This window comes from Novosphingobium taihuense (assembly GCF_007830315.1).
In the GTDB taxonomy this organism is placed as follows: Bacteria; Pseudomonadota; Alphaproteobacteria; order Sphingomonadales; family Sphingomonadaceae; genus Novosphingobium; species Novosphingobium taihuense.
In genome coordinates this window covers 1-40643 of record NZ_VLKJ01000018.1, presented here as the reverse complement: position 1 = coordinate 40643, position 40643 = coordinate 1, and the positions used below count along the sequence as shown (strand labels likewise).

The window sequence follows — 40643 nt, the reverse complement described above, 5'->3', positions numbered from 1 at the left end:
CGCTCAAGCAGCAGAAGCCCAAGGTGCTGTGGTTCACCGGCCTCTCCGGCTCGGGCAAGTCGACCATCGCCAACATGGTCGAGAAGCGCCTGCACGCCGTGGGCAAGCACACCTTCCTGCTTGATGGCGACAACGTGCGCCATGGTCTCAACAAGGACCTGGGCTTCACCGAGGCCGACCGCATCGAGAACATCCGCCGCGTCGGCGAAGTGGCGCGCCTGATGACCGACGCCGGCCTGATCGTGCTGACCGCCTTCATCAGCCCCTTCCGCGCCGAGCGCGAGATGGTGCGCTCGCTCATGGCCGAAGGCGAGTTCGTCGAGATCTTCGTCGACACGCCGCTGGAAGTGGCCGAAGCACGCGACGTGAAGGGCCTCTACAAGAAGGCGCGTTCGGGCCAGCTCAAGAACTTCACCGGGATCGACAGCCCCTACGAAGCCCCCGAAAACCCGGACTTCCGCGTAGACACCACCACGGAATCACCCGAAAATGCCGCCGAACGCATCGTCAACGCCCTTCTCGGTTGGGCGCCAACGATCTGATGACGGCGGGAGAGGACAAACGCATGAATGACGCAGAACTCGCCGCCCATCTGGCAGAAGTGGCCGGAAAGCTCCTTCTGACTGTTCGGGAGAGCGGAATGCTCAGCCTCAAGAAACTGGGCAAGGCTGGAGATGCCACGGCCAACCAGTTCCTTGTCCATGCCCTGCGCGAACAGCGGCCCGAGGACGGATTGCTGTCGGAAGAGGAGAAGGACAACCTCGACCGCCTGCAGTTCGCCCGCACGTGGATCGTCGACCCGGTCGACGGCACGCGCGAGTACGGTGAGGCACGGGCGGACTGGGCGGTGCACGTTGGACTCGCCATAGATGGCGTGGCGAGCATAGGCGCAGTTGCCTTGCCCGGAGCGAATGACGGCGCAGGCCTCGTCCTGCGCACCGACCAGCCGCGCGAGGTGCCACATGCACCGGCAACCCTGCGCATGGTCGTCAGCCGCACCCGCCCCGCGCACGAAGCGGTGGCCGTGGCCGAAGCTATCGGTGCGGAACTGGTCCCGATGGGTAGCGCAGGCGCCAAGGCCATGGCGGTCATCCTCGGCGATGCCGATCTCTACCTGCATTCCGGAGGCCAGTTCGAATGGGATTCGTGCGCGCCGGTTGCCGTTGCATTGGCGCACGGCCTGCACTGCAGCCGCATCGACGGCAGCCCGCTCGTCTATAACCAGGCCGATACCTACATGCCCGATCTGCTCATCTGCCGGAAGGAACACGCGCAGATGGTGCTGGATGAGGTGGCCAAGGTCACGCTGATTCAGGCCTGATGGGGTCAGATCTCTGCCGCAATTAACTGGGATTTTGCAGAAATGTCCGATGGCTCACTGACGTCTTACCTAGCGCAGTTCGGCGAAGTCGAGGCGCAGCCACTCTCGAAGTTTCAGCAAGTCGTGGCCCGTCGGCTTTCGCAAAGCTGGACGCAGATCCCGCATGTCACGCACCACGATGAGGTCGATGTCTCCGCTGTAGACCAGCATCGAAAGGCCTTGGCCGCCGAGGCGAAAGTGACGCCTGTCATCTACGTGGCCAAAGCGCTTGCAATACTGCTTCAGGAGTTTCCCCAGTTCAACGCATCGCTCAGTGAAGATGGCAAGAGCGTTATCGCCAAGCGCTATATGAATGTCGGGATTGCCGTTGACGGGCCCCTTGGCCTGATGGTGCCAGTCCTGCGCGATGTCGCAGCCAAGAGCCTCGTTGCCCTTTCTGCTGAACTCAGGGAGTTGAGCGAGCAGGCGCGTAGCAAAGGTCTGCCAATGGCTGCCATGGAAGGTGGCTGCATGACCATTACCTCGCTGGGTGGCATCGGCGGTACGGCGTTCACGCCTATCATCAACCAGCCTGAAGTTGCCATCCTCGGCATAACCCGAACCCAGACCAAGGCCGTCTGGAACGGTTCTGCCTTTGAACCCAGATCGATGATGCCGCTCTCGCTGAGCTACGATCACCGGGTTATCAATGGCGCAGATGCAGCACGTTTCCTGCGCCGGCTCAACGATTTGCTCGCTACGCCGGAAGCGCTCTGACGCTCTGGCAAACTTGAAGACCGGCTCAGGTGGAAACTGAGCCGGTCTTCGAAGTCTTGCCGAACAGGTCTTTGTTGCGGCGGCCCATCGGGCTTTCAATCGTTCGCCAGAATTGCAAGCGCCTGTGCCGAAAGTACGCCACCGTTACCTTGGGCAATGGCTGTGCGGGCATCGGCTACCTGCCGACTGCCGCACTCGCCGCGAAGCTGCCGCACGGCTTCGATGATCGTGAAAAGTCCATACATGCCGGGATGGGTGCAGGAGAGCCCGCCGCCATTCGTGTTCACCGGCAGCCGTCCACCGGGCGCGATTGCGCCGCCTTCCACAAAGCGGCCACCTTCGCCCTTGGGGCAGAAGCCGAGGTCTTCGAGGAACAGGATCGTGTTGATGGTGAAGGCATCATACAGTTCCACCACATCAATATCCTGCGGTCCGACGCCCGCTGCGGCATAAGCGCGGGCGCTGCATTCGGCCAGCGCGGTGCGGGTAAGGTCAGGCATGGTCGAGATGTTGTGGTGAGTCGTGCCGCTGGCAGCAGACAGTACCTTGATCGGCTTCGCCTTGAGGTCAGCCGCGCGGTCTGCCCGCGTCATCACGATAGCGGCACCACCATCTGTAACAAGGCAGCAGTCCAGAACCGAGAGAGGATCTGATACAAGGCGCGAAGCACGATAATCGTCCAGCGTCATCGGATCGCGCTTGAACGCTTCGGGATTGAGCATGGCCCATTGCCGGGCAGCCACGGCCACTTCGCCCAACTGGTCCTTCGTGGTGCCGAATTCATGCATATGGCGCGCGGTTGCAAGGGCGTAGGAACTGACCGGATTTATCGGCTGATAGCGCGCTTCATACGGCCATGGCTGCGAGGTGCGGGAGAGCTTGCCTGAAGCCGAGGCCTGATTTGATCCGAACGCGATCAACGCACAGTTGATCAGCCCTGCATCCAGCAGCCACGCTGCCCGTTCCAGCCAGGTTTCGAACACGTTGCCGCCGGGGCGACTGTTGTCGATGACCTTGGGCTGGATGCCGAGGTATTGGGCAAAGCTGGTGCCGCCACCGAAGGTGTCTGCGCTGTTCGTATAGAACAGGCCATCCACATCGGCAAAGGTCAGTCCGGCCTCCAGCAAGGCATTGCGTGCAGCGATGGCTGCAATATCGTGCGGCTCATAACCCGGCGCCCTGCCGGTGCCGAAGGTGCCGACGCCAACGATGGCGGTCTTGCCGCGAGGGAACAGGGCGGAGGTCATGCCGGATCCTTTCCGTCAAGATTGCTTGCGGGCACGAACACAATCAGCGGGCCATCCTCGGCCTCGATGATACGGGCACGCACAGCCATGCCGATGCGCACGTCGGCCGGGTCGATCCCTTCTACGCGGCTCATCATCCGAGGGCCTTCAGCCAGATCGATCAGAGCAACGTTAAGGCTTGGCTCGGGCGGGCGCTTGCGCACGACGGTTGTGGAGTAGACTGTGCCAAGACCTGACGCCTCGACCCATTCGAGATTCTCACCCGTCACCGGCGCCACTGCGCGGGGAAAGAAGACATATGTTCCCGTGTCCACGCCACGCTGGATCATGAAGCGTCCCTCGCCCAGAAATGCCGTGAACTGCTCGTCGGGTTTCACCTCGGCGATGGAATCTGTCATCTGTCGGTTCCTGTCGTACGCGATCTGTACTCTGACCCTTGTCGCTACGGACAACTCTTGTCGAGATTGTGCGGACACGCATCGTCCCTTGCGCCGCGATGATCGTTATGCCGATATCTGCATTGGCCGTCAGAGGTGGCTGAATTGCATGTTTCCCCGGGGAAACGGGAATGGCCATATCGCGCCTGCGCTTGATCGGCACGATGGGTTGGCATGGGCGGAACATCCTCGATAGGTGTACCGCAAAGGTTGGCCTGCGGAGTTGTTCTGATGCTGAAGAACCGTATCATTGATGCGGCGACATTGACCGATGTCGGCCGGTCGCTGGCATTCCCCGAACTTCCCGCTGGCCTCGCCGCATCGAATGACAAACTGCGCGATGTTGCAGCAACTCGCTGGCCATTCGATTCCGAACATCTGATCACAGCGGCCAAGGAAGCCACGGGTCTTTCGGACTTTGGTGATGCGAGTTTCCGAGAAGCGCTGGATCAGCTTTGTGGATCTGCCGATGAGGAACTTGACCTCAGCCCGGTGGGTCGACGCAACCTATACGGCCAGATTCTCGACCATCTGGTTCAGCGGTTGCGCTTTCAGGATCTGTGGAACCGGCACCCCGAGATTCTTGATGAGAAGATCGAAGCACCGATTGTGGTCGTTGGCCTGCCCCGTTCGGGCACCACGTTCCTGCAACAGTTGCTGGCCCAGCATCCGGCCTTGCGTGCAGTGCCGTTCTGGGAGAACCTTTCACCCCTTCCGCAGCATGATCCCGCAATCCGTCCTCCCGAGGACGGGCCGCTGATTGAGCAGGCAGAACGCAATGTCGATGGACTCAGGCGATTTGCGCCAGGCCTTCTTGCGTTGCATCAGGTGGCGGCGGAAGAGCCGGAGGAGGAGATTTACCTCCTTGGACCCGGATTTGCCTCAACGGTCTATGAATGGGTCTATATCCTGCCGTCCTTCGGAAAGTGGTATGCTGCGGCCGATCATACCGCCGGATATCGCCACTTCCGGCAGGTGTTGCAGACGCTGCAGTGGATGCGTGGCGGTGGGCGACGGTGGCTTCTGAAAGCGCCGCAGCATATGGAGCAGCTTGGACCACTGCGCGCAGCCTTCCCCGACGCGGTGATCGTCGAAACGCTGCGCGACCCGCTGACCGCGGCTGCCAGCCTTGCCAATCTGTGCTGCTACGGCCAGCGCCTGCGCACAGATCGACCAGATCCTCTGGCAACCGGTGAGGCGGCAGAAGGCATGATCGGGCGGCTTGTCGAAGCCTATGTCCGTGACCGTCCGATGAATGATCCGCACTTCATAAGCGTTCCCTTTGCCGACCTGATGGGCAACCCGCTGCCCGTGGCAGAGCGTGTGCTGGCAGAGGCAGGGGTGGCGGTTACACCAGAAGCGCGCGCGGCCATGGCGGCCTATGCTGCGGACAATGCGAAGAAGGATCGTGTGCCCGTGAACTACGGCCCGGAAGATTTCGGCATCGACATCCCGCGTCTTCGTGCGCGTCTGGATGGATATTACGAACGGTTTGGCCTGACCCCAGACCCGAAGTTTGCCGCATGAGCGCCGCTGGCCAGATCGACGCCGGGGCCGCTGTCTGGGCAGAATACAACGCGCTGGTGCAGAAGGCCCGGTCCCGGATGCTCGCCCGGCCCGAAGCCGTTCACGCCCGCGTTCGTGACCAGGCCGAGTATGCACTGGTTGCGATGCAGGCCGGGTGCCATCATTTCCACGCGCTTCATCGGCCCGATTATCCCGCATTCTATCGTCAGACGATCTGGAGCCCTTACGAAGCACCGTGGGGTGGGCCGTCATCCGACATGGTCTACGCCTGGGCCTTCATTGACGGACGACGGACCTATCGGATCCATGGTCGCCGTGGCACGACCCGGTTTTCCGATCTGCAGTTGTTCAACGGCTATTTCGAGCGGGAGGACATGCGCGGCCTCGGCAATCTCGATTTCGATACGCTGCAGACAGGACCGGACGGCAGTTTCAGCTTCATTGCATCAGCGCAGCGCCCGGCAGGTTACGCGGGCGATTGGCTGCCGCTCGATCCGACCGAGCCAGTCATCTACGCGCAGCTGCGCGATACCTGGTGGGATTGGGCAGGAGAACGCGGCATCGACATTCACATCGAATGCCTTGATCCCGCAGGCGATGCGATGGTTTTGCCAACATCGGTAACGCATGAACGGCTGCTTCGCTCGGGCCATCTGCTGGAACGAACGGTGGCGCGCGCGATGGGCTATGCCAACATGAACCGCAAACTGGCGGGCGGTCAGAACAATGCATTCGGGCTGGTCCGCGGATCGGGGGCGACCGATCATGGTGCGTCAGGCCGTGCTGGCTACGGCGGCATGGTGTGGGATATCGAACCTGGCGAGGCGCTGGTGATCACGCTGGATGAGCCGCAGGCACGGTACTGGTCGTTCCAGCTGGTAGACTGGTGGTGGATGACGCTGGATTTCAGCTACCATCAAAGCGGGCTCAACGGCTTTCAGGCCGAGCGGGATCCGGACGGGCGGATATCCATGGTTCTCAGCCTTGAAGATCCGGGCATCGCCAACTGGCTTGATCCGATTGGTACTCCGACAGGTCTGGTCCAGATGCGCTGGTATGACGGCACGGTTGCAGATGCTCCTGTGGTCGAAAAGATTGCCTTGGCCGACGTTGTGGCGCGATTGCCCGGTGCACGGCGGGTTAACCCCGCGCAGCGCAGCGCAGATGTTGCTGCGCGGGCCAAAGCGTCGCTGGCGCGATGGGGATACTGAGCAGCCGACATCGTGTTGGCCAGACTTCCCAGGAAGTCAGCGGCTCAGGCAGGATCATGCAAACGGGTCGACGTGGACCTTTGTCTCGTCATGTGATCCGCGCAGCTTTTCAATCATGTCCGGCAGGGCATCAAGGCCGATGTTGCTCGTTATCATCTGGCGCGGCTCGACGTGGCCTGCGTCCATGGTATCGACGGCGTACTGGAATTCCGGCACGGTCCACGCCATCGAGAACGTCAGCTTGACCTGCTTGAAAGTGCTGATGCCGGGGACCACCGGATCAGGTGCCATGCAGAAACCAAGTGAGATGACGTGGCCATTCGGCTTCACCAGATTGATCGACTGCTGCAGCATGCCGACCGCGCCCGCTGCTTCGAAGACATAGTCAGGCATGCCACCAAGTGCGGCGACAACCCGCTCCATTTCTCCCTCGCCAGTCTGGACAAAATCGTCCGCGCCCAATGCCAAGGCTATGTCGCGGCGGCGTTCCGAACGCGATGCGGCGACAACACGTCCCGCGCCAAGGCGCTTTGACCAGAACGTGGCGGCAAGGCCGACCGCGCCTGCGCCCAGCACAAGAACCTTCGACCCAAGCGGCACGTTGGCGAGACGCACACCATGCAGGCCAACCGCCAGTGGTTCAACCAATGCTCCATCATTCAGGCTTAGCGCATCTGGAAGCTTGACCGCGACGCGTTCGGCAATCCGCAGGTATTCGGCATAGCCGCCAGAATAGGGCGACATGTTGGGGCACATCACCACTTGTCCGGCCCGGCAGACTTCGCACGTCCCGCAACCAGCGGCGGGCAGGGCAGTCACGCGATCGCCGATCTTCAGAGTGGAGACGCCTTTTCCGATGGCGACCACTTCACCGGAAAACTCATGGCCAAGGATCGTGTCGCAGGGGAAATCATATCCCTTGCCAGATGTCATGTTGAGGTCCGTGCCGCAGATTCCGCAACGGCCCACCTTGATCACCGCCTCACCTTCGCCCGGCGTTGGATCAGGGCGTTGTTCCACCACCCAGGGCTTGCCAGCTTCCTTGAATACGGCTGCGCGCATGGAACTCTCCCGACTTCATTGGTTCTACGATGCTAGATGCCTCGCATCGTCCGGCCATCCCCAGTTGGGGACCGGTTCGATCAGAGCGATTGCCCATCGTCCAGTTCGAAGCCGCCGCCTGTTACAGTTCGCGAGGCGTCGGAGAGGAGGAACAGGACCATGTCGGCAAGATCAGAGGGTTCCATCACGCGCTTGCGCGGGAAGCTTTCGATCAGTGCCTGACCTGCCGGGGTTTCAAGCCATTCCGTGTTCAGTTCGGTCTTGATCCAGCCGGGGCAGACGGTGTTGACGTTGATACCCTTGAGCGCCCATTCCTTGGCAAGCGCCTTGCCCATCATCAGGACACCGGCCTTGGTGGTATTGTAGGCGACAAGCTTGTCCAGCACGCGGTGCGACCCGACCGACCCGACCAGCACGATGCGGCCTGCGCCGCTTTGCGGTGAACCGGCGGCGATCATCCGCTTGGCGGCTTCGCGCGCGGTGAGGAAAGCTCCGCGCAGATTGATACTTACAACCTTGTCGAAACCGTCAATCGGCAACCCGAGTGCCGAACTGGGCGCATTCATGCCCGCATTGGCAATGACCGACATGATCGGGCCGATCGCTGCCTGCGCTTCATCGAAACCGCGAATGACGGATGCTTCGTCCTCGACATCCATTTCGACGGCAATCGCCTTGCCGCCTGCCGCCTCGATCACTGCCTGAAGTGAGACAAGGCGGTCCAGCCTGCGCGCAGCCAGGGCCACTGACGCACCTGCCGCTGCTGCAGACCGCGCAAACTCCGCACCAAGGCCGGATGAAGCGCCAGTCACCAGAACGGTGCGACCGGTAAGATCAGGGAAACCGGGCATCAGGATTTTTGCTCCTTGGTACTTGATGCGGATGGGGAATTGGCAGGATCGCTTCAGCCGTGCGAAGCGATCGGGCGGTATCCCGGTGCGTAACGCAGATTGCGTTCTTCGCCGTGGGCCGTTTCGCCCCATGCCATCCAGCGCACGGCCTTTCGTGTTTCACCAACCCGGCGCACCATCCCTTCCTGCTGGCGGTTCGGGGTGTGGGCCGTGGGGAGAATGCGCAGATCCACTGGCTGGATAATCTCCCACGCTTGCCCATCGACGTCGAGATCGACCCGTTCCGACCAGCCGTCAGTCGCGCGGCTGACCTTTGCCGAAACTGTCGAGGACTGAACGACAAGCCCGTTCTGGTTCGAGACGACGCCGATGCCAAGCCGGTCGTGGCCGACGATGAAGTGGCCAAATTCAAACTCGCCACCTTCGTATTCAGTGGCAAAGCTGTACCAGGTAAGGTGCGTTTCTGCGCCAACCAGCACGTCGTTTACCATGTAGAGCACGCCGTCAGGCTTCATGTAAGCCTGTTCGATGAACAGGAAGCCTGTAACTTTCTTGCCCAGAATCGTGCCTTCACATGCGAAAGTCTGCGATGTGTAGAACAGGCCGTTATCCCGACCGGGAAGATACCACTGCAGTCCCGGCTTCAGCGAAGGTCCGGCAATGTCAATCAGCCCGTCTTCCCGGTATTCAAGGCGATCTGGCCGATAGACGGCATGGAAGCCACGGCGCTTTTCATCAACTTCGTCAGCGTGCCAGACGATTTTCTCACCATCGACCTCGATGATCGTGTCGGTGTTGTACCCCGTGCGGATCGAACGGTGATCGACGTGTAGTTCACCTGCATCGTTCTGCACGAAGAGGACTGCCCGGCGGCCGATGGTGCTGCGAGTTCCTGCTTCGCGCGGGGGTTCTGTCAGGCCGTCAAACGGGAAGCGGCGCATGAAGATATAGACCTTGCCCTCTTCATCACGGAATGTGCCCCATGGGTAGGTCGCTTCGGGCACCAGGCCGAAATAGCCGCGCGGATCGGAAGCACCCTCCACCGAAGGTTCGAATGAACCCGACATCCCGAGCCACTGAAAGTCACCCCGCTGTGGAGCATTGATTTCAGACATCTTTCACACCCTCGACGATTGTTGCAGCAAGAGCACCTGACATGCGTTGTGGTTCTGCATGGATGGAGCACGGCTCGAAGAATGGAGCGGGTCTAACAAGTCACCCTTGTGTTTTGCACCGATGAGCATGGAACATCGTAACTGCGATAGAGCGTCTGCAGGTGTCGCATTGGATATGAACCTGCAGCAGATTGAAGGGCAGCTTCCAAATTCAACTTCTCTCAAGCATTAACGAGTCCTGCATGGCAGCCCGACCGTTTCGTATCGATGTCCCACAATCCGTGATTGATCGTATCGCCGCGCGCGTTGCTGACAGCCGCATCGGCTATGCGCCGGCTGAGGGTGGCGCCTGGGAATACGGCATGGATCGCGGCTATCTCGCCGATCTGGTGGACCACTGGCGCGACCATTACGATTGGCGTGTGCATGAGGCAGAGCTCAATCGCTGGCCGCAATACATGGCGCAAGTCGACGGGATCGACATCCACTTCTACCATATTCCCGGCGATGGTTCGCGGCCATTGCCGATCATCATGACGCACGGCTGGCCGGGTTCTGTCGTAGAGTTCCAGGCCGTCATTCCGCTGCTTCACGCGGCGGGCTATACGCTGGTGATACCTTCGTTGCCGGGATATGGCTGGTCCGGGCGGCCGGAAAAGCCCATCGGTCCGGCAGCAGTGGCAGCGCTGTGGCGCAGGTTGATGGTCGACATCCTTGGCTATCCGCGATTTCTGGCGCAGGGCGGGGATTGGGGAAGCGCGGTGACGCAACAACTAGGGGCTGCCCATGCCGACGCGGTGGCTGCGATCCACGTGAACTTCTTCATGGGACCGCCCCCCGGCTCGAGCGATGTCCCCGAGTTGGCAGAGTACTGGCAGGCTGTTGGCAAGCTAATGCAGGCCGAAAGTGGCTATCAACACGAACAGGCGACCAAACCACAGACAATCGGCCTGGCCCTGCATGATAATCCTGTCGGCTGGGCGGCCTGGGTGGTGGAGAAGTTCTGGCGTTGGGGGGATACGGGCGGAAAGATCGAGAGCCGTTTCAGCAAGGATCACCTGATCACCAATCTGATGACCTACCTGGTGACGGATAATGTCATGTCTTCGCTGTGGATGTATTATGGCAGCAGCAAGGAAAAGCGCCATCCGGGGCCAGTGACGGTACCAACAGGACTAGCGCATTTTCCTGGAGAATTCTATCCTATGCCAAGTCGCCGCCTTGCCGAAATGGCTTACAATGTAAGGCGTTGGAGCAAGATGGCGGCAGGTGGACACTTTGCCGCCATGGAAGAGCCACAGGCTTTTGCGGCAGATGTCATCACGTTCTTTGATGCGCATGGGCAATAGAAGTGCTTACTGGTGCCAAAGTCGCCTGGATCGCACGGATGATGGGCTCGGCGTTGCTCTTCGCCAGGGGCAAGTATCGGTATAAGGCAATGATATGTCGCAGTGGTCAGCAATGAAGTTAGCTGTCGGTCCCATCCCTCTGTACCATCAGTTGGAGCAGGATCTGAAGGGGCGGATCGGTTCGGGCGAGTTCGCGCCGGGCCAGATGTTGCCCACTGAAGAGCAGATGGGCCATGCTTATGGCGTGAGCCGGATCACTGTGCGCCGTGCGCTTGAATCGTTGGATGGACAAGGCCTTATCCAGCGCAGGCGGGGCGTGGGGTCGTTTGTCGCAGAACGTTCGTCAGCGTTCCACTCCGTGCAGTTGAGCGGCTCGCTCGATGCCTTTCTGATGACGGCATACGGACTGGAGCCTCTGCTTGTTTCGTTAGAGGAACGCGTGGCACCGGATGAAATTCTTGCCGAATTTGGCCTTGAACCGGGCGGCAAGCTGTTGCGGCTGGAACTGATAAGCCGCACCAAGGAAGGGCCGACTGCCCACTCCGAGTTCTTCTTCACGCCTGCCATGTCCGGCAAGCTGACGGTCGATGACATCGTCGGCAGTGAACCGATCGTCCGCATTGTCGAGCGCAAGCTGGGCGTGCGGGTGGGGCGCGCAACCCAGATCATTGAGGCGGCACAGGCGCATGGCACGACGGTCAAGTACCTGGATTTGCCTGAAGGCACGCCGGTGCTTGGCGCGCAGCGCAAGTACTACACGACAGCCGGGGAACTGGTCGAAGTGGCGCGTCAGCACTATCATCCCGGGCGCTACCGCTATGAAGTGGAACTCAAGGCCAACCTCTACAGCGTCTGATGCATGACGCGGGCCGGCTGAGATGCCGACCCGCAGGCTACCGGTTCAATTGCCCTTGAACACGGGATCACGCTTTTCCAGGAATGCATCGAGAGCTTCTGCGTGATCGCCCGTTTCGTGGGCGAGCGCCTGATAGGCTGCTGAAAGTTCCAGAATTTCGGACATCCGCTGGGTCTGCGCCTCACGCAGCAGGCGCTTGGTCAGGCGCAGCGCGCGCGCTGGATTGTTGGCGATGCGTTCTGCCAACGCAAGCGCTTCGGGCATAAGCTGATCATCGGGCACAACACGGTTGAGCAGGCCGAACCCCAACGCTTCCTGCGCGCTGTAGCGATCGCCGGTAAAGAACATCTCCGCGGCGCGAGCATAGCCGACGACGCGCTGAAGCGACCACGCCCCGCCATCTCCGGGAACGATTCCGACCTTGATGAAGCTGGCCGAGAATTTGGCACTTTCAGCGGCAATGCGCATATCGCACAGGCAGGCGAGATCGCAACCCAGGCCCACCGCATGGCCGTTCATTGCTGCGATAAGCGGGACTTCGCAGTCCATGAACGCGGTAGTGATGCGCTGAACACCCCGGCGGTAATTGTGGCGAGTGGAGTCGGGCTGGTCGAGCGGTCCGATGCCATTGCGCTCCTTCATGGCCTTGAGGTTGCCGCCGGCGGAGAAGGCACGCCCGGCACCTGTCACCACGCCCACGGAAACAGAGCGGTCATCGGTGAGCGACTCGATCGCCTCGACCAGATCACGGCAATCCTGGTGGGTGCCAATGGCGTTCAGCGAATCAGGTCGATTGAGCGTGATGACGGCAATACGACCGCGACGTTCCACCTGCACGAAGGATGACATTGATCAGATTTCCTAGCTGAAGTGACCAGATTTCCGGGTGTTCTAACCAGTTGGTGCCACTTTGCGAGCGTTCGAAATCTTGATCGCAGGAGCGAAGGTTTCGCTTGCCAAGACGTTCCGCTGGCATCATATCATTACATCATGACATGGCATAACAACCGCTGACAGGTTGAACGCCAATTGGGAGATCAGCTCATGGCTACGGTGATGCGCGAAAAGAAGATCAAGTCTGCCGACCGGGTGCTCGAGATCTTTGAAATGTTCTCGGCCGACCGTCAGGAAGTGACGGTAATGGATGTCGCCAGGACCCTGTGTGTCCCGCAATCCAGCACATCCGAACTGCTCGGTTCGCTGGTTCGGCGTGGCTATCTCTATCGTGACCGCGCTGCCCGCACCTTCCGACCCACCGCGCGAGTTGCTCTGCTCGGCGCATGGGTGCAGCCGCAACTGTTCCGCCACGGCCGTCTGCTTCCGATGATGGACGCGTTGAAAGATGAGACCGGTCAGGCAGTCGTGCTCGCCTCGATGATTGGCCTGGATATCAAGCATGTCCATGTCGTGGGCGACGAATTGCCGGCTGCGCTTGCTTCGGGCACGCAGCACCACGCCTTGCATTCGCCGTTCGGCATTGCCCTGCTGTCGATCATGTACCGCGAGAACGTGCGCAAGCTGGTTCACCGCCTCAACGCAGAAAGCGAAGCGGCGCTGCACGTGCGCTACAGCGATCTTGAAGTGCAGCTTAACCGCGCCAGCAAGCAGGGTTATGTTGTGGGCGAACTGGGCAATGGCATGGCTGCCGTGGCCGTCCTCCTGCCCCAGCGTCTGGGCGAGGAGCAGCTCGTCGTCGGCATCTCGGGCAAGAGCGACACAATTCACGCCCATTGCGATCAGTTCGTCCAGACCCTGCGCGGCGCAATCGCCAGTGGACTTTCCGGACGTTCACAGCCCGAAATGCGTGAGGTCGAACGCCCCGCCATCGCTGCGGTGCACTGACTGGCAGCTGTCCGGTAATTCCCTCAAGAAAGGTTTCAAGTGACCCAGTATATCGTCACGCGCAAGGATGGCGCGATAGGCCATGTTGTCTTCAACAAGCCGGAGAAGATGAACGCCATCTGCCTCGAGATGTGGCAGGGAATGAGCGACGCAATGGCGCAGTTCGAGAACGACGACGAAGTTCGTGTGATCGTTTTCTCCGGCGCAGGCGGCAAGGCTTTCGTGGCCGGGGCAGATGTCGGCAAGTACGAACAGGAACGCGGCGACAAGGACGCGCAGGAGCATTACGCCAAGACCGGCGAAGATGCCCTGCAGGCGATCTACAAGTCGAAGAAGGTCACTGTGGCTGCGATCGACGGCTATTGCATCGGTGGTGGCGTATCGGTCGCGCTGGTGTGCGATCTGCGCTATTGCTCGGCCCAGTCGAGCTTCGGACAGCCCGCGATGAACATCGGCATCGGTTACCGCTATTCCTCGCTTCGCCGGATGGTGGACATCATCGGATATGGCGCGGCCAAGGACATGCTGCTGGGCGGCCTGCGCTTCGATGCGCAGGAGGCCTATGTGAAGGGCCTGGTCGGCCGCGTGCTGCCGAATGACGAATTCCAGCCGTGGATCGACAAGGTCGTCAAGACGATCTCGGTCGGTGCACCACTGACGGCAGAAGACGTGAAGTACACGCTTTGGACTTACGCACAGGACGAGAGCAAGCGCGATACGGACCGTTGCGAGGAACTCTTCCAGATCTGCTACGCGTCGGAAGACTACAAGGAAGGCATTCGCGCTTTCGCTGAAAAGCGCAAGCCGGTCTTCATCGGAAAGTAAGGAACGGCATCCGTCATGGACCTGCGGTTTACTGCCGAGGAAGAAGCGTTTCGTCTGGATGTTCGCGCTTTCATCCGCGAAAATCTCGATCCCGTAACCCATCGCAAGATGGTTGAGGGGCGCATCCCTGACAGGGAAGAGATCGTCGCGTGGCAGCGCAAGCTGAACACCCGGAATTGGGCGACACCTTCGTGGCCGCAGTCCCACGGCGGGCCGGGCTTTACTCCGGTCCAGCGTTACATCTTTCTGGACGAGCTGCATCAGGCCCCAGCCCCTGAGCCGGTCTCCTTCAACGTATCGATGATCGGGCCCGTCCTGATCGAATATGGCACAGCCGCGCAACAGGAACGGTTTCTGGCCGCGACGGCGAATCTGGATATATGGTGGGCACAGGGATTTTCCGAGCCTGGTGCAGGATCGGACCTTGCATCATTGCGCACAAGCGCGCGGCGCGATGGTGACCATTACGTGGTCAGCGGGCACAAGATCTGGCAAGGCATGGCGCATCATGCAGACTGGATGTTCACTCTGGTCCGTTCCGATCCTCAGGCGCCAAAGAAGCAGATGGGCATTTCGTTCCTGCTTATCGATTTGCGACTGCCCGGCGTAACCATCCGCCCGATCATCACTCTGGATGAACGGCATGAGGTCAACGAGGTGTTCCTCGACGAGGTGCGTGTGCCGGTCGATTGCCTGATTGGCGAGGAAAACAAGGGCTGGGACGTTACCAAGTTCCTGCTCTCGAACGAGCGTACCGGAATTGCCCGCATCGGCATGACCAAGCATCTGATCCGACGGATCAAGCGGCTTGCCGGGGGTAACCGATCAGTGCTGGCCAAGGCTGCCGCACTGGAAGCTGAACTCAAGATTCTGGAAATCACGCAGTTGCGCATTCTGGATGGGCAGCGCCGGTCCAGCGCTGCCGATCCGCGCTCTTCCATTCTGAAGCTGAAGGGCGTGGAACTGAGGCAGGCCGCCTCGGAGCTGTTGCTGGCGGCGGCAGGTACGTCGGCGCTGGAAGTGCGACACGATGATGCGCCGCTTGGCGATGACGATGCAGAATGGCTGGGCACGATCATGCCCAATTACGGCATCCTGCGCGCTGCATCGATCTATGGCGGATCAAGCGAGGTCCAGAAGGGCATTCTCGCCAAGACCCAGCTGGGACTTTAAGACACAATGGATCTGGAACTTTCCGACGACCAGCGAATGCTGAAAGAGAGCGTCGACCGTCTTGTGGCGGAACGTTACGATCTTGATCAGCGCCGCGGCTACATGAGCCAGCCCGCAGGCTGGTCTGCAGAAATGTGGAGTGCGTTTGCCGATCTGGGTCTGACCATGCTGCCGTTCTCGGAAGAGCAGGGTGGTCTGGGCCTTGGCGGGGTGGAAACCATGATCGTAGGCGAAGCTTTTGGCCGCGCCTTGGTGATTGAGCCCTATCTACCGTCGGTAGTGCTGGCAGGCACCGCGATCAGCCATGCGGGAACGCCCGATCAGGTGGCTGAGTGGCTGCCGCCGATCATGTCTGGCGAAACGATCTGCGCATTGGCGACTGAAGCCGCAGTGACTGCCGAACGTACCGGTGAAACGTGGATACTGGACGGTGCAGCCAAGGTCGTGCTTGGCGGCGATACGGCGGGTCAGCTCGTCATTCCGGCAGGCGATGACCTGTTTGTTTTGCCTGCCGATGCAGCCGGGCTGCAGCGGCGCGGATATCGCGTGCATGGCGGCGGCGGCGCTGCTGACCTGACGCTGATCGGCGTGAAGTTGCCGGAGAAGAACCGGCTTTCCGGCAACGGCGGTTGCACGCGCGCATTGGAAGCTGGCATCGCGTGGCTTGCGGCAGAAGCTGTTGGCGCGATGCAGGCCGCGCTTGATCTGACGGTTGAATATCTCAAGACGCGCGAACAGTTCGGCAAGCCAATCGCAGTGAACCAATCCCTGCAACATCGCGCGGCGGAAATGCTGGTGGAGGTTGAACAGGCGAGGTCTGCTGCGATGTATGCCGCCTTGCTGTGTGATGAGCATGACGATCACGTACGTGCCACCGGCTATGCGGCGGTGAAGGCCGTTATCGGCAAAGCGGGCCGGTTTGTTGCGCAGAATTCGGTGCAACTGCACGGCGGCATCGGCGTGAGTGAAGAGCACGTCATCAGTCACTACTTCCGTCGTCTTACGGCCATCGGCATGCTGTTGGGCGATACGGAAAGCCAGATCACCAGGCTGGCCGAATTGGGCGGCTTCACCACTGCCGCTCCGCATTTCGATTAGCTGCGAACGGACCGGGCCTTTGACAGGAAGCAGGTCAGTGCAAATGCGCGCCATGGTAATCAACAGTTATGGCGGCACGGACGTTCTCGAAGCAGCCGAGGTGCCGATCCCGGCGTTGGCGTCGGGGGAAGTGCTGATCAAAGTAAACGCCGCCGCCGTTAACCCGGCAGATGGCAAGTGGCGGTCTGGCAGGTACCAGTCGTTCATACCTCTCACCATGCCTCATATTCTCGGCTACGATATCGCCGGTACGGTGGAAGCGGGTGAGGGGTTCACCAGAGGCATGCGCGTTGCTGCCATGCTCAACCCGGTCACCAAAGGCGGCTATGCCGAATACGTTGCCGTTGCAGCAGCCAACGTCGCTCCGATCCCGGATAACATGAGCTTTGAGACGGCTGCTGCCGTGCCATGTGCAAATCTGACCGGCGTGCAGATCATTGAAACCGGGCTTGATTTACAGGCTGGACAGCGGGTCCTGATTACCGGCGCGTTGGGCAATGTTGGCCGAGCTGCAATGTTTGTGGCGCGCGGACGTGCAGGGCATGTCATCGCCGCCGTGCGAGCCGACAGGGCGGGGGAAGCACGTGACGCGGGTGCCGCAGAAATTGCCATTGTCGGCGAAGACTGGACTGGCGAGGCGTTCGACGTGATTGCGGATACTATCGGTGGCACTGACGTGGTCGCGCTCATGCATCATCTGAAGCCCGGTGGGCGCATCGTTACCGCGTCCGATATTCCCATTCCGGCCGATGACCTTCCTGCAGCGCCTGAATTCCACTCAGTCAATCCCGACGGACAACAGCTGGCCCAAATCCTGGCAGCGGTGGCTTCTGGCGACCTACCCGTTCCCATAGACCGTGTGCTGCCGCTTGAAGCCGCAGCCGAAGGTCAGTCAGCTGTCGATCAAGGCGGGCTCAGGGGCAAAATCATCCTCAAGCCCTGACAAGTTGATCGTACCCTATCGCCGCATGTGATGGCCGAAGATGCCGTCGCCAACGGTGTGGTGGCAGGAGCGGCGAGGGGGCGAAGCGACTTCACCCTGATCCTGTGCCATTTCCTTCACCACACCGTCTGCGGTCATGCGTCTTTCCAGCCCTTGCCTTCCTTGGCCAGGCGTTCGAGCAGCTTGCCGGGGCCCCAGCGCGGACCGTTACGCTTTTCGGCGTCGAGCGCCATCTGGTAGATCTTGTCGAGACCGTACTTCTCGCCCCAATACATCGGGCCGCCGCGGTGGACGGGGAAGCCATATCCATTGACCCATGCCACATCGATATCGCTGGCGCGGATTGCGGTCCCGTCCTCGATCTCCTTGGCGCCCTCGTTCACGAGCGGAGCGAACAGGCGGGCCTCGACTTCCTCGTCGGTGAATTCACGACGGGTGATGCCGAATTCCTTCGACACGCCTTCGATGATTTCCATCGTTTCGGGATCAGATAGCTTCTCGCGCCCTTCATAACGGTAGAAGCCCTTGTTGGTCTTCTGGCCAAATCGGCCTGCTTCGACAAGGCGTTCGACGATGGGCGAAACGCGCTCACCCGCCGGGATGCTGGCAGCGCGGCCCTTGCGCGAGACGACTGCCATGTCCATGCCAGCCAGATCGCGCATCGACATCGGCCCCATGGCCATGCCGAACTTGGTTGCCACGCGATCGATCTGTTCAGGTGTTGCGCCCTGTTCCAGCAGAAATTCCGCTTCGCCCGTGTAGTATTGCAGCATCCGATTGCCGATGAAGCCTTCGGTGCTTCCAGCCAGAACTGGCACCTTGCCGATCGCCTTGCCCATTTCCATGACAGTGACAATTGTCTCTGGCGATGTCACGGCGCTGCGGACGTTTTCAAGAAGCTTCATCACATTTGCGGGCGAGAAGAAGTGGCAGCCAACCACATCGCCCGGGCGGCTTGTGGCGCTCGCAATTTCGTCGATCGAAAGGTAGCTTGTGTTGGTGGCAAGGATAGCACCGGGCTTCATCAGCTTGTCGAGACGGGCGAAGATTTCCTTCTTCACGTCCATCCGTTCCAGTGCAGCTTCGATCACGATGTCGCACTGGGCCAGATCGTCATAGCTTGTGGTGGGCGTGATCAGGGACAAAGCCTTGTCCATCTTGTCCTGGCTCATCGAGCCGCGCGAGACCGAGATGCCATAGTTCTTGCGGACCACGCCGATTCCGCGATCGAGGGCTTCCTGATTGAGATCAAGCAAGGTTACCGGGATGCCTGCATTGGCAAAGCACATGGCAATGCCGCCGCCCATGGTGCCTGCACCGATGATCGCGCACGAAGCAATCTTCCTGGGCTGCACATCGGCCGAAATACCCGGAATCTTGCGTGCCTGCCGTTCGGCAAAGAAATAGTGCATCAAGGCACCGCGCTGATCGCTGGCGTAAAGCTCCTGGAACTTTTCAGCCTCAAAGGCGAGGCCCTCCGCAGCCGGAAGGGTGCAGGCGGCTTCGATGCAGTCGATGATCACCATCGGTGCGATCTTCCCGCGCGCCTTCTTGCCCACGGTCTTGCGGGCTTCGGCAAAAACCGAAGGCTCGATACCGTTGATCTTCTCGTTCCGGTCGATCACCGCAACGAACGACTTGCCCGAGGCCAGCGATTCACGCGCAAAGGCCACGGCTCCGCTGCGCACGTCGTCGACGATTGCATCGACAACGCCGAGTTCACGCGCCTTTGCCGCAGGGATGTGCTTGCCGGACGTGATCAGATCGATGGCCACATCGACGCCGGTAAGGCGGGGCAGGCGCTGCGTGCCGCCAGCACCGGGAAGAATGCCAAGGTTCACTTCGGGAAGGCCAACCTTGGCCGAAGCAACCGCGACGCGGGCATGGCAGGTAAGGGCAAGTTCAAGTCCGCCGCCCAGAGCGGTGCCGTGAATTGCAGCAATGGTGAGCTTCGGGGAGGTTTCCAGCATTTTCTGCAGGTCTTTCAGGGCTGGCTTGACCTGGCTTTTGTCCGTGCCGAATTCGGTAATGTCTGCGCCGGCGATGAAGGTCTTGCCGCCGCCAAGAATGACCAATGCCTTCACCGCATCGTCCGCAAGAGCGCGTTCTATCCCTTCTCCAAGCCCGGTTCGAACGGCAGCGCTCAGCGCGTTGACCGGCGGATAGTTGACCGTGAGTACCGCAACTTCGCCATCAACCTCGTACGCAACTGCGCTCATGCCAGACTCCACTCGCTGTAATCTCACGTTGCCCGTTTGGGCCGTTGCAAGTTCCTTTGGCAATACAGGCCAGAGAAGGCGAGCGTCGGCAGTATTGGGAGGGGACATATCGCTGTTACGATGTGCCAGTCACCAAGGTTGTCCTGCCCCGGCAAAGTTGGTGTGTGAGAATCCAAGTCATGCAGGGAGCGGGGGAGTTATGCCATCAGAAGCCTTGAAGGGCATCAGGGTCCTTGACCTCAGCCGTATTCTGGCTGCGCCCTACTGCACCCAATTGCTGGGTGATCTTGGCGCTGAGGTCATCAAGGTCGAGCGCCCGGGCTCTGGCGATGACAGCCGATCCTATGGCCCCCCTTTCGTCAATGATGCCAAGGGCAATCCAACAGCCGATGCTGGCTTCTATCTCAGCTGCAATCGGAACAAGCGCGGCATTACGGTAGACCATTCCAAGCCCGAAGGCGCGGCGCTGCTGCGCGAACTTGCGGCCAAGTCTGACGTGTTCATCGAAAACTTCCGCACCGGGGTTCTTGCCAAGTACGGCCTTGATTACGAAAGTCTCAAAGCCATCAATCCCGGACTGATTTATTGCTCCGTCACGGGCTTCGGGCAGGACGGGCCGTTCTCGGCACGACCGGGTTACGATGGTGTTTTTCAAGCCATGTGTGGAATGATGAGCGTGTCTGGCTTGCCCGATGGCGTTCCGGGCGGCGGACCGATGAAGGTAGGCGTGTCAATGGTCGACATCCTGACCGGACTTTATGCATCCAGCGCAATCCTTGCCGCGCTGCGCCACCGTGACAACACCGGGGAAGGGCAGTTCATCGACATGGCCCTGCTCGATTGCGGCCTGGCCTCGCTTTCGCACTATGTGCAGAATTACCTGATTTCGGGCAATGTCCCGGAACGGCGCGGCAATGGTGGGTTTGGCGGTATTCCATCGCAAACCTTCAAATGCAGCGACCGCGAAATCTTTATCGTGGCGAGCACGAACAAGCAGTTCGGTGCGCTCATGCGCGTGCTGGGTGAGCCAGAACTGGCATCGGACCCACGCTTCGACGCGGTGCAGAAGCGCATCACCAATCGAGATACGCTTCTGGCCAAACTCGACGCCTTGTTCCTCAAGCGTTCGGCGGCCGAGTGGCTGGAAGACCTTGAAGAGGCCGACGTCCCGGCGAGTCCGGTGAATGACGTATCGATGGTGTTCGACAATCCGCAGATTCAGTACCGCGAGATGCTTGCCCACACGCACCATCAGGTTGCAGGTGAACTGCCGATCTTGCGTAACCCCATCCGTATGTCCGCCACCCCGATCGGCGAGGCGACAGCACCACCGACGCTGGGGCAGGACAACGATGCAGTGCTGCGCGAAGTGCTGGGCTATAACGCCGAGAAGATTGCCCATCTGCGAGCATGCGCCGTTCTTTGACACGGCAAAATGCGTCACGATTGAGATAGAACGCGGCGTTCCGCCCAGACGTTGCCAGGCACGTAGGTTGAAGCTCTTCCGCAAAAGCATGAAAGGGATGGGTCGGAACATGAGGAGTATCCGACGTGAACAATGCTGACGTGGCTTGCCTCCTGTTCGCGCCGCTGACCATCCGAGGCTTCACGGCCCCCAACCGGGTCATGGTCTCGCCAATGCAGCAGTATGCGAGCGATGACAGCGGCAAGGCCAATGACCTTCATCTCGTTCAGCTTGGCCGGTTTGCCATGGGTGGCGCGGGCATGGTGATTGCCGAGGCGACAGCGATCGAGCCCATCGGGCGGATGAGCCACACCGATCTTGGCCTCTGGTCGGACGAGCAGATCGAACCGTTGGCGCGGGTGGCAAGCTTCATATCCAGTCAGGGTTCGATCCCTGGCATTCAGCTTGTGCACGCCGGGCGCAAGGCATCGATGCAGGCCCCATGGGACGGCATGGGGCCGCTGACTCAGGCAGATATGGCGCGTGGCGAAGCACCATGGGAAACAATAGGACCGAGCGCGATATCGCCCGGACCAGGTTGGCAGGTTCCGCTCGAGATGACAGGAGCCGACATCATCAGGAATGTCGGGCTTTGGGCATCTGCAGCCAGACGGGCGGCGGATGCCGGATTTCGGATCATCGACCTGCACGGTGCGCACGGTTACCTGCTGCACGCTTTCCTGTCTCCAATCTCCAACCATCGCACAGATCGCTATGGCGGCAGCCTGGAGAACCGCATGCGCTTTCCGCTGGAAGTAGTCAGCGCCATTCGCGCTGCGATCCCTGCTGACTGCGCATTGTTCTATCGCCTCTCTGTTCTTGACGGGATCGAAGGTGGCTGGACCGTTGAGGACAGCTTGATCTTCTGCCGGGAATTGCTCGCATTGGGCGTCGATGTGATTGACTGTTCTTCCGGCGGTGCAATCTCTGACCGCACGTCCGATGTCAGGGTGCGTCGCGGATACGCGTTCCACGCGCCATATTCTCGCGCCATGCGTGATGGTCTCGATGATGGATTGGTCGCCACTGTCGGGCTGATCGTCGATCCTCATCAGGCAGAAGCGATCCTGCGTTCGGGCGACGCTGATATCGTGGCCATTGGCCGGGAATTGCTGGCTGATCCCAACTGGACACATCATGCCCGCAATGTTCTGCTGGGAGAAAGCTACGACGACTGGCCGCAGGAAGCAGGCTGGTGGCTTGACAAGAGGGTAGGTGCTCTACGCAAGCTGCAGGACAGCGGTGAGACACCCATGACTCGCTATCAGGACAGCACAATGTGATTGGAACAGGGCCTGTAGATCCGACGAATGAGCGACTGACGGCGCTTGAGCACCGGCTGCGCGAGATGGAGGATTGGCACGCCATCTATCAGCTGGTTGCCAGCTATGGCCCCGCTGTGGACGGGCTGAGCCGCGAAGGGCTTGAGGCCCTGTGGTCTGCTGACGGTACGTACGAGACTGAACATCACGTGTTCGAAAGTGCGGTCGAAGTCGGTGCGATTGTTGACGATCCAATGCACCTTGGATTTGTTGAGCCTGGCTGCGCCCATGTGATGAGCCTGCCGCTGATCACTCTGGCTGGGGATGTGGCAGTCGCCACCAATTATTCGCGGGTCTATGTTTGCACAGGCGATGGCTGGCGCGTTGCCCGTGTTGCCTCAAATCGATGGGAGCTTTCGCGGGAAGACGGGGGCTGCTGGAAAGTCGTTCGGCGGATCAACCGACTGATGAATGGGTCCGAAGCGTCCCGAAGCCTGTTGCTGAGCGGAGTTATTGGCCAGCCCTGATTGCGACGGGCAGGCAAAGACCTTATGCGCCGCTTTACTCTGGCGTTTGAGGTGATGAGGGCAAGGCTTATGACAGGCATTGGCGAATGAAGAGCGGATCATCATTCGCGCCCCTGCGTCACACAGTGTTCCGACGGATATGGACAGCCAGTCTTCTGTCCAATTTTGGCCTCCTTATCAACGGCGTCGGCGCTGGCTGGGCGATGACCGAACTGAGCGGCCGGACCGATCTGGTAGCACTGATCCAGACCGCGCTGATGCTACCCTACATGTTGTTTTCAATGGCTGCGGGGGCCATTTCAGATACCTATGACCGGCGCAAGGTCAGCATGATCATGCTTGGCTTTGCATTCTGCAGTTCCTTACTGCTGACCGGCGCGGCAGTCGCGGAGTGGCTGACTCCAACCCTTCTGCTGATGCTGTGTTTCCTGACTGGAACAGCCAATGCCATGTTTGGTCCGGCATGGCAGGCTTCTGTCAGCGAACAGGTGCCCAATGAAGATATCGGTCCTGCCGTTGCGCTCAATTCGGTCAGCTACAACATTGCACGCAGTTTCGGCCCCGCCATTGGTGGACTGATCGTTGCTGCAGCCGGATCAGTCGCGGCCTTCGGCGTCACGGCATTGTGCTATCTTCCCATTTTACTGGCCATTTTCCTATGGCGCAGAGAGCGGGAAACACCGCGTCTGCCGCCCGAGCGTATCGGGTGGGCGATCATTTCCGGCGTGCGCTATGTGATGTATTCGCCGACCACCCGATCCGTGATTATCCGATCGGCGTTGACTGGCATTGCGGGAGGATCGATTTCTTCACTCATGCCGTTGGTTGCGCGCGAATTACTTGGCGGCAGCGCCGCTACCTACGGCTTGCTGCTCGGAGTGTTCGGCATTGGTGCAGTTGTTGGCGCCTTGGTCATGCCAACCCTGCGACGCAAGCTGTCGGGTGAGTTGCATATCGGCAGCAGCACGGCAATACTGGGTGTGGCAATGATCCTTTTGTCGCAGGGACGGTCGATCTGGTTCGCGATGCCTGTGTTGTTCGTGGCCGGTGTGATGTGGATGCAGCCGCTCACGCAGTTCAATATCGTGATTCAGACTCAGGCACCGCGCTGGGTTGCGGGGCGGGCGCTGGCTGCATTTCAGGCTTCGATCGCTGGCGGCCTTGCCGGTGGTGCTTGGTTGTGGGGCCATGTAGGTCAGAGCGTGGGAACCGCAAACGCCATTGCGTGCTCGGGTCTTGCCATGTTGGGCTGTGTTGTTGCCAGCCGGATCTGGCCGCTGGATCAGGAGGCAAACGATCTCACCGGTCGTGATAAGCCGTTGGCCACGCCTGAGGTCAGACTTGGCCTGACCGGGCGCAGCGGGCCGATCGTTGTGGAAGTGGAGTATAGCGTCCATCCGGATCGAGCGCGCCAGTTCTACGCTGCGATGCTGGAGGTGCGGCATTTCCGGCAGCGCAACGGCGCTTACATGTGGTCGCTCGCGCGAGATATTGCGGATGAACAACGCTGGCTTGAGAGGTTTTCCTGTCCGACATGGCATGATTATCTGCGCCAGCGTGAACGCATGACCGCTGGCGAACAGGCTATACTTGATCGGGCGTTGGCACATACGACAGATCAGCGCAGTGATCGTATCCGCCGGTTTCTCGAGCGGCCGATGGGGTCGGTCCGCTGGCTGCCGGAAAGCCGTGACCCAGGACTCATCCTGCCAATAAACCCCGGCTCCGGCTGATCGCTCTCGTAAAGCTGATCGCACCTACGATGGAAGGCGACGCGCGCGAGATCATCCTGTTATTTGCGCATTCGTGATGCGAACTTGCACGGGTTGTCATGCGCGTCCGGGGATGAAATCGTGTCTGAAAGGGGCGAAGGCCATCGTAAGCCGCGTGGCATGATTGGCTCCGTCTCTCACCTGGATAAACCGCACCTGCACGAAAGCAGGAGTTCGGTTTTCGTCGTGCGCCTTACCGCCAGTACGAACGCTCAGAACGATGCGATTGACCGAGCCCCAGTCTTAGGAGACGTCCCATGAAACTCTACCGCGTGCCTGCCTTCACCGGACCAGACGGCCTGACGCTGTGCGACGAGCCCGATCCAACGCCTCCCGTAGCTGGCCAGGTGATCGTTCGCCTGCGCGCGACGTCGATCAATTTTCGCGATCTGATGGGCTTGCAGGGTCAGTTGCAGGTCGGCACCGGGATGGCACCAAACCACATCCCGATGTGCGACGGGGCTGGCGAAGTTGTCAGCGTTGGAGAAAGCGTGACACGCGTGAAACCTGGCGATCGGGTTGCCCTGACATTTCATCCAACCTGGATTGCGGGTCGTATTCCGGATGATTTCAATGTTCTGGGCCGGAGTTGCCATCTGAACGATGGGTTGCTGGCGCAGTACACAAAGGTGGACCAGAGCGAAGTTGTCGTCGTCCCCAATCACCTTTCGTTCGAGGAAGCCGCCACCCTGCCTTGCGCGGGAGTAACGGCATGGGCGGCGCTCCAAGGGCAGATGCACCTGCTGGCGGGCGACGATGTGCTTGTGATGGGAACCGGCGGGGTTGCCATCTTCGCGCTGCAATTGGCCAAGGCTGCAGGCGCACGCGTGATCGCCACAACGACATCACCAGCCAAGCAGCAGCGGCTGTGGGAGCTTGGCGCTGATTGCGTGGTTGACAGTTCAAGACCCGACTGGAGTGCTGCGGTGCTCGATGCGACGGGAGGGCGCGGGGTCGACGTTGCGCTTGATGTGGGCGGTTCAACCGGATGGATCGAGACAATCAAGGCCACCCGTGAGTGCGGGCGGATCAGCCTGATCGGTGCGCTTGACCGTAGCACTGGTGGGATGCCTGGGTTGTTCATGTGGCGAGGGCAGCATCTCAATCCGACACGCGTTGGCAGCCGCGAGCAGTTCGAGCAATTGAACCGCGCGATCGCACAGGCGAAGATCGTTCCGGTCATCGATCGGGTGTTCGGGTTTGAGCAAGCGGCTGAGGCGTTCCGGTATTTCGAAACCGCATCACGGATTGGCAAGGTGGTGATCAGGATCGACTGAATGCTCTGCGAAACGATTTGCTCTTATCGGAGGCGCGATGCTTTCAGGGGAAGCATTGCACCCTCAGTACACAGGCCGTCTATCTGAGAACTGTGTCCCGGTCGCGTTTCCCGGGCAGGAGAGGCTATGCACACGGTAAATCCGAACAGTGCCGAGGCGCTGGCTGACCGGCCGGCATTCCATAATCGCTTGCGCGACTTTGGCGTCGCCGCAGCTGCCGGGGGCGATTATTTCTATGTCGCTGGCTACGAGAATGTGAAGGAAGTGCTGGAAAACAGCGCGCACTTTTCAAAGGAATGGGGAAGCCAACTCGCTCCGATGGAGCGGGGCATTGCGCTCAATCAAGACCCACCGGACTTCAACGCATTCAAGCGTCTCTATAATGCCTACATGTCACCTGCCGGGGTGAAGCGCTGGGCAGCCGATTGCACACGCATTGCAAACGAGGTGATCGACAGCTTTGAAGCTCTCGGCACGGGTGATTTGCAGCACCTGTTCGGAAAGCCTGTTCCGGCCAAAGTGGCCGCGCGGGCCATCGGCTTTCCGGAAGAGCCGGTAGAGATGTACCGCCGCTGGACGGACTCATTCCTTGATGCGATGATCCGTGACCCCGAAGAGCAGCAGCGCATCATCGCAGAGATGTATGCCTTCTTCGATGAGCAGTTCGAGCTGAAGCGACAGAAGCTGCGCGATGCCGGGATCACCGAAGCAAAGCCCGAACACGTTGGTGCAGTGCTTGATGATAGCCTGATATCCGTGCTCATGACATCGCCATATCGCGGGCGCTATCTTACGAACGATGAATTGCGCCGAACGATCCGGGGCTTCTTTGTCGGTGGCGTGGATACTACCGGCGCGCTGATGCTGAACACTCTGGCCAGTCTGCTGGAGCAGCCTGAGTTGTGGGAGCAGGTCAAGGCTGACCCGGACCTGGTGGATGTGGCGATCGAAGAGTCGCTACGCCTTCAACCGCCAGCCATGGGCATGTTCCGGGGCGCGCCTTGCCCGGTGCAGATGTCGGGCGAAACGATCCCGGAAGGCGCAAGAGTGCTGTTTTCGGTGTTGAGCGCCAATCGCGATCCCAAGTACTTCAAGGATCCTGATACCTTCCGTTTGGACCGCAAGGGCGAACGCCACATCGCTTTCGGAACCGGCGCGCACTTCTGCCCTGGCGCATGGACGGCACGCATGGAGGCCGGGATCGCTCTTCGCATCTTCATAAGCCGCCTGCCCAAGCTGCGATTGATTGCTCCCGTTCAGTATTACGATGCCATCAACTTCTGGATCGTCCGTCATTTTCCGGCCGCTTGGGACTGAGGCTGGGTAACAATTTTGGAAGCGTAAATGAGCGACGCCAAGACCGAAACCCGATCAGATTATCGCTATGGCCTGTCCATCCCGGTGCGGTGGATGGATTGTGATGCCTACGGCCACGTCAACAACGCGATCTACTATGCGATGATGGATCAGGTGGTAACGGTTTACATCGTGGAAACGGGCGTGATCGCGATGGGAACATCACCTTCAATCGGGCTGTGCGTGGCAAGCGCGTGCGATTTCCACCAGTCGATCGAGTTTCCTGAAATCGTGGATGCACGACTGCGTGTGGCCAGGTTGGGCGACAAGAGTGTGCGCTACGAAGTCGGGCTGTTCCGCCCCGGTGAGGAACATCCGGCAAGCACGGGCCACTTTGTGCACGTTTATGTTGATCGGCACAGTCGTCGGCCTGTGTCGCTGACCCCCGAACAGCGCGCTGCGCTGGCACCCTTGGCGACAGGATAGGAAAAGCTAATGGAAGATCTTGCGTCAATATTTGGCCTGAATGGCAAGGTCGCCTTGGTAACCGGCGCTGCAGACGGCATCGGCCGCGAAATTGCCAAGCTGTTTCACCTCGCCGGTGCCACCGTGATCGGTGCAGATATCAACGCGGCAAAGCTGGCCAGCCTACCCGATGAACTACCCGGAGCTCATATTGTCACCTATGATCAGGGTGACCCGGATTCCATCGCCAACTTGTTCGAGCAGGTTGACTTGGTCGGTCCGATCGATGTCCTGATCAACTGTGCGGCTGTGTATCCTTTCCGCAAGTTTGAAGACGTCGATTCCGGATTTCTCGACAAGATGCTCGCGATCAATTTGCGAGGCCCGTTCCAGTGCGTCCAGCATGCCGTCGGGCGAATGAAAGTGGGCGGTCGGGGCGGTTCAATCGTAAATATTTCTTCGGTCAATTCGATGCGCGCCTGCATTTTCGACAACGTCCATTATGGCGTTGGCAAAGCCGGCGTGAACAATCTGACGGTGTCAATTGCACTGGAATATGCAGAGCATAACATCCGTGTGAACAGTGTGCTGCCCGGCGGAGTTGCCACTACGCATGCCGCGGCCGAATCAGACGGCTATCCTTTGCGAGGGCCTTTCACGCAAGCAGGGCGTATTCCGCTGACTGGTGCAGCCGGCAAACCTGAAGACATAGCTCGTGCCTGTCTGTTCCTGTCCAGCGATGCTTCGCGTTACATCACCGGGCAAATCATCGCAGTCGATGGCGGCTTCTTGATCAGCTGATTCTGTTGCAGGCCCGGACCTTGTGGTGTAATCACTACACAAAGTGGAGATGGAGATTCCAGAATGGCGACGGTTTCAGAAAAGCCGCGGGTTCGCGACGTTATCCGGGTTTCGCGCGACAACTACTTGTCGAGCGAATTTGTCCAGAAGGAGAAGGAGCATCTGTGGCCCAAGGTGTGGCAAGTGGCCTGCCGTGAAGAACAGATTCCCAATGCCGGTGACTACATCGTGTTCGACGTTGCCGATGAGAGCATCATCGTGGTGCGTGACCGCAATGGCGAGACCTTCAGCGCCTTTCACAACGTCTGCCCGCATCGTGGACGCCAGATCATGGAAGGTTGCGGCCATGCCGTGAACTTCCGCTGCCAGTACCACAACTGGACCTTCGACCTCGAAGGCAAGAACGTGGTAATTCAGGACAAGGAAGACTGGAACGGCACGCTGGATTGCGAGCAGATTGATCTCCACCGCGTCAAGACAGGGCGCTGGGGCGGCTTCGTGTGGATCAACATGGATCCCGCATCCGAAACGCTCGAGGAATACCTGGATCCGATCCCCGAATATCTCGATGCATTCGAGTATGAGAACATGCGTCTTCGCTGGGCGCTGGAACTCCATATCCCGTGCAACTGGAAGGTTGCCATGGAAGCCTTCATGGAGGGGTATCATGTTGCCGCAACGCACACCCAGCTCCTTCCGACCCAAGGCGAAGACTACACGACCAGCTTTTCCCACGGCAAGCATTCGCATTTCGGATACTGGGGTGCCACCGCGATGCTGGGAACGCCTTCACCGCGCCTGAAGCGCGACACACCAGCAGACGTCCGCCCTGGCGTGGTCGAATTCTTCCGCATGATGGAGGAAGACTTCGCGGCGATCTTCACCGATCGTGATTATGAAGCCGCCAAGCGCATCATGACGGAACTGCCTGCAGACGCCGATCCGCTCACCGCATTCGGCATGGCCGTTGAACTGGGGCGCAAGGCAGCGGAGGAAGATGGGTGCGGCTACCCCCCAAACCTGACGCCCGAGGCGATGTACAAGGCAGGAACCGACTGGCACGTATTCCCCAATTGTGTGACCTTGCCCTATTTCGACGGTGCAGTGTGGTACCGTGCACGTCCCGATGGCGACGATCCTTCGAAGTGCATCTTCAACATCTGGTCATTGAAGCGCTACGGCCCCGGCAAGGAGCCGAAGGTCGAAACCGAAGTGCACAAGGATATCACCGGCAAGAGCTTTGGGCTGATTGTCGATCAGGACGTGGCCAACATGTACATGGTTCAGAAGGGGATGAAGAGCAGTGCGTTCTCCCACGCACGCCCGAACCCGGTGCAGGAGGAGGAAATCATCAATTTCCACCGCACTTTGGAACAGTACGTTCTGGGCCAGCGCAGGGTCTGATTGGCAGTATCGCTGGATAGAGAAGGGGCCGATCTGCATGCTGGATCGGCCCTTCAAGCTGCAGCTGCCTGTTTCATGAAGAATGGCTTGGACAGCCAGGTTCGCCAGACGGCCTCTGTAGCGTGCTGCGGTTGATCGCCTCCTCCAATTAAGCTTTCAATGGATGCGCAAGGAGGCGGATGTGGCCTCATCCCGTAGTGTGAAGGACTGGATTGTAGGGCCATCGCAGGCGCGATCGTTATGGATCCCAGATCTGTTCCTCTCGGTCAACGTGAGACCAATGTAGACATCGAGGCCCGGCGAGCGATCCGTCTGCACGAGGCGAACTGACGAACAAGCGAATTGGGAAATGGTTATGAGCGAAGCGCAGGGCTTTCTTGATCAACGTGCGGGTCTTTTCGGGCGCAAGGCGGCAGTGATCGGCGGCGGCGGTGGAATCGGGGCGGGGATCACGCTTGCACTGGCTGAAGCGGGGGTGGATGTTGCGATCTGCGACATCGATCAGGATCAAATGGCTGTAACTGTTGCCGAGGCCAAAGGCCACGGACGCGAGGTTCTATCCGCTCTGGTCGACGCCACCGATCCTGCAGCATTGGACAGCTTCTACGATGAAGTGACACAGGGGTTCGGCAATCTGGACATCGTCGTGAATGTTGTTGGCGGAACGTTTCGCACCAGCTTCATGGAGATGGACCGCGATGCCATCGCGCGCGATATCCAGCGCAACTACGGCTATGTCGTGCAGTCTGTTCAGCGCGCCGTCCAGCTCATCCGCGCAGGCGGTCGAGGTGGCAGTATCATCAACTTCACCACGATCGAAGCCCATCGTGGCGCAGCATCGTTCTCGGTCTATGCCGGAGCAAAGGCGGCGACGACGAATTTCACCCGTTCGATGGCGGTGGAACTTGGCAAGGAGGGCATTCGCCTGAACTGCATTGCGCCCGATACAACCCCCAGCAATGGCAACAACAGTGCAATGCCGCCCGAAATAGCGGCCAGCTTTGCCAACCTGTCGCCTGAAACCATGGGCAAGGGCATGGCGATGTACATTCCAATAGGCAGCCCGCCGCCAATTGCGGCACTCGCCAATGCGGTGTTGTTCCTGGCATCGGACCTTGCCGCGTTCGTGTCTGGAATAACCATGCATGTCGATGGCGGGACGATGGCAGCGGCCGGGTTCCTCGATTGGCCTTACGGGGACGGCTTCGTGCCTGTCGCGCTGAGTGGAACTCTTCCCTACATATTCCCGGAGAACGCCTGATGAAGCTCTATGCCGTGACGCTTTCTCCTTATGCAGCACGCGTGCGTCTTGCGCTGCGGCTTAAAGGAATATCCTTTGATCTGGTGCCGCCGCCTGGTGGCGGCACTCGTACCCCGGAGTATCTGGCAATCAGCCCGATCGGGAAAATTCCGGTTCTCGTGACTGACGATGGCCTCACGATTGCCGAGTCCGAAACGATCATCGATTATCTGGATGAGGCGTTCCCGGAGCCGTCGCTGATGCCGTCAGACCCTTCGGTTCGCGTACAGATCCGTAATGCGGTCCGTATGGTTGAACTCTATGTCGTACCTTCTTTGTCACGGTTGTTCGCGCAAATGGATCCGGCAAGTCGCAACACGCATATCGTGGAAGCGGAAATGGCCAGCTTGCGCAATGGGTTGGTGCTGGCGCAGCACTTCGTTGATAATGCAGGCTTTGTCGCCGGGGGTGCAATCAGCAAGGCTGATTGTGTTGTCTTGCCAACGCTTCTTCTCTGCGGGGTCGCAGGGCAGATCTATGGTGTGTCAGATATCGTAAGCGAGTTCTCCGAACTGTCCGGCTACAGGGCCAAAGCCCGTAAACATGACGACATGGGTGCTATCTGGAACGAGACCGAAGAAGCGTTGCGTGCGATCGTGCGGTGAACGCTCTGTTGAGTAAACCTGCGCAGTGGTTGCTTTTTTAGGGTTGGCGAGGCGCGGCACAGGTAACTTCGAGACAACCGTCAAAAGCTGCCGGGGAGGGCTGAGCCAGATATGACTGAATGGGACTATATCATTGTCGGTGCGGGTTCGGCCGGCTGCGTCCTTGCCGAGCGCCTGAGTGCAAATCCCGCCAATTCGGTTCTGCTGCTGGAGGCAGGTCCGGTAGACAAGAACCCGTTCATCCACATGCCGCGCGGCGTGGCCAAGCTCTATAGCGATCCCGCCCACGTCTGGTATTTTCAGACAGAGGCCCACGATGACATTCCATCCGAAACCTGGTTGCGTGGGAAAATGTTGGGTGGATCTTCGTCGATTAACGGCATGATGTATTTCCGTGGGCAGCCGGAGGACTACGACGGTTGGGAGGCACTGGGGGCTAAGGGCTGGGGATGGGACCAAATTGGCGCGGCCTTCCGCGCGATGGAGAAACATGAACTGGGGGCCGATGGAGTTCGGGGAGACTCAGGGCCGTTGGGCATCTCGGTGGAGCGCGAACGCACGCCGCTGACTGAAGCGTTCATCAAGGCTGGCGAGCAGATGGGCGTGCCGCGCGTCGATGATCTAAATCGCCCAAAGCAGGGTGGTGTCGGGTATGCCACGCGTACGATCCGCAACGGGCGCCGTCAGAGTACTGCTCAGACGTTCCTGAAATCGGCACAGAAGCGGCCGAACCTGACTGTGAAGACTGGCGTCGCCATAGACCGGGTGCTGTTTGAAGGAAAGCGGGCAGCAGGCGTGGTCACTTCGCCCGCTCCGGGACGAGCAGCAGAAACTATCCATGCTGCCGGAGAGGTTATCATTTCGGCGGGTGCGCTGATGTCTCCGCAGATTCTGCAGCGATCGGGCGTGGGAAGCGCTGAACATCTCGCGGGCTTGGGCATTCCGGTGGTTGTCGATAGCCCCGGGGTGGGCGAGCACATGCTTGAACACCGGCTTTTCGGAATGCATTACGGCGTTACCGTGCCGTTCAGCCATAACCGGCAATTGCGCGGATTGAGAGTGATCGGCAATGCCTTGCGCTGGTTCCTCACGCGAACCGGACCGATGGCAGTGGCCTATGGCACGGTAGGGGCCTTTGCCAAAGTGCTGCCGGAATCAACCACACCAGACATCGAAATTCTTTTCTCTCCGGTGGTCGCTACGCCTGACGCAAGCGGTCAACTGGTGGTGGATACAGCGCATAGCGTGACCTTGTTCGGCTATCCGCTCCGCTCTCGCAGCGAGGGATCGATCCATATTACTTCTGCAGACCCGAATGCACCGGGCCGCATTCGGGCCGGATATCTTTCTGATCCCTATGACTGTGCAGTAACGATCGCCATGCACCGTTTCATCCGCAAATGGATGGAACAGCCGGCGATTGCTGCGATGGTCTCGGAAGAGCGGGAGCCAAGCCGTTCGCTGCAGACTGATGAGGAGATCATCCACGCTTATCGGACGGCAGGACAGGCGGGCTACCACGCTTGCGGCACCTGCCGTATGGGTGCCTTTGACGATGCGGTGCTCGATGAAAAGCTGCGAGTACGCGGAGTGTCCGGGCTGCGTGTGGTGGACGGATCAATCATGCCGACTATGGTATCAGCTAACACCAACGGGCCGATCATGGCATCGGCTTGGCGTGCAGCAGAATTGATTCTCGAAGGGAGGAACCGATAACAGCCTTACCCGCTCTGGTCGCCGTCGAAGCGCAACCTACCGACGCACCGCGTCGCCGCAGGCGGACGCGGGAGGATGTCACACAACGCATATGCGATGCAGCGCGCGAATTGTTCGCCTCGCGTGGCTATCATGGGACGACCACGCGGGAGATCGCCCGACTGGCTGATGTGTCAGAGACCTTGCTGTTTCGGTACTATGGGAGCAAGGCCACGTTGTTTGACGAGGTGGTCGCGCAACCTTTCAACCGGTTGATGCAGGATTTCATCACCCAGCGCCCGACGACCGCCGACCTAGAGGCGCATGAGCACCATATTTTTACGTCAGTCTATAAGTTGATCGAGCAAAATCAGGCGCTCTTTGCTGCGCTCCTGTCGTCGAAAGCGGGCAGTAGTGAAGATGGCACCGTCCCGTCTTTCGACGGACTGCTTTCATTCTTCCGCTTGGGCACTGAGGAACAATTGCAGAAATACAGATCGCGTGGCGAGACTCCGCCGTTTGATATCGGGGTAGGGCTTCGGCTGGCATTCGGAATGCTGGCATCGTCTGTATTGCTGCGCGATTGGTTGTTCCCCGATGGGGCGCCTACCGGAGAAGCCATTGTCAACATGCTTGAGCATCTAGTCAAAAGGGCGCTCGACCCCGCCTAGCCCTGTTGATTGACGATCTCCTCAGCAGCATTTATGCAGCAGATACTACATAAAGAGGGTGATCCGAGTCATGGCAAGCGCGTTCAAGATCCAGGAATTCGACGATCCCAGCTATGATCCGTTCCTGTCGGACGAGGTCAACTTCGGCGACGATCTTGATCCCTATCCGCGAATCCACGCGTTGCGTGACCGCGGCACAGTCCTGCCGGGTTCCTATCGCGAGAACGTGGGTTTGCCTTGCTTCTACGGCCCTGTCCGCACGTTCACGATCCTTGGTAGCAAGGAGGCTGAGGAAGCTCTGACAGACACGAGCCGCTTTTCCAACGCAGGTTACCGCCCGACGCTCGGCTCCACGTTTGGCATGGGCAGTATCAGCACCATGGACAATCCAGAGCATGGGCGCTGGCGCAAGATCTTCCAGAAGATCTTCCTCCCGCAGTATGTGAAGACTTGGGGCGGAACCATCGTCGATCCTGTCGTCAATGGCCTTATGGCAAAGTTTCTGCCCCGTGGAGAGGCCGATCTTGTCGAGGAATTCACCCAGCGGTATCCGTTCGAGGTAATCTACCACCAGCTCGATCTGCCCCAAACCGATGTAAACACGTTCCAGCGTCTGGCGATTGGGCAGACGGATTACGTCCACATGGCCCAGGCGCAGGAAGCCGGGGTGAAGCTGGGCGAGTACTTCCGGGCATTGATTGACGCCCGACGAGAGGCACCCGGCGAAGATCTGGTCAGCCTGTTGGCAGCTACGGAAGTGGATGGAGAGCATTTGCCAGAACTGGTGCTGGTATCATTCCTGCGCCAGCTGATGAATGCGGCAGGCGATACAACCTATCGCGGAACCAGCGTGCTTTTGACCGCGCTGCTGCAAAACCCGGATCAGCTTGAGGCCATTCGCAATGATCGCAGCCTCATACCAAATGCCATAGAAGAAGCGCTGCGTTGGGACGGCCCTGTCATATCCCAGCTTCGCACCGCTGTGTGTGATACCACCATCGGTGGTGTAGCGATCCCTGCAGGAGCGTATGTTGACGTGGTGGCTGGTGCTGCCAACCGTGATCCTGAGATATATCCGGATCCTGACACATTCAATATCCTGCGCGACAGGCGCGCCCACTACTCGTTTTCGCGAGGACCGCACATCTGCGTGGGCCAGCATCTGGCGCGCGTGGAAATGACGCGTGCACTGCATGCGGTGTTGGACAACCTGCACAACCTTCGGCTGGACCCGGACAAGCCGGCGCCTGAAATCCGGGGCATCATGATGCGCGTACCTGCCCACATCCATGTGAAGTTTGATCAAAACGCATAGACTGAGACACAACAGATCGGGAGTTGGTTTAAAATGTCGACTGGACTTGCAACGCCTTTGGCCGAACGGCCCAATCATGTACCTAGCGACTTGGTTGTCGACTTTGATTTCTATAATATTCCCGGCTCTGACGAAGATATCCAATCGGCCTACGCCGCATTCCAGAAATCCTTCCCGGATATCTTCTGGACGCCTCACAATGGCGGGCATTGGGTGGCAACCCGTGCGGAGGATATCTTGGTGATGCAGAAGGACCACCAGCGGTTCTCCTACCGTCACGTCACTTTGCCGCCCATGCCAGAAGGCACGCCGCCCCAGATTCCACTTGAACTGGACCCACCCATGCATGCCCATTTTCGCCGTCCGCTCGTGCAGGCCTTGCAGCCAGGTGCGGTGGCCAAGCTGGAGCAGGGGGTTCATGACGTTTGCGTGCAAACAATCGAGGCACTCATGCCGCGCGGCGAATGCGAATTCGTCGAAGAATTTGCGAAGGTCCTGCCGATCACGGTTTTTCTGCGGATGGTGAACTTGCCCATTGAGGACAAGGATTTCCTACTGCCGATTGCCGAGGCTTCGGTACGCGGCAGTGACTCGCAGACGCGGGTCAAGGCAATGCAGGACATGGGTGGCTATCTCTATAAATGGATAGAAGAGCGGCGCGAGAACCCGGGCGACGACCTGCTCTCACTGGTGGTCAATACCCAGATCCGCGGTGAGCGCATTTCGGTTGAGGAAGCGACATCGTACGCGGCTCTGATCCTGTTCGGCGGGCTCGACACCGTGGCGGGAATGCTATCGTTCTTCGCAAGGTTTCTCGCCACGCACGACGAGCATCGTCAGCAGATCATCGCCAATCTCGACGATGAGGTCTTCCTGAAGTCGGCGATCGAAGAGCTGATCCGTCGGCACGGGATGGCCAATACCGCTCGGCTCGTGACGCATGATTTTGATTACAAGGGGATCACGTTCAAGGCTGGCGATCGACTGTTGCCGCCAAACCTGCTGGTGGGCATGGATGATCGGCTGAATCCGGATCCGGCGACCGTAGATTTCGCGCGTCAGGGAGGAATCCATGCTGCGTTTGGCAATGGTCCTCACGCCTGCCCAGGCGCAATTCTCGCGCGGCGTGAATTGCGCATCTTCCTGCGCGAATGGCTTAGTCGGATTCCCGACTTCAGAATCAAGCCTGGAAGCAAGCCGGTTCTTGCCACCGGACAGGTCAATGGAATTCTGAAACTGGACCTCGTCTGGCCCTGATTCTGCTCTGACCGGATGGTCTGCCCATCTATCGCAAGGACGATCATGCTTGCGTTAGGTCGGCAGGCCATTGCGCTCACGATATGCCTGCTTAGCCTGAAAAACTCTGTCCGGCATTGTATCGGGCAGAAATCTGGAGAGTGAGACTTCATGCCTGTTACCAACCCGCCGCTGGACAAGGAATACGATCTGGTAATCGTGGGGTCGGGCGGTGGCTCGGTCGCTGCGGCGCTCGTTGCCAAGCAGCAAGGCAAGACCGCCGTCATCCTTGAAAAGGAAAATGTGTTCGGCGGTTCGACCAGCTTCTCCGGGGGTGTGTGGTGGATCCCGAACAGCAGTCTCCTCAAGGAGGCAGGCATCCCTGACAGCTTCGAGCGTGCGAGGGAATATTTCAACCACTGCGTCAATTACAAGGGCCCGGCGGTCACGCCGCAGCGGCGCGATAGCTTCCTCAAAGCCGCTCCGAAAATGCTCGACTATCTCCGCGGGCATGGGCTGAAGGTGCGGCGTCCGAACGATGATTGGCCTGATTATTACGACAATTTGCCTGGCGGCGAGCCGCTGGGACGTTCGATCATGCCGGAGCCATTCAACATTCATGAACTCGGTGAATGGGAGGAGCTTTTGGCGATGTATCCGCCGATGGCAGCCATGCCGATGCCGACTGAGGAGTTTCCGACGCTCTTTCTGATGAAGCGGACCTGGGCGGGCAAGATGAAGGCGCTTCGTTTTGCTTTTCTGACATTGCGGGACAAGCTGACGGGCCGTCGCACCGTCACAAACGGATCGGCGATTCAGGGGCAGTTGCTGCAGATCGCCCTCCGAGAGGGCATCATCATTCAGCGGAACAGCCCGGGTAAGCGGTTGATCGTGGAAGACGGCCGGGTCACCGGCGTAGTCATCGAGCGGGACGGCAAAGACGTTGAGGTCCGTGCGCGTCAAGGTGTGCTGATCAACGTGGGCGGGTATTCGCGCAACAAGGAATTCCGTCAGAAGGTCACCGATGGGCCGATCACCAATGAATGGACCAGCGCCAATCCGGGTGACACCGGCGAGATGATCCAGGCCATGATGGATATAGGCGCAGCTACTGACTGCCTCGACACAGCATGGTGGGTCGTCACATCGCGCAACACCAACGGTGAGTGGCCTGAAGGCGCTGTGTGGAAGGACGGGCGCGTCCTGCCCTTCATGCACCACCTTGATCTCAGCTTGCCGCATTCCATTCTGGTCGATCAGAATGGTCGCCGCGTGGCTGATGAATCCGGTGCTTACATGGAAATCGGAGAGCGCATCTATCAACGTAACCGGGAGACCGGCGGCAAGGCAGTTCCTTGTTGGGTCATTTTCGACAAGCGCCACCGTGAGCGCTACCCGTGGGGTACTTTCCCACCGGGCAAGACGCCGCAATCGTGGCTGGACAGCGGCTACATGAAGAAGGCCGATACGCTGGACCAGATCGCAGCCTTATGTGGCATCGATGCAAGTGGGCTCAAGGCAGAAGCCGAAAGGTTCAACCGCTTTTGTGAAACAGGTGTCGACGAGGACTTTGGTCGTGGTTGCCGCAAGTTTGACAACGTCCATGGGGACCCGACGGTCAAGCCCAACCCCAACCTTGGCAAGATTGAGCAAGGGCCGTTCTATGCCGTGGCAATCTATCCCGGCGACGTTGGCACTGCAGGTGGTGTGGTGACCGACGAATACGCGCGTGTGGTGAAGGAAGATGGCTCCGTCATTCCGGGCCTCTACGCGACTGGAAATTCAACCGCGTCGGTGTTCGGTCGCTGCTATCCTGCTGCGGGAGCCAGCATCGGTGCCTCGTTCACCTTCGGCTACCTGGCAGCGCATCACGCAACAGGTTCGAATGAACTCGAGCGCATCCTCGCCTGATGGCGAGGCATACCAATTGGAGAAGACAATGGCACGCTACAAACTGGTCGCTTTCAGCAACGCTGCCGAGGGGCGCGATGATGACTTCAACACCTGGTATGACCAGCAGCATCTTCCGGATGTCTGTGCCATTCCAGGGTTCATTTCGGCTGAGCGCTTTGTCTGCGCCGGCGAGGGGCCGCATAAGTACATGGCAATCTATGAGATCGAGACGGACGATTTCGAGGGAATGCTGGCCGAATTTGCCAAGCGTCCGGGGACAGACCTGATGCCGATCAGTGATGCTCTCGATTTCACGACGGCGCAGGTTGGCTTCTGGCAGCCAGCAAAAAAGTGAGGTTCAAGGGGGGGGGCTTAAGTGCCCCCCCCCGGACCGACCACTCGAATCTGGCGAAGATCGGTTCAGGAACATCGTCAGCTCGATCAGTGATCAGAAGCTGCTGAGATTATCGCTTATAGGACTGGTGCCCTGCCACGCGGCGCAAGCCGGACGATAAGTTACAAGTGAATGCTCGGATAGTCTGCTGTATCGATCGGCCAACCAGCCTCAATGCGAGGGCAAGGTGCGGGCGGCGCAACCATGTCCAAGATCCGTTAGGCGGCGTGGACAAATTTGAGCCAGTATCTGGCGGTGGCGAGATGGACCATCCCGAGGAAGCTGTTGGCCAGTTGATCGTATCGGGTGGCGATGGCGCGGTTGATTTTAAGCTGCCCGAACATGCGCTCGATGCGATTGCGCTGCTTGTATAGCGCCCGATTGTGGTCGATTTTCACACGGCGGTTTGACCTGCCAGGAATGACGGCCTCGATATTCCGTTCGGCAAGGTCGGCACGGATTGCGTCAGCGTCGTAGCCCTTGTCGGCGAGCAAAGCGTCAGGTGTTCGCTCTGGTAGGTCGATCAGGTGATCATAAGCTTTGCAATCGGCCGCCTCGCCGACCGTCAGATGGAATGCGAGCGGTCGCCCGAGGGCATCAGCCAGGCAGTGAAGCTTACTGGTGAACCCGCCCCGCGAGCGGCCAAGAGCTCGTCGATGAGTCCCCCTTTTCCGCCCGCTGCCGAGACGTGGGCGCGAACCGTGGTGCTGTCGATGCTGTAGTGGCCGCTGTCCGCCATGATCTCCGCCAGCGTCACGGCGACGGTCTCCCAGACCCCGGCTTCACTCCAACGACGGAACCTCCGATAGATGGTATTCCAGCTACCGTATTTGGGCGGCACGTCGCGCCATGGAGCGCCGCAGCGGAGACGCCACAGGATACCGTTGATGATCGAGCGGCTCTGTTCGGGCGGCCTGCCTCGACCACGGTTCTCAGGCTCGATAGGCAACAAACCCTTCAGAACGCGCCATTCTGCTTCAGTGAGATCGCCCCTGCTCAAGCCTGCCTCCAAAAGGCAGCCTTGAATCAATCCACACTCATCGCGTCAATGAAAAACCGGCATTAGCGGGCCGTCGTCGTAAGATCAGCCCCGCACCGGCTGCATCGCTTCGCTGGCCATGGCACACTGATAAAACCTCTCACAAACAAGGATTTACCACAGGACGGGCATGCAATCATGAATGAGCGGATACCTCCTATCAACACCCACGCAAGCCCGAGCGGAACAATCACCGCGAATATCGTCTGAGACGACAAGCCAAAGGCGCTGAGCGCCAGCGGAATGCCCCAAATGATCGCAAACATTGCGACGATCGTCCAAAGCATATGCCGTTGGCCGGTGACATACACGCTTTCGGACCGCTTATCACTCATCGCGATATCATAGCTGGCGTGGCCGCAACCGTGAAACGAATTTGTCCACGCCGCCTAGC

38 protein-coding genes are annotated in these 40643 nt (G+C 59.5%); 29 read left to right on the top strand and 9 right to left on the bottom strand.

What is annotated here, in order from left to right; genetic code table 11:
* From cysC to IQ25_RS19955, 3 genes are all read left to right on the top strand, one after another.
* The coding region (gene cysC, locus IQ25_RS19965) for an adenylyl-sulfate kinase (protein ID WP_144905014.1) at nucleotides 1-542 on the top strand (542 nt) is incomplete at its 5' end.
* A 23-nt stretch (nucleotides 543-565) separates the two neighbouring features.
* A complete protein-coding gene (locus IQ25_RS19960; protein ID WP_246415754.1) occupies nucleotides 566-1321 on the top strand; it encodes a 3'(2'),5'-bisphosphate nucleotidase CysQ in 756 nt (251 codons plus the stop codon).
* A 42-nt stretch (nucleotides 1322-1363) separates the two neighbouring features.
* Nucleotides 1364-2077 carry a 2-oxo acid dehydrogenase subunit E2 gene (locus IQ25_RS19955; RefSeq protein ID WP_144908040.1) on the top strand — a complete coding sequence of 238 codons (714 nt, stop codon included), beginning with the start codon at nucleotides 1364-1366 and terminating at the stop codon, nucleotides 2075-2077.
* Between the two features lie 95 nt (nucleotides 2078-2172).
* Here IQ25_RS19955 and IQ25_RS19950 read toward each other — a convergent pair whose 3' ends face one another.
* Together IQ25_RS19950 and IQ25_RS19945 are read right to left on the bottom strand one after the other, a co-directional pair.
* The gene (locus IQ25_RS19950; protein ID WP_144908039.1) at nucleotides 2173-3324 is read right to left on the bottom strand and encodes an acetyl-CoA acetyltransferase; all 1152 of its coding nucleotides are present in this window, start codon (nucleotides 3322-3324) and stop codon (nucleotides 2173-2175) included.
* Nucleotides 3321-3722 (bottom strand): Zn-ribbon domain-containing OB-fold protein, encoded by a 402-nt coding sequence (locus IQ25_RS19945; protein WP_144908038.1) that lies wholly within the window; start codon nucleotides 3720-3722, stop codon nucleotides 3321-3323. Before IQ25_RS19945 ends, IQ25_RS19950 begins: the two co-directional genes overlap by 4 nt.
* 270 nt (nucleotides 3723-3992) lie before the next feature.
* Between IQ25_RS19945 and IQ25_RS19940 the strand changes: the two genes are divergently transcribed.
* Together IQ25_RS19940 and IQ25_RS19935 are read left to right on the top strand one after the other, a co-directional pair.
* Nucleotides 3993-5288, top strand: a complete 1296-nt coding sequence (locus tag IQ25_RS19940) for a sulfotransferase family protein (RefSeq protein ID WP_158637813.1) — start codon at nucleotides 3993-3995, stop codon at nucleotides 5286-5288.
* Entirely contained in the window at nucleotides 5285-6499 is a 1215-nt protein-coding gene (locus IQ25_RS19935) for a DUF1214 domain-containing protein (protein ID WP_144908036.1), read from the top strand. The genes IQ25_RS19940 and IQ25_RS19935 overlap by 4 nt, the downstream gene beginning before the upstream one ends.
* A gap of 54 nt (nucleotides 6500-6553) precedes the next feature.
* Here IQ25_RS19935 and IQ25_RS19930 read toward each other — a convergent pair whose 3' ends face one another.
* The 3 genes from IQ25_RS19930 to IQ25_RS19920 form a co-directional block, all read right to left on the bottom strand.
* A complete protein-coding gene (locus IQ25_RS19930; protein ID WP_144908035.1) occupies nucleotides 6554-7561 on the bottom strand; it encodes an alcohol dehydrogenase catalytic domain-containing protein in 1008 nt (335 codons plus the stop codon).
* 80 nt (nucleotides 7562-7641) lie between these two features.
* Entirely contained in the window at nucleotides 7642-8412 is a 771-nt protein-coding gene (locus tag IQ25_RS19925; protein ID WP_144908034.1) for an SDR family NAD(P)-dependent oxidoreductase, read from the bottom strand.
* A gap of 53 nt (nucleotides 8413-8465) precedes the next feature.
* On the bottom strand, nucleotides 8466-9527 hold the full coding sequence (locus IQ25_RS19920) for a hypothetical protein (RefSeq protein ID WP_144908033.1): 1062 nt from the start codon (nucleotides 9525-9527) through the stop codon (nucleotides 8466-8468).
* A 191-nt stretch (nucleotides 9528-9718) separates the two neighbouring features.
* On the opposite strand from IQ25_RS19920, the gene IQ25_RS19915 reads away from it, so the two are divergent.
* Both IQ25_RS19915 and IQ25_RS19910 read left to right on the top strand, forming a co-directional pair.
* Nucleotides 9719-10876, top strand: coding sequence for an epoxide hydrolase family protein (locus tag IQ25_RS19915; RefSeq protein ID WP_246415753.1), 1158 nt, complete (start codon nucleotides 9719-9721; stop codon nucleotides 10874-10876).
* A gap of 112 nt (nucleotides 10877-10988) precedes the next feature.
* Nucleotides 10989-11732, top strand: coding sequence for a GntR family transcriptional regulator (locus tag IQ25_RS19910; RefSeq protein ID WP_158637812.1), 744 nt, complete (start codon nucleotides 10989-10991; stop codon nucleotides 11730-11732).
* 45 nt (nucleotides 11733-11777) lie between these two features.
* Here IQ25_RS19910 and IQ25_RS19905 read toward each other — a convergent pair whose 3' ends face one another.
* Nucleotides 11778-12581, bottom strand: coding sequence for a crotonase/enoyl-CoA hydratase family protein (locus tag IQ25_RS19905; protein ID WP_144908031.1), 804 nt, complete (start codon nucleotides 12579-12581; stop codon nucleotides 11778-11780).
* Between the two features lie 195 nt (nucleotides 12582-12776).
* Between IQ25_RS19905 and IQ25_RS19900 the strand changes: the two genes are divergently transcribed.
* The 5 genes from IQ25_RS19900 to IQ25_RS19880 are packed head-to-tail and all read left to right on the top strand — an operon-like array spanning nucleotide 12777 to nucleotide 17613.
* The gene (locus IQ25_RS19900; protein WP_144908030.1) at nucleotides 12777-13574 is read left to right on the top strand and encodes an IclR family transcriptional regulator; all 798 of its coding nucleotides are present in this window, start codon (nucleotides 12777-12779) and stop codon (nucleotides 13572-13574) included.
* Nucleotides 13575-13613: 39 nt separating this feature from the next.
* Entirely contained in the window at nucleotides 13614-14399 is a 786-nt protein-coding gene (locus IQ25_RS19895; RefSeq protein ID WP_144908029.1) for an enoyl-CoA hydratase, read from the top strand.
* Nucleotides 14400-14414: 15 nt separating this feature from the next.
* The gene (locus IQ25_RS19890; RefSeq protein WP_144908028.1) at nucleotides 14415-15572 is read left to right on the top strand and encodes an acyl-CoA dehydrogenase family protein; all 1158 of its coding nucleotides are present in this window, start codon (nucleotides 14415-14417) and stop codon (nucleotides 15570-15572) included.
* A gap of 6 nt (nucleotides 15573-15578) precedes the next feature.
* Nucleotides 15579-16670, top strand: coding sequence for an acyl-CoA dehydrogenase family protein (locus tag IQ25_RS19885; RefSeq protein ID WP_144908027.1), 1092 nt, complete (start codon nucleotides 15579-15581; stop codon nucleotides 16668-16670).
* Between the two features lie 43 nt (nucleotides 16671-16713).
* Nucleotides 16714-17613 (top strand): NADP-dependent oxidoreductase, encoded by a 900-nt coding sequence (locus tag IQ25_RS19880; protein ID WP_221236755.1) that lies wholly within the window; start codon nucleotides 16714-16716, stop codon nucleotides 17611-17613.
* Nucleotides 17614-17628: 15 nt separating this feature from the next.
* Here the strand turns inward: IQ25_RS19880 and IQ25_RS21395 are convergent, their stop codons facing one another.
* Together IQ25_RS21395 and IQ25_RS19875 are read right to left on the bottom strand one after the other, a co-directional pair.
* Nucleotides 17629-17751 carry a hypothetical protein gene (locus IQ25_RS21395; RefSeq protein WP_258537079.1) on the bottom strand — a complete coding sequence of 41 codons (123 nt, stop codon included), beginning with the start codon at nucleotides 17749-17751 and terminating at the stop codon, nucleotides 17629-17631.
* On the bottom strand, nucleotides 17748-19832 hold the full coding sequence (locus tag IQ25_RS19875; protein WP_144908025.1) for a 3-hydroxyacyl-CoA dehydrogenase NAD-binding domain-containing protein: 2085 nt from the start codon (nucleotides 19830-19832) through the stop codon (nucleotides 17748-17750). Before IQ25_RS19875 ends, IQ25_RS21395 begins: the two co-directional genes overlap by 4 nt.
* Nucleotides 19833-20031: 199 nt before the next feature.
* Here IQ25_RS19875 and IQ25_RS19870 point away from each other — a divergent pair, with 199 nt between their 5' ends.
* The 17 genes from IQ25_RS19870 to IQ25_RS19790 all read left to right on the top strand — a co-directional run bounded on the left by IQ25_RS19870 (nucleotide 20032) and on the right by IQ25_RS19790 (nucleotide 39171).
* On the top strand, nucleotides 20032-21258 hold the full coding sequence (locus IQ25_RS19870; RefSeq protein ID WP_144908024.1) for a CaiB/BaiF CoA transferase family protein: 1227 nt from the start codon (nucleotides 20032-20034) through the stop codon (nucleotides 21256-21258).
* A 125-nt stretch (nucleotides 21259-21383) separates the two neighbouring features.
* Nucleotides 21384-22580, top strand: a complete 1197-nt coding sequence (locus IQ25_RS19865; protein ID WP_220094569.1) for an NADH:flavin oxidoreductase/NADH oxidase — start codon at nucleotides 21384-21386, stop codon at nucleotides 22578-22580.
* Nucleotides 22577-23086 (top strand): nuclear transport factor 2 family protein, encoded by a 510-nt coding sequence (locus tag IQ25_RS19860; protein WP_144908023.1) that lies wholly within the window; start codon nucleotides 22577-22579, stop codon nucleotides 23084-23086. The genes IQ25_RS19865 and IQ25_RS19860 overlap by 4 nt, the downstream gene beginning before the upstream one ends.
* Nucleotides 23087-23172: 86 nt before the next feature.
* Complete coding sequence (locus IQ25_RS19855; RefSeq protein ID WP_144908022.1) at nucleotides 23173-24819, top strand: MFS transporter; 1647 nt, start codon at nucleotides 23173-23175, stop codon at nucleotides 24817-24819.
* A gap of 296 nt (nucleotides 24820-25115) precedes the next feature.
* Nucleotides 25116-26135 carry a zinc-dependent alcohol dehydrogenase family protein gene (locus IQ25_RS19850; RefSeq protein WP_144908021.1) on the top strand — a complete coding sequence of 340 codons (1020 nt, stop codon included), beginning with the start codon at nucleotides 25116-25118 and terminating at the stop codon, nucleotides 26133-26135.
* Between the two features lie 126 nt (nucleotides 26136-26261).
* On the top strand, nucleotides 26262-27452 hold the full coding sequence (locus IQ25_RS19845) for a cytochrome P450 (RefSeq protein WP_144908020.1): 1191 nt from the start codon (nucleotides 26262-26264) through the stop codon (nucleotides 27450-27452).
* A 27-nt stretch (nucleotides 27453-27479) separates the two neighbouring features.
* Nucleotides 27480-27917, top strand: coding sequence for an acyl-CoA thioesterase (locus tag IQ25_RS19840; protein ID WP_144908019.1), 438 nt, complete (start codon nucleotides 27480-27482; stop codon nucleotides 27915-27917).
* A 9-nt stretch (nucleotides 27918-27926) separates the two neighbouring features.
* The gene (locus IQ25_RS19835) at nucleotides 27927-28697 is read left to right on the top strand and encodes an SDR family NAD(P)-dependent oxidoreductase (RefSeq protein ID WP_144908018.1); all 771 of its coding nucleotides are present in this window, start codon (nucleotides 27927-27929) and stop codon (nucleotides 28695-28697) included.
* Between the two features lie 63 nt (nucleotides 28698-28760).
* Nucleotides 28761-30101, top strand: coding sequence for an aromatic ring-hydroxylating oxygenase subunit alpha (locus IQ25_RS19830; RefSeq protein WP_144908017.1), 1341 nt, complete (start codon nucleotides 28761-28763; stop codon nucleotides 30099-30101).
* 355 nt (nucleotides 30102-30456) lie between these two features.
* A complete protein-coding gene (locus IQ25_RS19825) occupies nucleotides 30457-31362 on the top strand; it encodes an SDR family NAD(P)-dependent oxidoreductase (protein WP_144908016.1) in 906 nt (301 codons plus the stop codon).
* Entirely contained in the window at nucleotides 31362-32006 is a 645-nt protein-coding gene (locus IQ25_RS19820; protein ID WP_144908015.1) for a glutathione S-transferase family protein, read from the top strand. Before IQ25_RS19825 ends, IQ25_RS19820 begins: the two co-directional genes overlap by 1 nt.
* A gap of 111 nt (nucleotides 32007-32117) precedes the next feature.
* Entirely contained in the window at nucleotides 32118-33722 is a 1605-nt protein-coding gene (locus tag IQ25_RS19815; RefSeq protein WP_144908014.1) for a GMC family oxidoreductase, read from the top strand.
* Entirely contained in the window at nucleotides 33680-34372 is a 693-nt protein-coding gene (locus tag IQ25_RS19810; protein ID WP_258537078.1) for a TetR/AcrR family transcriptional regulator, read from the top strand. The genes IQ25_RS19815 and IQ25_RS19810 overlap by 43 nt, the downstream gene beginning before the upstream one ends.
* A 70-nt stretch (nucleotides 34373-34442) precedes the next feature.
* Nucleotides 34443-35687: a cytochrome P450 gene (locus IQ25_RS19805; RefSeq protein ID WP_144908013.1), complete on the top strand. Its 1245-nt coding sequence runs from the start codon at nucleotides 34443-34445 to the stop codon at nucleotides 35685-35687.
* A gap of 33 nt (nucleotides 35688-35720) precedes the next feature.
* Nucleotides 35721-36944 carry a cytochrome P450 gene (locus IQ25_RS19800; protein WP_144908012.1) on the top strand — a complete coding sequence of 408 codons (1224 nt, stop codon included), beginning with the start codon at nucleotides 35721-35723 and terminating at the stop codon, nucleotides 36942-36944.
* 150 nt (nucleotides 36945-37094) lie between these two features.
* Entirely contained in the window at nucleotides 37095-38834 is a 1740-nt protein-coding gene (locus IQ25_RS19795; RefSeq protein ID WP_144908011.1) for an FAD-binding protein, read from the top strand.
* Nucleotides 38835-38862: 28 nt separating this feature from the next.
* A complete protein-coding gene (locus IQ25_RS19790; RefSeq protein WP_144908010.1) occupies nucleotides 38863-39171 on the top strand; it encodes a DUF4286 family protein in 309 nt (102 codons plus the stop codon).
* A gap of 257 nt (nucleotides 39172-39428) precedes the next feature.
* Here IQ25_RS19790 and IQ25_RS19785 read toward each other — a convergent pair.
* A protein-coding gene (locus tag IQ25_RS19785; RefSeq protein WP_220094543.1) for an IS5 family transposase occupies nucleotides 39429-40210 on the bottom strand; the annotation gives its coding sequence in 2 pieces (ribosomal slippage) (nucleotides 39429-39886 and nucleotides 39886-40210; 783 coding nt in all).
* Nucleotides 40211-40643 lie beyond the last annotated feature (433 nt).

Excerpts from the sequence above, each read along its gene's own strand:
- IQ25_RS19955 (WP_144908040.1), top strand. The coding sequence starts at position 1,364 with ATGTCCGATGGCTCACTGACGTCTTACCTAGCGCAGTTCGGCGAAGTC.
- IQ25_RS19935 (WP_144908036.1), top strand. The coding sequence starts at position 5,285 with ATGAGCGCCGCTGGCCAGATCGACGCCGGGGCCGCTGTCTGGGCAGAA.
- IQ25_RS19880 (WP_221236755.1), top strand. The coding sequence starts at position 16,714 with ATGCGCGCCATGGTAATCAACAGTTATGGCGGCACGGACGTTCTCGAA.
- IQ25_RS19910 (WP_158637812.1), top strand. The coding sequence starts at position 10,989 with ATGAAGTTAGCTGTCGGTCCCATCCCTCTGTACCATCAGTTGGAGCAG.
- IQ25_RS19845 (WP_144908020.1), top strand. The coding sequence starts at position 26,262 with ATGCACACGGTAAATCCGAACAGTGCCGAGGCGCTGGCTGACCGGCCG.
- IQ25_RS19850 (WP_144908021.1), top strand. The coding sequence starts at position 25,116 with ATGAAACTCTACCGCGTGCCTGCCTTCACCGGACCAGACGGCCTGACG.
- IQ25_RS19900 (WP_144908030.1), top strand. The coding sequence starts at position 12,777 with ATGGCTACGGTGATGCGCGAAAAGAAGATCAAGTCTGCCGACCGGGTG.
- IQ25_RS19825 (WP_144908016.1), top strand. The coding sequence starts at position 30,457 with ATGAGCGAAGCGCAGGGCTTTCTTGATCAACGTGCGGGTCTTTTCGGG.
- IQ25_RS19820 (WP_144908015.1), top strand. The coding sequence starts at position 31,362 with ATGAAGCTCTATGCCGTGACGCTTTCTCCTTATGCAGCACGCGTGCGT.
- IQ25_RS19795 (WP_144908011.1), top strand. The coding sequence starts at position 37,095 with ATGCCTGTTACCAACCCGCCGCTGGACAAGGAATACGATCTGGTAATC.
- IQ25_RS19855 (WP_144908022.1), top strand. The coding sequence starts at position 23,173 with ATGAAGAGCGGATCATCATTCGCGCCCCTGCGTCACACAGTGTTCCGA.
- IQ25_RS19835 (WP_144908018.1), top strand. The coding sequence starts at position 27,927 with ATGGAAGATCTTGCGTCAATATTTGGCCTGAATGGCAAGGTCGCCTTG.
- IQ25_RS19800 (WP_144908012.1), top strand. The coding sequence starts at position 35,721 with ATGTCGACTGGACTTGCAACGCCTTTGGCCGAACGGCCCAATCATGTA.
- IQ25_RS19940 (WP_158637813.1), top strand. The coding sequence starts at position 3,993 with ATGCTGAAGAACCGTATCATTGATGCGGCGACATTGACCGATGTCGGC.
- IQ25_RS19815 (WP_144908014.1), top strand. The coding sequence starts at position 32,118 with ATGACTGAATGGGACTATATCATTGTCGGTGCGGGTTCGGCCGGCTGC.
- IQ25_RS19840 (WP_144908019.1), top strand. The coding sequence starts at position 27,480 with ATGAGCGACGCCAAGACCGAAACCCGATCAGATTATCGCTATGGCCTG.
- IQ25_RS19945 (WP_144908038.1), bottom strand. The coding sequence starts at position 3,722 with ATGACAGATTCCATCGCCGAGGTGAAACCCGACGAGCAGTTCACGGCA.
- IQ25_RS19930 (WP_144908035.1), bottom strand. The coding sequence starts at position 7,561 with ATGCGCGCAGCCGTATTCAAGGAAGCTGGCAAGCCCTGGGTGGTGGAA.
- IQ25_RS19950 (WP_144908039.1), bottom strand. The coding sequence starts at position 3,324 with ATGACCTCCGCCCTGTTCCCTCGCGGCAAGACCGCCATCGTTGGCGTC.
- IQ25_RS19885 (WP_144908027.1), top strand. The coding sequence starts at position 15,579 with ATGGATCTGGAACTTTCCGACGACCAGCGAATGCTGAAAGAGAGCGTC.
- IQ25_RS19960 (WP_246415754.1), top strand. The coding sequence starts at position 566 with ATGAATGACGCAGAACTCGCCGCCCATCTGGCAGAAGTGGCCGGAAAG.
- IQ25_RS19830 (WP_144908017.1), top strand. The coding sequence starts at position 28,761 with ATGGCGACGGTTTCAGAAAAGCCGCGGGTTCGCGACGTTATCCGGGTT.
- IQ25_RS19870 (WP_144908024.1), top strand. The coding sequence starts at position 20,032 with ATGCCATCAGAAGCCTTGAAGGGCATCAGGGTCCTTGACCTCAGCCGT.
- IQ25_RS19925 (WP_144908034.1), bottom strand. The coding sequence starts at position 8,412 with ATGCCCGGTTTCCCTGATCTTACCGGTCGCACCGTTCTGGTGACTGGC.
- IQ25_RS21395 (WP_258537079.1), bottom strand. The coding sequence starts at position 17,751 with ATGACCGCAGACGGTGTGGTGAAGGAAATGGCACAGGATCAGGGTGAA.
- IQ25_RS19890 (WP_144908028.1), top strand. The coding sequence starts at position 14,415 with ATGGACCTGCGGTTTACTGCCGAGGAAGAAGCGTTTCGTCTGGATGTT.
- IQ25_RS19920 (WP_144908033.1), bottom strand. The coding sequence starts at position 9,527 with ATGTCTGAAATCAATGCTCCACAGCGGGGTGACTTTCAGTGGCTCGGG.
- IQ25_RS19790 (WP_144908010.1), top strand. The coding sequence starts at position 38,863 with ATGGCACGCTACAAACTGGTCGCTTTCAGCAACGCTGCCGAGGGGCGC.
- IQ25_RS19875 (WP_144908025.1), bottom strand. The coding sequence starts at position 19,832 with ATGAGCGCAGTTGCGTACGAGGTTGATGGCGAAGTTGCGGTACTCACG.
- IQ25_RS19805 (WP_144908013.1), top strand. The coding sequence starts at position 34,443 with ATGGCAAGCGCGTTCAAGATCCAGGAATTCGACGATCCCAGCTATGAT.
- IQ25_RS19905 (WP_144908031.1), bottom strand. The coding sequence starts at position 12,581 with ATGTCATCCTTCGTGCAGGTGGAACGTCGCGGTCGTATTGCCGTCATC.